The 57,671-nt window shown below is 63.6% G+C and carries 51 protein-coding genes, 1 riboswitch and 1 other annotated feature (2 of these 53 only partly in view); of the genes, 37 read left to right on the top strand and 14 right to left on the bottom strand.

Annotation, left to right across the window (positions count from 1 at the left end; all coding sequences use genetic code 11):
- Positions 1-1,049, bottom strand: the 5' portion of a protein-coding gene (gene spoIIP / locus INF37_RS00550) for a stage II sporulation protein P (RefSeq protein ID WP_186963191.1). It extends 127 nt beyond the left edge of the window; 1,049 of the gene's 1,176 nt are visible here — the first part of the coding sequence; it begins with the start codon at positions 1,047-1,049; its stop codon lies off the left edge, out of view.
- A gap of 285 nt (positions 1,050-1,334) precedes the next feature.
- Here spoIIP and INF37_RS00555 point away from each other — a divergent pair, with 285 nt between their 5' ends.
- The 8 genes from INF37_RS00555 (at position 1,335) to INF37_RS00590 (ending at position 9,507) form a co-directional block, all read left to right on the top strand.
- Positions 1,335-2,177, top strand: a complete 843-nt coding sequence (locus INF37_RS00555; protein ID WP_193535734.1) for a DegV family protein — start codon at positions 1,335-1,337, stop codon at positions 2,175-2,177.
- Positions 2,178-2,320: 143 nt separating this feature from the next.
- Complete coding sequence (locus tag INF37_RS00560; RefSeq protein WP_101692510.1) at positions 2,321-2,905, top strand: HD domain-containing protein; 585 nt, start codon at positions 2,321-2,323, stop codon at positions 2,903-2,905.
- A 5-nt stretch (positions 2,906-2,910) separates the two neighbouring features.
- Positions 2,911-4,296 (top strand): MATE family efflux transporter, encoded by a 1,386-nt coding sequence (locus INF37_RS00565; RefSeq protein WP_193535736.1) that lies wholly within the window; start codon positions 2,911-2,913, stop codon positions 4,294-4,296.
- A 19-nt stretch (positions 4,297-4,315) separates the two neighbouring features.
- Positions 4,316-4,819 (top strand): shikimate kinase, encoded by a 504-nt coding sequence (locus INF37_RS00570; protein ID WP_101692508.1) that lies wholly within the window; start codon positions 4,316-4,318, stop codon positions 4,817-4,819.
- Between the two features lie 17 nt (positions 4,820-4,836).
- Positions 4,837-5,589 carry a GntR family transcriptional regulator gene (locus INF37_RS00575; RefSeq protein ID WP_101692507.1) on the top strand — a complete coding sequence of 251 codons (753 nt, stop codon included), beginning with the start codon at positions 4,837-4,839 and terminating at the stop codon, positions 5,587-5,589.
- A 209-nt stretch (positions 5,590-5,798) separates the two neighbouring features.
- The gene (locus INF37_RS00580) at positions 5,799-6,761 is read left to right on the top strand and encodes a methenyltetrahydromethanopterin cyclohydrolase (RefSeq protein WP_193535739.1); all 963 of its coding nucleotides are present in this window, start codon (positions 5,799-5,801) and stop codon (positions 6,759-6,761) included.
- 15 nt (positions 6,762-6,776) lie between these two features.
- Positions 6,777-7,466: a methenyltetrahydromethanopterin cyclohydrolase gene (locus INF37_RS00585; RefSeq protein WP_193535741.1), complete on the top strand. Its 690-nt coding sequence runs from the start codon at positions 6,777-6,779 to the stop codon at positions 7,464-7,466.
- Positions 7,467-7,641: 175 nt separating this feature from the next.
- Positions 7,642-9,507 (top strand): DEAD/DEAH box helicase, encoded by a 1,866-nt coding sequence (locus tag INF37_RS00590; RefSeq protein WP_193535751.1) that lies wholly within the window; start codon positions 7,642-7,644, stop codon positions 9,505-9,507.
- 145 nt (positions 9,508-9,652) lie between these two features.
- On the opposite strand, the gene INF37_RS00595 is transcribed toward INF37_RS00590, so the two are convergent.
- Complete coding sequence (locus INF37_RS00595; protein WP_193535753.1) at positions 9,653-10,738, bottom strand: S-layer homology domain-containing protein; 1,086 nt, start codon at positions 10,736-10,738, stop codon at positions 9,653-9,655.
- 137 nt (positions 10,739-10,875) lie between these two features.
- Here INF37_RS00595 and INF37_RS00600 point away from each other — a divergent pair, with 137 nt between their 5' ends.
- Positions 10,876-11,163, top strand: coding sequence for a DUF1294 domain-containing protein (locus tag INF37_RS00600; RefSeq protein ID WP_193535755.1), 288 nt, complete (start codon positions 10,876-10,878; stop codon positions 11,161-11,163).
- A gap of 57 nt (positions 11,164-11,220) precedes the next feature.
- Here the strand turns inward: INF37_RS00600 and INF37_RS00605 are convergent, their stop codons facing one another.
- Positions 11,221-12,159 carry an AEC family transporter gene (locus INF37_RS00605; protein ID WP_186963181.1) on the bottom strand — a complete coding sequence of 313 codons (939 nt, stop codon included), beginning with the start codon at positions 12,157-12,159 and terminating at the stop codon, positions 11,221-11,223.
- Between the two features lie 156 nt (positions 12,160-12,315).
- Between INF37_RS00605 and INF37_RS00610 the strand changes: the two genes are divergently transcribed.
- The 4 genes from INF37_RS00610 to INF37_RS00625 all read left to right on the top strand — a co-directional run bounded on the left by INF37_RS00610 (position 12,316) and on the right by INF37_RS00625 (position 16,889).
- The gene (locus INF37_RS00610; protein WP_101692498.1) at positions 12,316-14,082 is read left to right on the top strand and encodes an ABC transporter ATP-binding protein; all 1,767 of its coding nucleotides are present in this window, start codon (positions 12,316-12,318) and stop codon (positions 14,080-14,082) included.
- A gap of 233 nt (positions 14,083-14,315) precedes the next feature.
- Positions 14,316-14,732, top strand: coding sequence for a hypothetical protein (locus tag INF37_RS00615; protein WP_186963179.1), 417 nt, complete (start codon positions 14,316-14,318; stop codon positions 14,730-14,732).
- A gap of 107 nt (positions 14,733-14,839) precedes the next feature.
- On the top strand, positions 14,840-15,400 hold the full coding sequence (locus tag INF37_RS00620) for an MntP/YtaF family protein (RefSeq protein WP_193535757.1): 561 nt from the start codon (positions 14,840-14,842) through the stop codon (positions 15,398-15,400).
- A gap of 31 nt (positions 15,401-15,431) precedes the next feature.
- Positions 15,432-16,889: a M20/M25/M40 family metallo-hydrolase gene (locus tag INF37_RS00625; RefSeq protein ID WP_193535759.1), complete on the top strand. Its 1,458-nt coding sequence runs from the start codon at positions 15,432-15,434 to the stop codon at positions 16,887-16,889.
- Between the two features lie 79 nt (positions 16,890-16,968).
- On the opposite strand, the gene INF37_RS00630 is transcribed toward INF37_RS00625, so the two are convergent.
- Genes INF37_RS00630 through INF37_RS00655 form a run of 6 tightly spaced genes read right to left on the bottom strand, consistent with a single transcriptional unit; the run spans position 16,969 to position 22,522 of the window.
- Positions 16,969-17,793, bottom strand: a complete 825-nt coding sequence (locus tag INF37_RS00630; RefSeq protein ID WP_101692494.1) for an Mrp/NBP35 family ATP-binding protein — start codon at positions 17,791-17,793, stop codon at positions 16,969-16,971.
- Between the two features lie 44 nt (positions 17,794-17,837).
- Entirely contained in the window at positions 17,838-18,785 is a 948-nt protein-coding gene (locus INF37_RS00635; RefSeq protein WP_193535761.1) for a uridine kinase family protein, read from the bottom strand.
- A 21-nt stretch (positions 18,786-18,806) separates the two neighbouring features.
- A complete protein-coding gene (gene hemZ, locus INF37_RS00640; RefSeq protein WP_193535763.1) occupies positions 18,807-20,303 on the bottom strand; it encodes a coproporphyrinogen dehydrogenase HemZ in 1,497 nt (498 codons plus the stop codon).
- 39 nt (positions 20,304-20,342) lie between these two features.
- Positions 20,343-20,954: an MBL fold metallo-hydrolase gene (locus INF37_RS00645; protein WP_193535765.1), complete on the bottom strand. Its 612-nt coding sequence runs from the start codon at positions 20,952-20,954 to the stop codon at positions 20,343-20,345.
- A gap of 26 nt (positions 20,955-20,980) precedes the next feature.
- Positions 20,981-21,424: a D-aminoacyl-tRNA deacylase gene (gene dtd, locus INF37_RS00650; RefSeq protein ID WP_193535767.1), complete on the bottom strand. Its 444-nt coding sequence runs from the start codon at positions 21,422-21,424 to the stop codon at positions 20,981-20,983.
- Positions 21,425-21,454: 30 nt separating this feature from the next.
- On the bottom strand, positions 21,455-22,522 hold the full coding sequence (locus tag INF37_RS00655) for an alanine racemase (RefSeq protein ID WP_193535769.1): 1,068 nt from the start codon (positions 22,520-22,522) through the stop codon (positions 21,455-21,457).
- Positions 22,523-22,712: 190 nt separating this feature from the next.
- Here INF37_RS00655 and miaB point away from each other — a divergent pair, with 190 nt between their 5' ends.
- Positions 22,713-24,116: a tRNA (N6-isopentenyl adenosine(37)-C2)-methylthiotransferase MiaB gene (miaB, locus tag INF37_RS00660; RefSeq protein WP_235964106.1), complete on the top strand. Its 1,404-nt coding sequence runs from the start codon at positions 22,713-22,715 to the stop codon at positions 24,114-24,116.
- Here the strand turns inward: miaB and INF37_RS00665 are convergent.
- Entirely contained in the window at positions 24,113-24,361 is a 249-nt protein-coding gene (locus tag INF37_RS00665; protein ID WP_193535771.1) for a hypothetical protein, read from the bottom strand. The two genes, miaB and INF37_RS00665, sit on opposite strands and share 4 nt — an antisense overlap.
- 91 nt (positions 24,362-24,452) lie before the next feature.
- Between INF37_RS00665 and INF37_RS00670 the strand changes: the two genes are divergently transcribed.
- The 10 genes from INF37_RS00670 (at position 24,453) to ileS (ending at position 37,260) form a co-directional block, all read left to right on the top strand.
- Positions 24,453-24,662 (top strand): helix-turn-helix domain-containing protein, encoded by a 210-nt coding sequence (locus tag INF37_RS00670; RefSeq protein ID WP_186963173.1) that lies wholly within the window; start codon positions 24,453-24,455, stop codon positions 24,660-24,662.
- Positions 24,663-24,811: 149 nt separating this feature from the next.
- Entirely contained in the window at positions 24,812-27,409 is a 2,598-nt protein-coding gene (gene mutS / locus INF37_RS00675) for a DNA mismatch repair protein MutS (RefSeq protein ID WP_193535773.1), read from the top strand.
- A 38-nt stretch (positions 27,410-27,447) separates the two neighbouring features.
- A complete protein-coding gene (locus INF37_RS00680) occupies positions 27,448-28,146 on the top strand; it encodes a CPBP family intramembrane glutamic endopeptidase (protein ID WP_193535775.1) in 699 nt (232 codons plus the stop codon).
- 46 nt (positions 28,147-28,192) lie between these two features.
- On the top strand, positions 28,193-30,217 hold the full coding sequence (gene mutL, locus INF37_RS00685) for a DNA mismatch repair endonuclease MutL (protein ID WP_193535777.1): 2,025 nt from the start codon (positions 28,193-28,195) through the stop codon (positions 30,215-30,217).
- 129 nt (positions 30,218-30,346) lie between these two features.
- Positions 30,347-30,598 carry an RNA chaperone Hfq gene (hfq, locus tag INF37_RS00690; protein WP_101692445.1) on the top strand — a complete coding sequence of 84 codons (252 nt, stop codon included), beginning with the start codon at positions 30,347-30,349 and terminating at the stop codon, positions 30,596-30,598.
- A gap of 44 nt (positions 30,599-30,642) precedes the next feature.
- Positions 30,643-31,935, top strand: coding sequence for an HlyD family efflux transporter periplasmic adaptor subunit (locus INF37_RS00695; RefSeq protein WP_193535779.1), 1,293 nt, complete (start codon positions 30,643-30,645; stop codon positions 31,933-31,935).
- A 35-nt stretch (positions 31,936-31,970) separates the two neighbouring features.
- Complete coding sequence (locus INF37_RS00700) at positions 31,971-32,681, top strand: YggS family pyridoxal phosphate-dependent enzyme (protein ID WP_193535781.1); 711 nt, start codon at positions 31,971-31,973, stop codon at positions 32,679-32,681.
- Between the two features lie 83 nt (positions 32,682-32,764).
- Positions 32,765-33,238, top strand: coding sequence for a cell division protein SepF (locus INF37_RS00705; RefSeq protein ID WP_101692442.1), 474 nt, complete (start codon positions 32,765-32,767; stop codon positions 33,236-33,238).
- Positions 33,239-33,310: 72 nt separating this feature from the next.
- Complete coding sequence (locus INF37_RS00710) at positions 33,311-34,075, top strand: DivIVA domain-containing protein (protein ID WP_193535783.1); 765 nt, start codon at positions 33,311-33,313, stop codon at positions 34,073-34,075.
- Positions 34,076-34,127: 52 nt separating this feature from the next.
- Positions 34,128-34,373, top strand: a binding site (T-box leader).
- A 91-nt stretch (positions 34,374-34,464) separates the two neighbouring features.
- Entirely contained in the window at positions 34,465-37,260 is a 2,796-nt protein-coding gene (gene ileS / locus INF37_RS00715; protein WP_193535786.1) for an isoleucine--tRNA ligase, read from the top strand.
- A gap of 65 nt (positions 37,261-37,325) precedes the next feature.
- Here ileS and INF37_RS00720 read toward each other — a convergent pair whose 3' ends face one another.
- A complete protein-coding gene (locus INF37_RS00720) occupies positions 37,326-37,505 on the bottom strand; it encodes a hypothetical protein (protein ID WP_101692438.1) in 180 nt (59 codons plus the stop codon).
- Positions 37,506-37,638: 133 nt separating this feature from the next.
- Here INF37_RS00720 and INF37_RS00725 point away from each other — a divergent pair, with 133 nt between their 5' ends.
- The 5 genes from INF37_RS00725 to INF37_RS00745 all read left to right on the top strand — a co-directional run bounded on the left by INF37_RS00725 (position 37,639) and on the right by INF37_RS00745 (position 41,458).
- Complete coding sequence (locus INF37_RS00725; RefSeq protein WP_193535788.1) at positions 37,639-37,818, top strand: hypothetical protein; 180 nt, start codon at positions 37,639-37,641, stop codon at positions 37,816-37,818.
- A 588-nt stretch (positions 37,819-38,406) separates the two neighbouring features.
- Entirely contained in the window at positions 38,407-38,898 is a 492-nt protein-coding gene (gene lspA, locus INF37_RS00730; protein ID WP_193535791.1) for a signal peptidase II, read from the top strand.
- A complete protein-coding gene (locus INF37_RS00735) occupies positions 38,873-39,793 on the top strand; it encodes an RluA family pseudouridine synthase (protein WP_193535793.1) in 921 nt (306 codons plus the stop codon). Before lspA ends, INF37_RS00735 begins: the two co-directional genes overlap by 26 nt.
- Before the next feature lie 47 nt (positions 39,794-39,840).
- Positions 39,841-39,955: riboswitch (TPP riboswitch) on the top strand.
- A gap of 78 nt (positions 39,956-40,033) precedes the next feature.
- Positions 40,034-40,615 carry an energy-coupled thiamine transporter ThiT gene (locus tag INF37_RS00740; protein ID WP_235964107.1) on the top strand — a complete coding sequence of 194 codons (582 nt, stop codon included), beginning with the start codon at positions 40,034-40,036 and terminating at the stop codon, positions 40,613-40,615.
- 21 nt (positions 40,616-40,636) lie between these two features.
- Entirely contained in the window at positions 40,637-41,458 is an 822-nt protein-coding gene (locus INF37_RS00745; protein ID WP_193535795.1) for an HAD-IIB family hydrolase, read from the top strand.
- 59 nt (positions 41,459-41,517) lie between these two features.
- Here the strand turns inward: INF37_RS00745 and INF37_RS00750 are convergent, their stop codons facing one another.
- Positions 41,518-41,886, bottom strand: coding sequence for a branched-chain amino acid transporter permease (locus tag INF37_RS00750; protein WP_193535798.1), 369 nt, complete (start codon positions 41,884-41,886; stop codon positions 41,518-41,520).
- Positions 41,880-42,596, bottom strand: coding sequence for an AzlC family ABC transporter permease (locus tag INF37_RS00755; RefSeq protein WP_186963160.1), 717 nt, complete (start codon positions 42,594-42,596; stop codon positions 41,880-41,882). The genes INF37_RS00750 and INF37_RS00755 overlap by 7 nt, the downstream gene beginning before the upstream one ends.
- Positions 42,597-43,027: 431 nt before the next feature.
- Here INF37_RS00755 and INF37_RS00760 point away from each other — a divergent pair, with 431 nt between their 5' ends.
- The 7 genes from INF37_RS00760 to INF37_RS00790 all read left to right on the top strand — a co-directional run bounded on the left by INF37_RS00760 (position 43,028) and on the right by INF37_RS00790 (position 52,705).
- On the top strand, positions 43,028-43,927 hold the full coding sequence (locus tag INF37_RS00760; protein ID WP_207724886.1) for a diacylglycerol/lipid kinase family protein: 900 nt from the start codon (positions 43,028-43,030) through the stop codon (positions 43,925-43,927).
- Positions 43,928-43,975: 48 nt separating this feature from the next.
- Entirely contained in the window at positions 43,976-45,838 is a 1,863-nt protein-coding gene (mnmG, locus tag INF37_RS00765; RefSeq protein WP_193535800.1) for a tRNA uridine-5-carboxymethylaminomethyl(34) synthesis enzyme MnmG, read from the top strand.
- A gap of 24 nt (positions 45,839-45,862) precedes the next feature.
- Entirely contained in the window at positions 45,863-46,549 is a 687-nt protein-coding gene (locus INF37_RS00770; RefSeq protein WP_186963158.1) for an MBL fold metallo-hydrolase, read from the top strand.
- 27 nt (positions 46,550-46,576) lie between these two features.
- A complete protein-coding gene (gene mnmA, locus INF37_RS00775; RefSeq protein ID WP_193535802.1) occupies positions 46,577-47,590 on the top strand; it encodes a tRNA 2-thiouridine(34) synthase MnmA in 1,014 nt (337 codons plus the stop codon).
- Between the two features lie 71 nt (positions 47,591-47,661).
- Positions 47,662-48,834, top strand: coding sequence for a tRNA uracil 4-sulfurtransferase ThiI (thiI, locus tag INF37_RS00780; RefSeq protein ID WP_101692429.1), 1,173 nt, complete (start codon positions 47,662-47,664; stop codon positions 48,832-48,834).
- 222 nt (positions 48,835-49,056) lie between these two features.
- Complete coding sequence (locus INF37_RS00785; protein ID WP_193535804.1) at positions 49,057-51,378, top strand: hypothetical protein; 2,322 nt, start codon at positions 49,057-49,059, stop codon at positions 51,376-51,378.
- An 88-nt stretch (positions 51,379-51,466) separates the two neighbouring features.
- Positions 51,467-52,705 (top strand): competence/damage-inducible protein A, encoded by a 1,239-nt coding sequence (locus tag INF37_RS00790; protein WP_193535806.1) that lies wholly within the window; start codon positions 51,467-51,469, stop codon positions 52,703-52,705.
- A gap of 57 nt (positions 52,706-52,762) precedes the next feature.
- On the opposite strand, the gene INF37_RS00795 is transcribed toward INF37_RS00790, so the two are convergent.
- Positions 52,763-54,283 carry a YifB family Mg chelatase-like AAA ATPase gene (locus tag INF37_RS00795; RefSeq protein ID WP_186963156.1) on the bottom strand — a complete coding sequence of 507 codons (1,521 nt, stop codon included), beginning with the start codon at positions 54,281-54,283 and terminating at the stop codon, positions 52,763-52,765.
- A 338-nt stretch (positions 54,284-54,621) separates the two neighbouring features.
- Between INF37_RS00795 and nifJ the strand changes: the two genes are divergently transcribed.
- On the top strand, positions 54,622-57,671 hold the 5' portion of the coding sequence (gene nifJ / locus INF37_RS00800) for a pyruvate:ferredoxin (flavodoxin) oxidoreductase (protein ID WP_193535808.1). Its footprint extends 487 nt past the window's final position; only the first 3,050 of its 3,537 coding nucleotides appear in the window; the start codon lies at positions 54,622-54,624; its stop codon lies off the right edge, out of view.

Raw genomic sequence — 57,671 nt, forward strand, 5'->3', positions numbered from 1 at the left:
GTCAGATTTTGGTTGTAGACCGAGCTGCGCAGGGTCATGGGACGGGCCAGCGTGGGATAGAGGGTGTCCATGCTCCGCTGGATGCGGGCGGCAAGGGCCAGATTTTCCATCCAGTTGGGGTGGGTGGAGCCGCTGCCCAGCACCAGCATGACCTGAGCGGTCTTGACGCCGTCTACCTTGGTCACGGCCTTGTACACCGTGTTGTCGCTCCCCACCAGAGCGTCCCGATGGACGTCCAGCACCAGCTGGATGGAGGGATACTGGGCGAGATACTTCTGGATGGCGGCCCCCGAGCGGGAATAGGCCCCATTGTAGGCGGGATAGTCATAGACGCCCTTGTCGTGGAGCACGGAAAGGCCCATTTCGGTAAAGACCCGCTCCATCTCATTTCCCACCCGGATCATATTGTAGTTTTCGTCCAGGGTACGGGAATTCTGGTCACTGGGGGTGTAGACGTCGCTGCCGTCCGGAGTGTAGGCCTCGGTGGCATGGGTATGTATGATGAGGATTTGGGGACCCTGCTGGGGAAGCTGGGCCTTGATGGGGGCCGAGGCGGCCGCAGCCAGATCGACGGACAGGTTGGTCCGGTTATAGAGATACAGGCCGTCGGCATAGGCATATCCGTCGGTGCTGGTGGGGACCAGGGTGCGCTCCACAATGTCCCCGGGCGCGGCGGTGACTGCGGGTGGCTCTTCCTCCTCCAGGGGGGGCGTGGCAGAGGGCGCGGGCGCGGCGGAAGGGGTGGGCTGAGCGGCCAGGGGATCGGTGTCGTCGATCCCAGCGCCCTGGCGCAGCAGCGCCGACTGATCCACCACCAGACGCTGCCAGAAGTCCAGCTCGTCCATCGTGGTTCCAGTCTCCACATTCCCCAGCTCGGCCTGGAGGGCGGCGGAGACAAAGAGCGGACTGGAGGTGAGGGCGTCCAGACTCCCGGCGGCCAGCCCCCAGCCTGTCCCGGCCAGGAGGGCCCATACCGCCAGGGTGGCCAGAAAGAAGGCGGCGCAGCGCCGGAACAGGCGGGACCACAGAATGCGGCTGTGTGTACGCATGAGACATCATCCTTTCTCTTCGGTGGGGGGACGAAATGGTTGGTCAAGCATATGCGCCCGGGCAGAGGGATATGCCTGTCCGGGAAAAAGCTTCCGGATGCCCTGCGCCTTGACATTTGGACGCTTTCCGATATAATAAGGCGGACCAGTTTGCCACGTTTACCGGCTTACCCGGGCGCGATGGGCAAGAAAACAGGCATTTTTCCAGGGGACAGCCCTCTGTGGAGGGGGATACCCGGCATGGTTCCCCGGCTTTGATCGTGTGTTTGAAAGGAAGTTTGGAAGATGATACGGATTTTGACGGACAGTACCAGCGACCTCTCCCCTGCCCGCGCGGCGGAGCTGGGGGTGGAGATTCTCCCCCTCACGGTCCTCTTTGGCGAAGAGGCCTTCCAGGACGGCGTGGAAATCACAAAAGAGGAATTTTATGCCCGGCTGGAGCAGGTGGACACCCTGCCCACCACCGCCCAGATCCCCCCCGAGACCTTTATCCAGACCTTTGAGCGGCTGACCGAAAGCGGGGATCAGGTGCTGGCCATTCTGATCTCCAGCGCCATGTCGGGCACCTACCAGTCCGCCATGATCGCCCGGGGCATCGTGGACGAGAGCAACATCGCCGTGGTGGACGCCCAGACCGTCACCTTCGGCATGGGCCTTTTGGTGGAGGCCGCCTGTCTGCTCCGGGACAAGGGGCTCTCCCTGTCCGAGCTGAAGGGACAGGTGGAAGAGCTGGCCGGACGGGTGCGGCTCCTGGCCGTAGTGGACACCCTCAAGTACCTGAAGATGGGCGGGCGGATCTCGGGCGCCACCGCTGTGGTGGGCGGCCTGCTGGGCATCAGTCCCATCATCACCATTGAGGACGGCCTGGTCATCTCGGTGGGCAAATGCCGGGGCAGAAAGGCGGGCTTCCAGTTCATCCGTAAGTGGATGGAGGAGAAGGAGCCCATTGACACCACGCTGCCGGTGGCCTTCGGCCACTCCAACGCGCCCCAGGCCATGGCCGACTGCATGGCCTATTTTGCCGCGGAGACCCAGGGGATGACCGTGCTCCCCAGCGACATCGGCGCCGTGGTGGGCACCCACGCCGGCCCTGGCGCCACCGGCATCGCCTATTTTGTCCGGAAGTAAGAGAGAAACACAGCGGATGGCCTTCCCGCCCTGGGAAGGCCATCCGCTTTTGTCCGCAAATGACAGATAGGGAAAACTGTGCTATAATATCTTTCATATGGCCGTTTTATGGCCCATCTTTGCGTCCCAAAGGAGGAACCAATATGAGTGCACGGGAGGAATTCATCGAACTCTTCACCACACATATCCACCGGGAGGGCAGCGAGGCCCTGCTGGATTATCTTCAGAATAAGAGCGACTTTTTCACCTCCCCTGCGTCGGCCAAATTCCACGGGGCCTATGTGGGCGGCCTGTGTGACCACAGCGTGAACGTGTATCACTGCCTGCGGGAGTATCTGGAGCGGGAGCGGGTCAAAGAGCTCTACGGTCTGGAGTACGGGGAGGAGAGCATCGCCATCGCCGCCCTGCTCCACGACGTGTGCAAGATCGGATGCTATAAGACGGGCACCCGAAACGTCAAGGGACCCGACGGCAAGTGGCAGGCGGTCCCCACCTTCTTCTACGAGGATAACCTGCCCTATGGACACGGGGAGAAGTCGGTCTATATTCTCAGCGGCTTCATGCGTCTCACCCGGGAGGAGGCCATGGCCATCCGCTGGCACATGGGATTTTCGGGCGGAGAGGACGCCCGGCTGGTGGGGCAGGCCCTCCAGCAGTACCCCCTGGCCTTTGCCCTGAGCGTGGCCGATATGGAGGCCACGTATTTCCTGGAAAATGAGGAGGCGTAATTCCTGTGGCAAAGCGTGAAAACGATCTGGGCAGAGATCCCATCGGCCCGCTGCTGGTGCGTCTGGCCGTACCGGCAGTGACGGCCCAGCTGGTCAACGCCCTGTACAACATCGTGGACCGGATGTACATCGGCCACATTGAGGGGGTGGGTGACCTGGCCCTCACAGGACTGGGCATCTGCTTCCCGGTCATCATGTTCGTCTCGGCCATCTCCGCCCTGGTGGGTATGGGCGGCGGCTCCCGGGCGGTGGTGCGCATGGGAGAGGGCAAGATGGAGGAGGCAAACGCCATCCTGGGCAGCTGTACCGCCCTGCTGGTCCTGCTCTCCATCCTGGTGACGGTGGGCTTCCAGGTGGTGCGGGAGCCCATGCTCCTCCTCTTCGGAGCCACGGAGAATACCCTGAGTTACGCCTCGGACTACCTCACCATCTACCTGTGGGGCACCATTTTTGTGGAGATCTCCCTGGGATTGAACTTTTTTATCACCTCCCAGGGATTTTCCACCGTCTCCATGGCCACGGTCCTCATCGGAGCGGTCACCAACATCGTACTGGACCCCATTTTTATCTTTGGATTCGGGATGGGTGTACAGGGCGCGGCCCTGGCCACTATTACCGCCCAGGCCGTCTCGGCGGTGTGGGTGCTGCGCTTCCTCAGCGGAAAGCGGACCCGGCTGCGCTTCCAGCGCCGCTACTTCCGCCTGGATGGCCGGGTGCTGGCCCCGGTGCTGGCGGTGGGGGTCTCCCCTTTCATCATGCAGTCCACCGAGAGTCTGGTGAACATCTCCTTCAACTCCTCCCTCAAGGCCTTCGGCGGGGACCCTGCCGTGGGCGCCATGACCATCTGCTCCAGCATCATGCAGATTTTCAGCATGCTCTTCCAGGGGCTCTCCCAGGGGGCCCAGCCCATTGTGGGCTTTAACTACGGCGCGGGACAGATCGACCGGGTGAAAAAGACCTTCCGCCTGCTCTTCTTCTCCTCGCTGGCCTTCAGTACTGCTGCCTGGGGCGCCATCGAGCTCTTCCCCCAGGTCTTTGTATCCATCTTCAACGACGAGCCAGAGCTGGTGAGTATCGCGGTGTGGACTCTGCGGGTGTATGCCGCCGGTATGTTCATGCTGGGCATCCAGTTCTCCTGCCAGCAGACCTTTGTGGCTCTGGGAGAGGCCAAGGTCTCCCTCTTCCTGGCTCTGCTGCGCAAAATCATCCTGCTCATTCCCCTGATCTTTATCCTGCCCAACTTCTTTACGGATAAGGTGCTGGGCGTCTTTGTGGCGGAACCCGCTGCCGACGTGCTGGCTGCCATCACCACGGGTCTCATCTTCCTGTGGCGCTTCCCCCGCATCCTGCGCCGCCGGGCCCAGGAGACCCACGGACCCAAGACGGTATAAAAAAGGAGGATTTCCTGCCATGAACAACATCACGCTGATCGGTATGCCCGGCTCGGGGAAGAGCACCGTGGGGGTGCTTCTGGCCAAGACCCTGGGCTTTGATTTCCTAGACACCGACCTGCTCATTCAAAAGCGGGAGGGCGCGCTGCTCCAGGAGGTGCTTGACGCCCACGGCACGGAGGAATTTCTGGATCTGGAGGCCGATGCCATCTGCTCGGTGGACTGTGAGCGCACCGTCATTGCTCCGGGCGGGAGTGTCATCTGCCGGGCCCGGGGGATCGAGCACCTGAAGAGCTTGGGCAAGGTGATCTATCTGCGCATCCCCTGCGAGGTGCTGGAGGAGCGCATCCACAACATGGGCTCCCGGGGGATCGCCTTCCAGCCGGGCGAGACACTGCGGGACATCTATGAGTACCGCACCCCGCTGTATGAGAAATACGCCGACATCATCGTGGACGGTGATAAAGGTTCCCTGGAGGAGACCCTGGCCGCGGTGCTTCAGGCCCTGATCGGCTGCGCGTGAGCGAAAGGAGGAGCCATATGGAAGAGCGTACACGGAAGGGACTGCACATTTCGCCGGTGGACAGTGCGGAATTGTCCTATAAGACCAAGTTGGCGCTCATTGACTTCATCCGCGGCTACGAAACAGACCAGCCCTTCAAGCTGCCCAGTGAAGATCAGCTGGCCCAGCGTCTGGGCGTGAGCCGCAATGCTCTGCGGGATGTATTGGCCTCGCTGGAGGAGATGGGGCTGGTCACCCGTCAGCGCAGCAAGGGGACCCTGGCCAACCCCAAAGTGGCCCGGGAGTGCCGGATGGATACCGACCCGGGTCTGATCCGGATGATCACCCGAATGGGGTGTCAGCCCCGGTATGAGGTGACTTCCCTGCGCTTTGTGGAGGACAAGGACTCCGGGCTGGAGCAGAACTCCGACTCCTATCTGGAGGTGGGAAAGCTCTTTTATGCCGACGACACCCCGGTGGCCTTTGCCAATGACCATGTAGAGGGCAAGATCGCCGCCGGACACCGGGAGCAGTTTGAGGTTCTGCGGGAGGAAAACTGCTTTTTCTTCCTCAAGGAGTGCTGCGGTGTGTCGGTGGCATACAGCATGTCCACCTTCGACGTGATGCAGGCGGACGAGGCCCTACAGAAGCTCTTCCATGTGGGACCGGAAGAGCTCTTCCTGGTGATGGACGACATTGTCTACTCCCGGGATCTGGAGATCGTGTGCCATGCGGTATCCTATTACCGCAAGGGGTATCTGCCCCTCAAGGTGCTGCGCAAGGGCTGGTAAATCAAATTGGAATCAGGAAGACCGCGTTCCCTGGAAGCGGGGGGCGCGGTCCTTTTTTGACATGGAATAGACAAACTATACAAATTCAATTTTAAAATAAGATAATTTGCTATTGATAACAACGGAGAGGTGTGGTACTATCTCGATAGTAGAATAATACTACTAATAGAAGAACCAAAAGGACCCCGGATCAAAAAGGAGGTTTTCATTTGGATTTTTCCATCAATCAACGGGCCCTGGCCATGGTGGAGGAGGAGATCCTTCCCCACCAGGAACAGCTCCAGGTGCGGGCCCACACCCTGGCCAACGGTGCCACGGTCATCGACATGGGCGTGGAGGAAAAGGCGGGCTGGCGTGCGGGCAAGCTCTTTACCGAGAGCTGCCTGGGCGGTCTGGGCCGGCTGGACTTTACCACCATGTGGATCGGGGAGCATCTGGTCCCCGCCGCCACCATTACGGTGGACCGCCCCGCGGTGGCCGAGCTCTCCTGCCACGACGCCATCTATGTGATGAACTACCATGGGGTGCGCACCACTTTCTCCGGCCCCTTCCGGGCCATCGGGGGCATGGATGCCTATGCCCGCGCCACGCCCTACCGGGACCCCTGTACCGCCCGGGCGGTGGCCCATCTCCAGACCACAGAACTGCCTGGAGAGGAGATGACCACCCAGCTGGCCGGGGAGATCGGCATTGATCCCTCGGGCCTCTATCTGCTGGCCGCCCGGACCGGGACTCTGGCCGGAGCGGTACAGGTCTGCGCCCGCAACGTGGAGCAGACCTTCCCCACCCTGCTGGACCGGGGCTTTAATACGGATTGTGTGGTGCAGGCCTCGGGGAGTGCCCCCATCTTCGGCGCGGTGGCCGACGAGTATGTGGCCTACGGCCGGGTCAACGACTGCCTGATCTATGGGCAGGAGACCAATCTCTGGGTGGACTGCACCGATGAGGAGATTGAGCGCATCCTCCCTGATCTGACCTTTGACAAGAACCAGGACATCTACGGCGTCTCCTTTGAGGAGCTTTTTGCCCGCAGCGGGCACAACTGGGCCCATGTCCCCCGGGACTGGGACGCCCCCTGCAAGATCAATTTCCACAATCTCCGCACGGGACATGCCTTCTCCTCCGGCCGTCTGGGTTATGACACGCTGGAGCGGAGCTTTCTCGGAATCTGATGTGAGGTGACGAATATGACCAGCTTGGAGTGTGCCCGCGCGGCCTTTGCCGTGCTGTGTGAGAACAGCCCCGCCAACCACTGCCGCCTGGAGGGCAGCGTTCTGGACGCCGGGAAAGAGGTCCCCGGCGGATGGAGTTCCGCCCGGACGCTGACCGAGGGACTCTATGGCGGGAAAGCCATCGTAAACGTGTCCCAGCAGAGGTTGGGCGAGGAGCAGGTCCCCACTGTGGAGATCCTGTGCGACGACCCGGTGCTGGCCTCGGAGAGCTTTACCTCCCGTGAGGGGCTGGTGGGCCTGCAGGAGGCGGACGGCGCCTGGGCACTGGCCTATGGGGAAAACGCCGGCGGAGCGCGGGGCAATGTGGTGCTGGCCGTTCCGGCCAGCCTGTGCGCCGTGGTGGTGGAAGCCGCCGCGGCAGTGCCCCGGGCGGTATCCTATCTACTGGAGCAAGGCGTGCCCCAGGAGGAGATCCTGTGGGGCTGGAGCTGCTGCCCGGTGGTGCTCCCCTCTCTGGACGGAGAGGCGGTCCGTGCCGCCCACCGCGCCGCCATCGCTGCCCACGGGGTGTGCAGCATCTGGGTCCGGAGCACGCGCGCCGACCTGGAGACACTGGCCCGGAATTGGGGGGATTTCCGCCTGCGTCTGCACTGCCTGGAGGACGGAAAGACCTACGGCGCTTCGTCCGGAACCGGGGCCGTTTAAACGTATATCCAGGGCCCGCATTCGGGGAAATCCACTTGTATTTCCAAAGAAATATGATATACTGAATCATAGACTTTCCACATCTGCGCCCGCTGGTCTTGTCCGGCGGGCGCAGGTGCGTACCGGGGCAGCACAGCGCTCTGGAGAGAATAAATTGCAAAGGATTTCGAGACACATGACATTCCGTGAACTCGGCCTCATCGAGCCCATCCTGGGGGCCCTGGCCGAACTGGGGTATGAGCGCCCCTCCCCCATCCAGGAAAAGGCCATCCCGCCGGCCCTCACCGGGCGGGACGTACTGGGCTGCGCCCAGACCGGCACCGGCAAGACCTGCGCCTTTGCCACCCCCATCCTCCAGCGGCTCAACGCCGAGTCCGTCCAGGGCCGGCCCATCCGTGCCCTGATCCTCACCCCCACCCGGGAGCTGGCGCTCCAGATCCAGGAGAGCTTTGAGGCCTACGGCAAGCATCTGAAGCTGCGCTCCACCGTGATCTTCGGCGGCGTTGGCCAGGCTCCCCAGGTGGAGCGGCTGCGCAAGGGTGTGGACATCCTGGTGGCCACCCCCGGCCGTCTGGCCGACCTCTACCAGCAGAAGCTGCTGGACTTCTCCGGCCTGGAGATCTTTGTTCTGGATGAGGCCGACCGGATGCTGGATATGGGCTTTATCCACGATGTGAAGAAGATCCTCAAGTGGCTTCCCCCGCGCAAGCAGACCCTCTTCTTCTCGGCCACCATGCCCGCCGAGATCACCGAGCTGGTGGACTCCCTCCTTCACGACCCGGCCCGGGTGGCGGTGGACCCGGTCTCCTCCCCGGTGGAGGTCATCGACCAGAAGCTCTACTATGTGGACCGGGGCAATAAGACCAAACTCCTCTCCTCCCTGCTCATGGCGGGCAATGTGAAGAACGCCCTGGTTTTTACCCGCACCAAGCATGGGGCCAACAAAGTGGCCGGAGATCTCCAGAAGAGCGGCATCACCGCCGCCGCCATCCACGGCAACAAGAGCCAGACCGCCCGGCAGCAGGCCCTCTCCGACTTCAAGAGCGGCCGGGTCAAGGTGCTGGTGGCCACCGACATCGCCGCCCGGGGCCTGGACATCGAGGAGCTCTCCCACGTGTTCAACTATAACCTCCCCGATGTGCCAGAGACCTATGTCCACCGCATCGGCCGTACCGGCCGGGCCGGTCACGGCGGCACCGCCGTCTCCTTCTGCGACATCAATGAGAAGGATGAGCTCAAGGGCATCGAAAAGCTCATGGGCCGCTCCATCCCGGTGGTGGAGGATCACCCCTGGCCAATGGAGGTCTTTGAGCCTCTGCCCCGGGACAAGAAGGGGCGCCCGGTGAATCCGGAGGATGCCGAGGCCCGGGCGGCCGCCAAGGAGCGCCGCCGTGCCCGGGACGCGGCCAACAAGGCCGCCGCCGAAGAGCGCAAGGCCAAGGCCGCCCAGAAGGCCCAGGCGGCAGAGCCCGCTCCTGCCCCCAAAAAGAAGGGAGAGCGTCCCGCCCCGACGGTTTCGGCGGAGCAGACTCCGGCCCGGAAGAAGCGTGCCCGCGGCTACCGTGCCAGCGCTACTCTGGAGGAGGCGCTCACCGCCACCGCGCCCGCCCGTCCTGTCCGGGAGAGTGGGAACCGCCGGGAGGAGGAGTTCCACCATACCGATCCCCTGGCCGGAGATGTCATTATGGACGCCACCGCCCGCCTGCTGGCCCCCCGGCCCCGGATGTTCCAGAGCAAGGAGCAGCCCCGCAAGGAGCGCCCAGCCCGCCGGAGCAAGTCTCCCCGCCCCGCGGGAGAGGAGAACGGGCAGGAGAAGCGCCCGTCCCACTCCCCCAAGGAGGAGAAGCAGGCCCGCCCCGCCCAGAAGAAGAGCATGCCGGCCAAGGCCCTGGACGTGCTGGGCGGCGGGAAAAAGAAGCGCAATGGCCGCGGCAAGGGCCCCGGCCGTCCCCGCGAGGTGGAGCTGCGCACCGATGGGGTGAAGGACTCCACCGAGCTCTCCTCCAGCCTCATGAAGCCCTACTATCTGAGCGACGACTAAAAAGGGCCGCCTGCCGCAAGGGATAGCGTTTTCGACTTCTCAATTGAAAATAGGTATATGAAAACCGTTGCCGGGAACTGATATTACACAGTTCCCGGCAACGGTTTTTTAAAACGCTATTTCATAACAAGCCCTAAGCGGACTTTTACAGGGCCAGATCCAGCGTATAGGCTGTGTGGAGCAGGGCGGGATAGGCGTCCTCCGACCCGGCCGGGGCGGCCAGGGTGAGCTCTACATAGGAATTGGAGTTTTCCACGGAAAACACGGTGTACACAGTCGTTCCCTCCTGATAACGATAGAATACAGCGGGCAGACCCCGGAAGAGGATGACGTCGGGCTGCTCCAGCAGCTCCACACCGCCCAGGGCGTCCCGCAGCGCGGTGAGCCGGGAGACCGAGAAGTCAGCCAGCGTGGCGGCATTCTGGCCGGATTTGGCAAAGGAGAGGGCCTTCAGCGTGCCGTTCTGGTCGGTGAAGGTGAGACCGGCAGCTCCGTCCTGCTGGACCTCTTCCCAGTTCCCCGCGCCGAAGGTGAGGCGGAAGGCGCCGTCGGTATTTTCCACGGTGGTCCCGGCGGCGGGGGTGTCCAGGGCGGAGGTCACCCGGCTCTCCGGCAGGGCCAGACGGTTGAGGATGGCGGCGGCGCTGGAGCGGTCGATGGGGGCATCCGGGGAGAAGGTGCCCTCCCCCGTTCCGGCCAGTACCCCGGCGTTATAGAGGAGATAAATAGCCCCGGCGTGGGCAGTGGAGGAGGTCACATCGGGGATGGAGGCCACCCGGTTGATCCGGGGGAGCTCCTCCACCGGCAGGGCGTAGGCAAAGATACCTGCCATATCCGAGCGGGTGATGGGCGCGCTGTAATCGGAGAACTCCTTGCGCAGGATGAGGCCGTTTTCCTCGGCGTAGTCCACCGCGTTCTCATACCAGGGGGAGCCGCCGGGGGTAAAGCTCTGCCCGGTGTAGGCGGAATGGACCTGGGCGGCCATGGTGATGGCCTCAGCAGCGGAGAGTTGGCCCTGAGGATCAAAGCGGCCGTCTCCCTTGCCCTTCATCAGGCCCAGCTTCACGGCCTGCTCCACGTCGGCGGCATACCAGGCCCCGGCGGATACGTCGGAAAAGCCCGGATAGGTCCCGTCCGGGACAAAGGCGTCCATCCCGGCGGCCAGCGCGGGGACGGCAAGGGTGAGCGCCAGGCCCAGAGGGGCCAGACGGCGGAACAGGGTGTGAGCCATGATAAAACGCCTCCTAGAGAGTGTGTCAGAATGTGTTCTGCCCCATTAGACGGCGGGGCGGGGAAAAAGTTCCCCCCAATACGGAATTGACCGGGGAGAAAAAAGCGGGTATACTGTCGGCCAAAGGAGGAATGCCTATGTGGCGCGCAGTACTGGCCGCCCTGGTGGTAGTCAATCTGGTGGAATTTGCCCTGATGGGTTGGGATAAACGGCGGGCCCGGCGGGGCGAGTGGCGGGTGCGGGAGCGGACCTTTTTCCTCCTGGCCCTTCTGGGGGGCGCCCTGGGCGGGATCGTGGGGATGCAGGTCTTCCGGCACAAGACCAAGCACTGGTACTTTCGTTACGGACTCCCTGCCATCCTGATACTCCAGGGAGGGCTGGCCCTCTGGCTGGCACTGGGACGCCCCCTCCCCGGCGGCGGGTAAAAAAAGCGGGTCTGCTGATGCAGACCCGCTTTTTTGATGTGGTTCTGGGGCTGGGCCTTAGAGACCGGCGATCCGCTCCGCCACGACCGCCACTACCGGAAGGGTAATGATGGAGAGGAGGGTGGAGAGGGTGACGATCTGAGCCGCGCTCTCGGTGTCCCGGTCAAACTGCTCGGCAAACATGGCCGTGACGCCGGCCGTGGGCACACCGGACAGGATCACCACGGCGACAAAGCTGATGGGGTTAAGGTGGAAGGGCAGCAGGATCAGGGCCGTCAGGACGGGAGCCACCACCAGCTTGATGACGGCGCCCAGGTAGAGCCGGGTGTTGCGGAAGGTGGCGGGCAGGTCGGCGGCCGCCATCTGAGCGCCGATAACCAGCATGGCCAGAGGGGTGTTCAGATCGGCCAGATAGCCGATGGTATTGCCTACCGGGGAGGGCAGGCGGATCTCCGCAAAGAAGAGGGGCAGCGCAATGAGAATGCCCAGGATGGGCGGGCTGAGCAGGACCTTTTTCACCGAGAAGCGGCTGGGGCCGCCCATAAGGTAGACGCCGTAGGTCCACACCAGCAGGTTGAAGGCCACAAAGACCGGCATGGAGTACACCAGGCTTCCGTCCCCCAAGATGGCGGACATGAGGGGGAAGCCCATAAAGCCGGTGTTGCCGAAGATGACGGCAAAACGGAGAGTGTCCCGGCGGTCCAAGTCCTGCCGGCGGAAAAAGCACTGGCAGAGCAGAGCCAGGACCAGATAACTGAGGATGACCAGACCAAAGGAAAAGACCATGTCGTGCAGCAGCGCCGGGTCATATTCCACCTGGAGGGAGTCAATGATGATACAGGGCGTCACCACATACAGCAAAAGGAATGAGAGCTGGGGCAGCGCCTCGGGGGTGAGCTTTCCCAGTTTGGCCAGCAGATAGCCAACGCTCATCAGCAGAAAAAGCGTCCCCACCTGTCCAATGACGATCAACAGATTTTGAAAAAAACTGCTCAAGCAGATCTCCTCCTATGAGATACCTAAAAATTCACGCAAATTTTATTATACTGTTTTGGACCAGCATTTGTAAATAAAAAGTCCACTCAAAATTGACAAAATATCCCCCCTTGTCCTATACTGATTTCGATTCAATTGAGAATGAGGAGGAATATCATGTCACCCAAAGCATTCCGGGAACGGGGGTATCTGAGCCTGTTCGCGTCCTATTACAGGCCCCATATGGCCCTCTTCCTGCTGGATATGATCTGTGCCCTGGGCATTGCCGCGGTGGATCTGTCCTTCCCCCAGGTATCCCGCTGGGCCATGCAGACCCTGCTGCCCGACCGGCTGTTCGCCACCTTTTTCGCCGTCATGGCCATCCTCATCCTGGCCTATGTGCTCAAGGCCGGGCTGAGCTTTATCGTCACCTATTGGGGCCACCTGATGGGCGTGCGTATTGAGGCGGACATCCGCCGGGACCTCTTTGCCCATATGCAGACCCTCTCCTTTTCCTTCTATGACAAGAACCGCACCGGCCACCTGATGAGCCGGGTCACCGGCGATCTCTTTGAGATCGCCGAGCTGGCCCACCACGGCCCCGAGGATATGTTCATCTCGGCCGTGACCCTGCTGGGGGCCTTTGTGGTGATGCTGAATATGCAGTGGAAGCTGGCGCTGGCCGTCTTTGTGGTGGTGCCGGTCTTCCTGCTGTTCTCCGTGTTCCAGCGCAAGCGGATGATGCGCTCCTCCACCCAGGTCAAGCAGAAGCTGGCAGGCATCAACGGCGAGGTGGAGTCCTGCATCTCGGGCATGCGCACCGCGAAGGCCTTTGCCAATGAGGACACCGAGCGGGCCAAGTTTGAGGCGGCCAACGACCGCTACCGCAACGCAAAGCGGGGCTATTACCGCACGATGGCCATCTATTTCTCTGGAATGGAGTTTGCCATGGGCATCCTGCCGGTGCTGGTCATCGCCTACGGCGGCATCCTCATCATGCAGGGGGAGATGGACTTCATCACACTGACCACCTTCTCCCTCTATGTGACCACCTTCATCAGCCCCATCCGCAAGCTGTCGGCCTTTATGGAGATGCTCATGCAGGGCACCGCCGGGTTCAAGCGCTTTGTGGACCTCATGCGGCTGGAGCCTGAGATCCAGGATGCCCCCGACGCGGTGGAGCTGGGTGCCTCCGCCCCGGTGGCGGGCGACATCCGGGTGGAGGACGTCACCTTCCGGTACGAGAGCACCTCCCCCGCCGTGCTGGAGGGAGTCTCCCTCCACGTCCATCCGGGGGAGACCGTGGCGGTGGTGGGCCCCTCCGGCGGCGGAAAGTCCACCCTGTGCCAGCTCATCCCCCGCTTCTACGACGTGACTGAGGGGCGCATCCTCCTGGATGGCCGGGACGTGCGCGAGCTTCAGCAGCGCTCCCTGCGGGAGAACATCGGCATCGTACAGCAGGATGTGTTCCTCTTTGCGGGGACCATTTACGACAACATCCGCTACGGACGGCCCGACGCCACCGAGGAGGAGGTCATCGAGGCCGCCCGCCGGGCTGAGATCTATGAGGACATTCTGGAGATGCCCGACGGCCTCAACACCTATGTGGGTGAGCGGGGCGTCATGCTTTCGGGCGGACAGAAGCAGCGTATCTCCATCGCCCGTATCTTCCTGAAAAATCCCCCCATCCTGATTCTGGATGAGGCCACGTCCGCTCTGGACAGCGTCACGGAGCACCGCATCCAGTCGGCCTTTGACGAGCTGGCCAAGGGGCGCACCACCCTCATCATCGCCCACCGGCTCTCCACCATCCGCAGCGCCAACCGTATTCTGGTCATCGACGGCTGCGGTATCGCCGAGGAGGGCACCCATGAGGAACTGCTGGCCCGGGGTGGCCGGTATGCTGCCCTCTATGAGGCCCAGCGGGCGGTGGCGGCCGAGTAAACCGGCTGCTTCCCTGGGGTAAAATCCATAGAAAAACGGCCGGAGCCGCACGGATTTTCCGTGCGGCTCCGGTATTCTCTTTCTGCTAGGACAGGGCCTATGTGCTGCGGAAGGGGCCAAAAGGAAAGGCTTGCTCCTTGCGGTTTGGTGCGGTACAGGGTATCATAAAGCCTATGGAACAGATTCGATGATAGACCTTACAGAAGGTGTAAAGCCAAGGGGGAGGAAAAGAAATGGAATGGGTACTGAGCGTTGGGGTGGTCGCCGCAGTGCTGCTGGTGCTCTGGCGGGTCGGGGTCCTGAGCGGCGGCGCCTCTCTGTGCGTAGGCGGCTGCTGGGGCTGGCGGGACCGATGGACAGGGCGGTATTCTTATTTTTCTGGGCTGTTGTGGCGCCGCTTCCGGCCGGCCGCGGGGGGCTATGATGTGCTGGTGGTCCAGGTAAAGACGCAGGCCGGAAATTTGGACCTGGAATTGCGGGAACGGGACGGGACCGTGCTCTACTGCTGGTCGGAACTGGAGGATGCCTCTTTTTGTGTGGATGTGTGTGGAAAAAAGGACCTGATCGTCCGGATCGAGGGGAACAGTTATAAGGGAAACTTTTCCCTGCGGCTGCTCCGCTCCCAGGAGGACCGGGAAGATACACCGTAATGGGCCATATCTGACCCAGGTGGAATTTCGGGTGGAGCCGCATTAAGAGAACAACAGAGCACCCTTTTCCCCAACCTTCCATAGGATGGGGGAAAAGGAGGCTCGATATGAAGCTATGGACGGCGTTGACCGGCGCGATTTGTTTTGCGCTGGCCTGTAATTTGGACACGGTGCTGCTGGCGGCAGCCTATGGGGGGCGCGGGCTCTCCATCTCGCCCGGGCCCTCGCTGGTGCTGGCGGGAGTGACTACCCTCATCACAGCCCTCTCGCTGCTGCTGGGGAACGCGGCCACCGCAGTGCTCCCCCCGGAGACGGCGGAAGTGCTGGGCGGGCTGGCCCTGGTGGGCATTGGATGCTGGTTTTTACTGGATTACCTGCGGGGGCGCACTGAGGCGGCGGAAGAAGAGCCGTCGTCGCCCGGGCTGGCGGGTTGGGTCTCGCTGGCGGCCGCGCTGGCGGTAAACAACGCGGGTGCGGGCGTGGCAGCCGGCGCAGCCGGGATCCCCACCCTGGCGGCGGCGGGAAGCAATTTTCTGGTGACACTGGTGGCACTTCCCCTGGGACACCGGCTGGGCTGCGGTGCGGCGGAGCGGCTGCTGGGGCGGTATGCCCTTCCCCTCTCGGGCGGCCTGCTGGTGCTGCTGGGCGCCTGGGAAGTCCTGCTCTGAGGCAGGGGGACCATAGAAAGGACGGTTACATATGACAAGATTGGAGTACTTGGGCGGCCGGGAGGCCGTCATTGCGGGTATTTTGGAGGAATTTCAGGGCCTCTCCGCCCGGCCCCACGGGTCCGGACAGGAGGAGGCGGAGAGCCGCTATCTGGTGGAGCGGCTGGAGGGACTGGGCCTCTCCCCCGTCCGGGACCGGGCGGGGAACGTGATGGCGGACGTACCCGCCACGCCCGGCCGGGAGGAGTCTCCCCTTCTCATCCTCCAGGGACACATGGACATGGTGTGCACCGTCCGCCCGGGCAGCGGGTTTGATCCCCGCAGAGACCCGCCCCGGGTGGTGGTGCGGGACGGCTTTGTGCGCACCGACGGCAATTCCACCCTGGGGGCGGACAATAATTTGGGGAACGCCGTGGTCCTCTACCTGCTGGCGCAGGGCGTGGAGCACGGCCCCCTGCGCCTCCTGTTCACGGTCAGTGAGGAGGTGGGCCTCAAGGGGGCGGCCCAGGTGGACCCCAGCTGGCTGGCGGGGGCCTACGGCCTATTGAACACGGATGGGTTCCACTTCGGCCGGGCCATTGCCGGTTCGGCCGGGGGCCGGCGGGAGACCTATGTCCGTACCCTGGATCGGCGAGCGGCCACCGGGACGGAGGGCTGGCACATTGCTCTGACCGGCGGCACCGGTGGCCACTCGGGGGACGACATCCACCGGGGACGGCTCAACGCGGTGCAGACCCTGGCGTCCTTCCTCCAGGATCGGGCGGCGGACTGGGAGGTAGCCGAGTTCTCCGGCGGCTCGGCCCACAACGCCATTCCCGCCTCGGCCCAGGCGGTGCTGGTCCTTCCGGCCGGACAGGAGGGGCTTTTACAGGAGCAGGTGGCCGCCCTGAGGGCGGAGATTACCCGGCGTTACGGCGAAAGCGACCCCCATGCCCGGGTGGAGGTGGAGCCCGTGCCCTGTCCGGAGCAGGTGTGGAGCGGCGAGACCGTCCGGGCGGTGTGCGGCCTGGCCGCGGGGCTCTTCCACGGGGTATACGCCATGCACCCGGCCTTTCCGAATGTGGTGGGGGCATCGGCCAATGTGGCGGCCGTCCAGCTCCGGGGGGAGGAAGCGGCAGTGCTGGCCTTCATCCGCTGTGCCCGGCGGGAGGAGGAAGCGATCCTCTTCCCCATGCACGACGCGGCGGCGGCCCAGGCGGGCTTCACCCTGCGGGAGATCTCCTACTACCCTGGCTGGCCGGGCGATCCCCAGAGCCGCCTGATCCAGGTGCTCTGTCAGAGCTATCAGGAGGCCGTGGGGCGGAAAATGGAAGTGACCGCCGTCCATGTGGGGCTGGAGCCTTCCGTCCTGGGAGAAAAGGCCCCCGGTATGGTGATGGTGAGCGCGGGTCCCGACATCCTGGACGCCCATTCGGTGGATGAGCGGGCCCCTCTGGATACCCTGCCCGATTATGCCGTCACTCTGGCCGGTGTGCTGGCCGGGATTTAAAACAAACACGATAAAAATAGAACCGCGGCCCGCGATCATACGATCGCGGGCCGCGGCTTTTCTTGAAAAAGAGGGGCTTTTACATCTGGGTGAGCATCCCGGCCACCTCGGAGAGGTAGTTGGGCTGGAAGGACTCGATCTCGCCCTGGTCGCAGGCGGCGGCCAGCTTGGGATCGATGGGCAGACGGGCCAGCACCTTCAGGCCGTGCTCAGTGGCCACGGCGTCGATGTGGCTCTCGCCGAAGATGGCGTGCTGCTTGCCGCAGTCAGGGCACTGGAAGTAGCTGTAGTTCTCCACCAGGCCCAGCACGGGAATGTGCATCATCTCGGCCATCTTGACGGCCTTGGTGACGATCATGCTCACCAGATCCTGAGGAGAGGTGACCATGATGATCCCGTCCACGGGCAGGGACTGGAACACAGTCAGGGGCACGTCACCGGTTCCGGGAGGCATATCCACGAAGAGATAGTCCAGCTCGCCCCAGATGACATCGGTCCAGAACTGCTTGACAGTGCCGGCGATGACCGGACCGCGCCAGATGACGGGGTCGGTCTCATTCTCGGTGAGGAGGTTGAGGCTCATCACCTCCACCCCGCCCTTGGAGGTCTCGGGGTAGATGCCCAGCTCGCTGCCCGCGGCCCGGGTGTGGATGCCGAAGGCCTTGGGGATGGAGGGGCCGGTGATGTCGGCGTCCAGGATGCCGACCTTCTTGCCCAGGCCGGCCATGGCGCAGGCTAGAGAGGAGGTCACCAGGCTCTTGCCGACGCCGCCCTTTCCGCTGACCACGGCGATGACCTTCTTGACGTGGGAGAGCTCATGGGACGGGACCTGGAAGCTCTGGGGACTGGTGCGCTCCGAGCAGCTCTCGCCGCAGGAGGAGCAGTTGTGGGTGCATTCAGACATGGGTCATGTTCCTTCTTTCTTGTATTTCTCCAGGTAAATGGGGATCACTTGTATCGGTAGGTCCCGCCGCCGATAAACTCCCGGATGAGGGAGCTGGGCGGGACCAGCGCGGGGTCGATGGGCTCAAACCACCGGAAGGCATCCAGCAGGTCGTGGAGCTCCTTCCAGCGGGGATTGCTGGGGGGCAGACTCTCCAGAGCCTGGGCCAGCGGGGCGGTGTAATTGGCGAAGACCGCCGCCTCATAGGGCAGCGAGGAGTCCACCACGATGTGGGCCCGGCCCTTGTAGGGGGAAATATACCGCTTCTCTCCCCGGCGGACGTTGTGCCACATGGACAGGGTGTCGGTGAGGTCGGTGCCCCGGAAGTTGCAGTCCCGCACGGCCCGGCGGGTAATGCGCATCCAGGTGCCCTTGAAGCGGACCGCCCCGTCCTCCAGCACGTTGGAGCGGGCTGAGACGTAGAGGGCGGTGGCCTCCGGATGGCGCCCGGCGATGTCGTCGTTCAACGCGTGGATGCCCTCAAAGATGGCCACCTCGTTGTCCCGGAGGTGGAGGGGCCAGCCCTTGGCGTCATTGCGCATCTGGCGGGAGAACTCAAACCGGGGGATGGTGACCTCTTCCCCCCGGGAGAGGCGGGTGAAGGTCTCGTCCAGCAGGGCCATGTCCAGCAGCTGGGGGGATTCAAAGTCGATGTCCCCCTCCGGGGTGCGGGGCGCGGCGGGATGGCTGGGGGGGTGAAAGTAATTGTCCAGCGAGACCGTGTGGGTGTTCACACCCCGGCGCTCCAGCTCCTCCTCCAGCTTGAGGGCGGAGGTGGTCTTGCCGGAGCCCGACGGGCCGGAGAGGAGCACGATGGGGCTCTTCTCCATGCGCTGGACGATGACGTCGGCCGCGTGGCGGATGCGCTCCTGGTAGGCCTCGTCACACTCGGCCAGAAAGGCAGCGGGATCGTGTCGGGTGCGCGTCCGAATCTCCGTGAGGGAATAGGCCATAAAGCCTCCTTTCCGGGGGGATCACTCCCCCTGACGCAGTTGGAGCAGGAAGTCGGCGGCCTGATGTTTGCCGCGCAGAAGCTTTTCCAGACTGTCCACGTACTCGTGGGGATATTTCGGATTGGCGATGCGCTCGATGCGCCCGGTGCGGGGGTGGACCAGCTTGGTCACGCCGCCCCCTCCAAGAGATAGTATGGTGTGGAGCTCCTCCATCATGCAGATATTGTAGAGACTTTCCCAACCCGGCTTGGCCCAGCCCACATTTTCAAAGGAGCCGGACATGTATTTCTGCCGGTAGAGATAGTAGGGCACCTGCCCATGGGCGCGCAGGGTCTTCCACGCGTAGGAGAGCATGGCGTCCACATCCTCCGCCGTGGGGAGAACGGGGCTCTCCTCCGTGCCGTCCCCCATCAGGCGGGAGCCCTTCTTGAGGGCCAGAGTGTGGACGGTCACATTCTCCGGATCCAGCGCCAGGACCTGGTCCAGGGAGGCGCGGAAGCCCTCCGGCGTGTCCTGGGGCAGTCCGGCGATGAGGTCCATGTTCACGCAGGGGATGCCCGAGGCGCGCACCAGCTCAAAGGAGCGCAGGATGTCGGCGGCGGTGTGGGCCCGGCCCATGGCGGCGAGGACGGCGTCCTGCATGGTCTGGGGATTGACCGACACCCGCTGTACCCCCCGGCGGCGCAGGACGGCGAGCTTTTCCGCGGTGATGGTGTCGGGCCGCCCCGCCTCCACCGTGTATTCCGTACAGCGGGAGAGGTCAAAGCGCTCCTCCACCCGGCCCAGCAGCAGATCCAGCTGAGGGGCGCTCAGGGTGGTGGGGGTGCCGCCCCCCACGTAGAGGGAGCGCACGGCGTACCCGGCCCGGCGCAGTTCCTCCGCCGTGGCGTCCACCTCCTGGAGGAGGACCTCCAGAAAGGGCGAGAGGAGCTTGAGGGTCCGGCCCACGTCGGCCGAGACAAAGGAGCAGTAGGCGCACCGGGTGGGACAGAAGGGGATGCCGATGTAGAGGGATACCTCGTCCTCCCGCAGGCTCTGCTTGGCCCGCAGGCTGGCCTGGGCGCAGTCCAGGGCCAGGGAGGCCCGGCCCGGGGAGACCCGGTAGGTCTCCCGCAGCTCCCGCTCGGCCTCTTGGGGCGTGGCTCCCCGCTCCATGGCGCGGGTGGGGATCTTGACCGGGCGCACGCCGGTGAGGGCCCCCCAGGGGGGCTCGTGGCCCAGGGCGGCCACCCCGGCCCGGTAGAAGGCCAGCTTCAGGATACGCTGGCACACCCGGTCCCGGACCAGGGGATCTTCCCCACCGGGGACCGGGGCGGAGTCCTCACCCACGGTCTCCTTCCCCTGCCAGCGCAGGACGGCCCGGGCGTGCAGGGTGTCCCCCTGAGGGGTAAGGGTGAGGAGAACCGCGTTTGCCCCCTCGGGGGCGGGGGTATAGTCGGGCCGCTCCTCCGGAAAGAGGGTGAGCATCATCTGCTCGGCGGCATATCGGTAGTCATGTCCTTGTAAGGTCAGATGCATAAGAGGGACGGAAGGGACTTTGTTTCCCGGGAAACAGAGTCAGTCTTCCTTCATCGCCTCCTTCAGATAGTAGTTGTATTTGCGCTCATGGTCCAGCGTGGAGGGGTCCATGTGGCCGGGCAGGACGGTCAGGTCCCCTTCCAGTCCGCCCAGGCGGCGGAGGGAGGCGCGCATCGCGTCATAACTTCCCCCGGGCAGGTCGGTGCGGCCCATGGAGCCCTTGAAGAGGGTGTCGCCGGTGAGCAGGGTATCCCCCGCCCGCAGGACCACCGAGCCCTGGGTGTGGCCGGGGGTGTGGAGGACCTCCAGGTCCACCCTGCCCACCTGCACGTGGTCTCCGTCCTGGTAGAAGGTCAGCTCCCCCATCTCCTCGATGCGGAAAAAGGGCTTGGGCATCTCCGCATCGCCGGGGTGGACGTAGACGGGCACGCCGGGCAGCTCCTGCCGCAGAGCAGGCACGCCCATGGTGTGGTCGTAGTGGGCGTGGGTCAGGAGGATGCACTGCACCTCCCACCCCTCCGCACGGACGGTGGACAGGATGCGGGGATCGGGGTCGCCGGGATCGACGATGGCGCAGCGCTTGCTGGCCTCATCGGCCACCAGATAGCAGTTGGTGGACACGGCGGGGAGCAAAATGGTCTTGATTACCATGGAAATCACCTCAGTCAGAGATCGTATTACATGTGGTCGGTGTCAAAGAGAATGGTGACGGGGCCGTCGTTCTGAGAGAACACTTGCATATCCGCGCCGAATTCGCCATGTTCCACGTGAAACCCTCTGCCTTCGCACTCGGCCATGAACTTCTCGTAGAGAGGGACGGCGATGTCGGGCTTGGCGGCCCCAGTGAAGCCGGGCCGGCGGCTCTTGGTGTCGGCGTAGAGGGTAAACTGGGAGACCACCAGAAGGCTTCCCCCCACCGCCTCCAGATTGCGGTTCATCTTGCCGTTCTCGTCCTCAAAGACCCGCAGGCCGCAGACCTTATCAGCCATCTTGACGGCCTGGGCCTCGGTGTCGTTGGGGCCCACACCCAGCAGGACCAGGAAGCCCTGATCGATGGAGCCGTTGACCCGGCCGTCGATCTCGACGGAGGCGTTTTTCACTCGTGTCACAACTGCGCGCATACTATCATCCTTTATCTATATCGTGTGGAGCTACCGGTATTCCCGCTTCATGCCCCGGGCATACATGGGGTCGATGTCAAAGTAGACCAGATCACCAGCCGAGCACTTGAGGTCGGTCACGTCCACCAGGGTCTCGATGGCGCCGATGCGGCCCAGGACCCGGGCCTTCTGCCCGTTGACCCGCACGGTGATGTGGCGGGCCCGCCACCAGCGGCGCAGGGTGGCCAGGAGCCCTGCATCCCGCCCCCGGGAGACCCCAAAGCCGTTCTGATAGCCCACCGGGATCACGGCGATCCGGGTGGGGCGGTGGAGACGGACGGTGGACTCGTTGCCCACGGTGTAGTCCTTGGGGACCCAGCGGGTCTCCTCAATGCCGGCCTCGCCGTAGCCCACCCGGAGCAGGCCGTCTCCCCGCCGGCGGCGGCAGCGGCCCAGCAGGACCGATCCGGCCCGCACCGCGTCCATCCGGGCAAAATCGTAATGCATCAGGGCGTAGGAGCCGGCGGCGTGGACGATCCCGGTCTCAAAGCCGGCCTGGTGTACCGCCTCCACCACCCGGTGGAACTGCTTGAGCTGCTCGGCGGCGTTGTGCCCGTCGGCGTGGATGGAGTGGACCTGGGTATAGATGCCCGAGAGGGCCACGTTGGGCAGATTCCGGTAGATGTTCACGATCTTCTCCGGCTCCCCGGCCAGGAAGCCGCCGAAGCCCAGACCGGTATCCACCTGGATGTGGGCCTCAGCCACGGTGGAGCGGGCCTCCGCCGCGCTGTTGAGGGCGAGGCCGGTGTCCACCGAGCCCACGGTGCACACCACATTCAGGTCCAGCAGGCGGTCCAGCTCCTCCCGGTCGGTGGTGGCCCGGAGCATGAGGATCTCCTCATCCACCAGACCGGCCTTGCGCACGGCCTCGGCCTCCTCTGGCTCGGACACGGCAAAGCGGCGGACGCCCTCCTCCCGGAGAAAGCGGGCCAGCTCCGCGGTGCCCGCGCCGCCGCCGTCCCCGGTGAGGACCCCGTAGATGGCGGCGCTGCCCGCCCGCTCTTTCACCACGGCAATATTGTGTTTCAGGGCTTTTTTCTCCAAAACCAGTGTTTTCACAGCCCTCGCCTCGCTTGTCTCGGTCATGTTCCCCCGCAGGGGACAGGTTAACTTTCATTATAACGCCTCCCCCATCTATCGTCAATGAAAAGCAGGGCGGAAGCGGGAGGGAAACCTTGTGTTTTGCCAGGAAAAGTGGTACAATTTCTTGATAATACCCTTTGGACAAACAGAAAGCGGAGGAACCGACTTGAAGCGAGAGACGACACAGATCACCGCCGAGCAGATCGCGGTGCAGATGGACTACTGCATGAAGATCCACGCCATGAACGCCCAGATGGACCACACCCCTCTGGCCATGGTGGACACCTATGGCTGCCAGCAGAACGAGGCCGACTCCGAGCGTCTGCGGGGCTACCTGAGCGAGATGGGCTACGGCTTTACCGACGACGAGCACAAGGCCGACCTGGTGCTGGTGAACACCTGCGCCATCCGGGAGCACGCCGAGCAGCGCGTGCTGGGCAACGTGGGGGCCCTCACCCACACCAAGCGGGCCAACCCCAACCAGATCATCTGCCTGTGCGGCTGCATGGCCCAGGAGGAGCATGTGGCCAAAAAGGTGCGGGAGTCCTACCGCCAGGTGGATCTCCTCTTTGGACCCCACGCCCTGTGGCGCTTCCCGGAGCTGCTGTGGCGCTTCCGGGCCACCGGCAAGCGGGTCTTTGAGCACACCGATGAGGCCGGTTCCATCGCCGAGGGCATCCCGGTGGTGCGTCAGGGCGGCGTGAAGGCATGGGTCTCCATCATGTACGGGTGCAACAACTTCTGCACCTACTGCATCGTCCCCTATGTCCGTGGCCGGGAGCGCAGCCGCCGTCCCCAGGTCATTCTGGAGGAGATCCGGGGCCTGGTGGCCGAGGGCTACAAGGACATCACTCTGCTGGGCCAGAACGTCAACTCCTACGGCAAGGACCTGGACGGGCCCATGGACTTTGCCGATCTGCTGAAAGAAGCCGCCGGGATCCCCGGCGACTTCCTGCTGCGCTTTATGACCAGCCATCCCAAGGACGCCTCTCAGAAGCTCTTTGAGACCATGGCCTCCTCCGAGAAGATCGCCCCCTGCTTCCACCTCCCCTTCCAGGCCGGAAGCGACCGCATCCTCAAGGCCATGAACCGAGTGTACGACCGGGCGGGATACCTGGATAAGGTCCGCCGCCTGCGGGAGCAGATCCCCGATGTGGTCATCACCTCCGACGTGATCGTGGGCTTCCCCGGGGAGACCACCGAGGAGTTCGAAGAGACCCTGAGCCTCATCGAGGAGGTCCGCTTTGACGCCCTCTTCACCTTTATCTACTCTCCTCGGGTGGGTACCCCCGCGGCCAGCATGCCCGACCCCATGTCCCGGGAGGAGAAGCTCCGGAACTTCCAGCGCCTGGTGGACCGGCAGGATCAGATCTCTGAGGAGAAGCACGCGGCCTATATCGGCAAGACTGTCCGCTGCCTGGTGGATGGGAAGGACGAGAAGGGCCTCACCGCCCGCACCCCGGGCAATCGGCTGGTCCGCCTCACCGGGGAGGAGTCCCTCATCGGAAGCTTTGTGGACGTGGCCATCACCGGGGCCAACAAGTGGTCCCTATTCGGCGAGCTGGCCTAAGCTCCCCAGACGAACGCCTGCGGCCAGGGCGGGCGGAGGAGCGCATGCTGTTTGGCCTCCCCGGCCAGGGCCTGGAGGCCGCAGAAGTCCTCCAGATGGCCAAGGGCCTCCGGCCCCAGGTGGGCGCGCAGCCAGTCCAGGTGAAAGTCCCGGTAGGCGCGGTTCTGCTCGTACTCCGGGTCCGTGAGGAACCGCTGCGCCTGCTCCTGAATATAGGGACTGAGATATTCCAGTAAGTCGGGCATCGTTGGATTCCCCCATCCTAAGATAACAGCTCCGTTTGGAGATGTTCTAATCATATCAGCTCCAAATGGAGCTGTCAAGAGGAAACACGGCATGAGTGTATTGTCAGAACGTTTGAAGGAGCTGCGGCTGCTCCACCAGAAAAAGCAAGACGAACTTGCAGACATTCTGGAATTGTCGTACAGTGCCTATAAGCGCTACGAATATGGCGAGCGGGAACCTACCGCTTCTACGATCATCCGTATGGCCCAGTATTTTGAGGTCAGCGCCGATTATCTGCTGGGCCTGCGGGACGAGCCGTAAGATTTTGAGAACGCGCCTGCGCGGCGGGCGCACCGCTTTCTTTGCAAAGAAAGCGGTGGGAAAGAAAGCCCAGAGGGGGCATCCCCCTCTGGACTCCCCCTTGCATCCCCGCACCCGGGATACACCACAGAAGAAAAGGAGCCTTGACCATGCCAGCAGACACCACCCCCATGATGCGCCAGTACATCGCCATGAAGGAGGACCACCCGGACTGTATCCTCTTTTTCCGTCTGGGGGACTTCTATGAGATGTTCAATGAGGACGCCAAGCTGGTGTCGAAGGAGCTGGAGCTGACTCTCACCAGCCGGGACCGGAGCAAGCCGGAGGGAGAGCGCACCCCCATGTGCGGCGTGCCCTACCACAGCGCGGACGCCTACATCGCCCGGCTCATTGCCAAGGGGTACAAGGTGGCCATCTGTGAGCAGATGGAGGACCCGGCCACCGCCAAGGGGCTGGTGGACCGGGACATCATCCGCATCATCACCCCAGGCACGGTCATCGCCTCCTCCATGCTGGACGAGGGGCGCAACAACTTCATCTGTTCCATCTATTTGGACGAGCGGGGGGCCGGGCTGTGCTTCTGTGACATCTCCACCGGAGAGATCTCAGTGACCTCCTTCCACGGCGGGGATGCCCTGGAGCACCTTCAGAACGAGCTGGGCCGCTTCTCCCCCCGGGAGGCCCTCCTCTCCGAGGGGGCCAGCCGGAACGAGGCCCTGGGGGCCTTCCTGCGGGACAAGCTGGAGTGCCGCTGTGAGAACGGCGGGGAGGAGCGCTACCGCCCCGAAACGGCGGGGGCCGCCGTGAAAAAGCAGTTCCAGAGCGGGGTGAGCGCCCTGCCTGAGGGGGACAGCCACGCGGTCCAGGCGGTGGGAGGATTGCTCTCCTACCTCTATGAGACCCAGAAGACCGACCTCTCCCACCTCTCCACCCTCACCTACTTCACCTCCGGGCAGTTCATGGAGCTGGATCTCACCGCCCGGCGGAACCTGGAGCTCACCGAGACCCTGCGCGCCAAGGAGAAGAAGGGCTCCCTTCTCTGGGTGCTGGACAAGACCCGCACCGCCATGGGCCGCCGCCTCATCCGCACGTGGATGGAGCGGCCCCTCCTCTCTCCCGCCGCCATCCACCGCCGCCTGGGCGCGGTGGAGGCCCTGGTGAACGACCCCATCGCCCGGGAGGAGATCATCCTCTGCCTGCGGGAGATCACCGATCTGGAGCGGCTCATCGGGCGCATCGTCTACGGCACCGCCGGCGGGCGGGATCTGGTGGCCCTCTCAGGCGGCCTGGGCAGGCTCCCCCATCTGCGGGATCTGCTGGAGGGGCTGTCCTCTCCCCTGCTCCAGTCCCTGCGGGAGGAGCTGGACGACCTCTCCGACCTGCGGGAGCTCATCGGCCGGGGCATCCAGGACGATCCCCCCTTCTCGGTCCGGGAGGGCGGCTTCATCCGGGACGGCTACGACCCGGAGGTGGACCGCCTGCGGGACATCCTGGTCCACGGCAAGGACATGGTGGCCGCTGTGGAGGCCCGGGAGAAGGAGCGCACCGGCATCAAGAGCCTGAAGGTGGGCTACAACAAGGTGTTCGGCTACTATATCGAGGTCTCCAAGTCCTACTACGATCAGGTGCCCGAGACCTATATCCGCAAGCAGACCCTGGTCAACTGCGAGCGGTACATCACCCAGGAGCTCAAGGATCTGGAGCACTCCATCCTCACGGCCCAGGACCGGATCACCGCCCTGGAGTACGAGCTCTTCTGTGCCATCCGGGAGGAGACCGCCCGGCGGGTGGGAGACATCCAGCGTTCGGCCGCCGCCGTGGCCCAGGTGGATGTGCTCACCTCCTTTGCGGCCGTGGCCGCCGACCGGGGCTATTGCCGGCCGGAGGTGGACCTCTCCGACGTGATTGAAATTACCGAGGGACGCCATCCGGTGGTGGAGCAGATGCTCAAGGGGGGACTCTTCGTCCCCAACGATACCCGGATGGACGCCGGCGAGAACACGGTGGCCATCCTGACCGGCCCCAACATGGCGGGCAAATCCACCTATATGCGGCAGGTGGCACTCATTGTGCTCATGGCCCAGATGGGCTCCTTCGTACCCGCCCGGTACGCCCGCATCGGCATCGTGGACCGGGTCTTTACCCGCATCGGGGCCAGCGACGATCTGAGCGCGGGCCAGTCCACCTTCATGGTGGAGATGAGCGAGGTGGCCGAGCTCCTGAAAAACGCCACCAGCAAGAGCCTTCTCATCCTGGACGAGATTGGCCGGGGCACCAGCACCTATGACGGCATGTCCATCGCCCGGGCGGTGCTGGAGTACTGCGCCGACCGCAAGCGGCTGGGGGCCAAGACCCTCTTTGCCACCCACTACCACGAGATCACGGTGCTGGAGGGGCAGATCCCCGGGGTGAAGAACTATAACATCGCCGCCAAAAAGAAGAAGGACGATATCCTCTTCCTGCGCAAGATCGTCCGGGGCGGCGCTGACCAGAGCTATGGCATCGAGGTGGCCAAGCTGGCGGGTGTCCCCGACCGGGTCATCCGCCGGGCCCGGGAGATCCTCAGCGAGCTGGAACAGGGCGGCGTGTCTGCCCCTGCTGCACCGGCTCCGTCCGGGGAGAGCCAGATGAGCCTCCTGGACCTGGGGGCCGGGGAGGTGGCCGAGCGGCTGCGCCGGGTGGATGTAAACACCCTCACCCCCATCGAGGCCATGAATCTGATCTACGAACTCAAGCAGAAACTCTGACCGCCGGAGGGCGGTCCCGGCAAAAGGAGGGATGACAGATGAATCCAATCCCCATCTGGCAGGAGAAGCTCAGCCCGGGGGAATGGCTCCGGGGCGGGGCGCTGTCGGTCCTCTATGTGGCCCTCTTCCCCTTCCTCATGGCCTGGGTGCAGCGCAATGCCTGGGAGGAGCTCCCGGTGGCCGAGTCCAACGTGGTCTACTATCTCATTTCTGTGCTGCTGGGCTTTGTACTCTTTTCCGGCCTGTGGAAGCGAAACCTGGACCGTCTGTTCTCCTGTCCGGGCAAGAATCTGAAGTCCATAGCCGCCGCTCTGGTGGCCTGGATCGCGCTGGATGTTCTGGTCCGGCAGATCCCCCTGCCCGTGCGCAACCCAAACGAGAGCGGCTATGCCCTGGAGTATCTCCTCTCCCCCGGCGCCACCGGAATGATCGTGGTGGTCCTCATGCCCATCGTGGAGGAGCTGCTCTTCCGGGGACTGCTCTTCGGGGGCGTCCGGCGGTACAGCCGGGGAGCGGCCTACCTGCTCTCGATGGGGCTCTTCGCCCTGTACTGCGTGTGGCAGTTTGTGTTCTCCTACGGAAGGATGGACCTGCGCTATCTGCTCCTGGCGGTGCAGTACCTGCCGGCGGGAGTCCTTCTGGCCTGGTGCTATGAGCGGGGCGGCTCCCTGTGGAGCGCGGTGCTGCTGCACATGGCCATCAACGGACTGACCCTGCTGCGCATCGTGGCGGGCTGAGCACCTGTCCGCCTTATCTCTCATTCAGAAAGTCTGGTGAATCCCTATGCCTCATATCCAACCTCTGGACCCCCATGTGGCCGACCTCATCGCCGCCGGCGAGGTGGTGGAGCGGCCGGCCTCGGTGGTCAAGGAACTGGTGGAAAACGCCATCGACGCCGGGGCCACTGCCGTCACGGTGGAGATCCAGCACGGCGGCATGACCCTCATCCGGGTTACGGACAACGGCTGCGGCATCGCCGCGGAGGAGGCCGAGACCGCTTTCCTGCGCCATGCCACCAGCAAGATCCGGAGTGAATACGACCTGGAGGCCATCGGCACCCTGGGTTTCCGGGGGGAGGCTCTGGCCGCCATTGCGGCGGTCTCCCGGGTGGATCTGCTCACCCGGACGGCGGATGAGAGCGTAGGGGTTTCCGTAGAGCTGGAGGGGGGCGTGGTGGTCTCCCGGGAGGAGGCCGGCTGTCCCCAGGGCACCACGATGGTGGTGCGGGACCTCTTCTACAACACCCCCGCCCGGCTGAAGTTTATGAAAAAGGACTCGGCGGAGGGGGCGGCCGTCTTTGCCGCCGTGCAGCGGCAGGCCCTCTCCCACCCGGAGGTGAGCATCCGCTTCCTGCGGGACGGCCGGCAGGAGCTCCTCACCCCCGGCGACGGGCAGCTCAAGAGCGCGGTCTATGCCGTCCTGGGACGGGAGATGGCCCTGGGCCTGCGGAGCGTCACCGGCTCTGGGGAGGAGATGATGGTGAACGGCTTCACCTCCCTCCCCACCTGCTGCCGGGGCACCCGGGGATACCAGCACTTCTTTGTCAACGGACGCTATGTGAAGTCCCGCACCATGATGGCCGCCCTGGAGGAGGCCTATGCCAACCAGAAGATGGTGGGCAAGTTCCCGGGGTGTGTCCTCCACCTGACCACCAAGCTGAACGCGGTGGACGTGAACGTCCATCCCACCAAGCAGGAGGTCAAGTTCGGCAGCGAGCGCAAGGTCTTTGACGCGGTGTACTACGCCGTGCGGGCCGCCCTGGAGCAGGATCAGACCCGCCCCACCGCCGTGCTGGAGCGGCCCCGGGCCCACGACAGCGTCACCCCCAACCAGACCAGGTTCCAGACCATGACGGCCCAGCAGTATCGCGCCCTGACGAGCCAGGGCGCGGCGGAGGGTGCTCCGGAGCGCCGGCACCCGGTCCGGCCGGGCCTCTCGGCCCTGGAGCGGATCCGCACCGCCCCTCTGCCGGGGGAGCGTCTGCCCCTGCACGATTACACGGCGCCCCGCACCCCGGCCGCACCGGCCCCGGTCAGCACCCCGGCGAAACCGGCATCCGCCCCCGTGGCCCGGACAGAACCGGAGGCGCACACCGCCCCCGCGGTCCCGGAGCGGGAGGAATCCGCCCCTATGAATGAGCGGCCGGTTTCTCCGACTCCGACCCATCCGGAGCCGGAGGCCAAAGCCGAAACTGCGCCCGCCGCGCCGGAGGTCCTTCCCCCTGTGGCGGAGGAGCCCGAGCCGGAGCCCTGGCGGCTGGCCGGGGAGATCTTCCACACCTATATCATCGTGGAACAGGGGGAGCGGGTGCTGCTCATCGACAAACACGCCGCCCATGAGCGGATGCACTTTGACCGGCTCAAGGCGGCGGGCTATACGCCCATGTGCCAGATGCTGCTGACGCCGGTGGTCTTTACGCCCCCTGCCGAGGAGGGCGCGGTGCTGCTCCAGAACCAGCAGCTCCTAGCCGACTTCGGCTTTGAGGTGGAGGATTTCGGCGGCGGCGGACTCATCGTGCGCCAGTGTCCCGACTATGTGGACGCCGGAGACATTGAATCCACCCTCTCCGAGCTGGCGGGCAGGCTGCTTTCCACCGGACGGGCCGACCCGGCCGCCGCCCGGGACGGTGTGATGCACACCATGGCCTGCAAGGCCGCCATCAAGGGCGGGCAGAAGAACGATCCCCACGAGCTGGAGCGGGTGGCCAAAGCCGTCCTGAGCGGAGCGGTGAAATACTGCCCCCACGGGCGCCCGGTGGCCATTGAGCTCACCCGGGGCCAACTGGAAAAACAGTTTAAGCGGGCCTGAGGGACCGGGAACAAAAAATCTCCCCCGGTCGACCGATTTCGCAGGCGAGACTTCCAATAATTGGGTATTATAGTGGCATTCCGACGGCCGTCTTAGGACAGGCCCTAGATAGAAAAGGAGTGCACTGTGATGCAAAAGACCAACAATCTTCAGGAACTGTTTCTGCTCCGGGCCCGGAGCACCCGCGCCAATGTGACGGTATTCCTCATGAATGGCTATCAGATCCGGGGACAGATTGCCGGGTTTGACGCCTTTGTGGTGGTGGTCCACAGCGAGGGCAAGCAGCAGATCATCTATAAACACGCCATTTCCACCATTATCCCGGAACGTCCGGTGGATCTGCGCCCCACGCCCCTCTCCGCGGAGGAGCCGGAGGGGTAAGATCCTGAGCGGGCGGGCTTCCGGCGCGGGAAGAAAGGAACGACATGAAACAGGGACCCCTCCTCAACCGAATCCTGATGCTGGTGCTCTTTGCGGCCCTGCTCATCTACCTGGGCGTATACGTCTGGGACAGCATGAATGACCCCTTTACCACCGCCACGGCCTATGCCTGCACGGTGGACGACGCCATAGAGGCCACCGGCTTCCTGGTGCGGGAGGAGCAGGTCATCCAGGGGAACGGAGCCGTGGTGGACCAGCTCTTCAACGAGGGAGAAAAGGTGGCACGGGGTCAGACCGTGGCGGTGCTCTACGGCAGCGCCGAGGCTGCCGAGCGGCGCAATACCCTGCTGGCCCTGGAAAATGAGCGGGATCAGCTCCAGTACGCCCTGACCCAGAGCGCCGACGCCGGGGACAACGCCCGGCTGAGCGGGGAGATCATCGATGCCATTACCACCCTGCGCTCCTCGGTGGCCTCCGAGGACTTTACCCGCCTGGAGGACCAGACGCTGGAGCTCAAGAGTCTGATCTACCAGCGGGCCGACGCCTTCGGTACGGAGGAAGAGGGGGGCACCACCGTAGCCGAGATGCAAAACCGCATCCAGGAGCTCAATGCCCAGATCAGCGCCCTTCAGTCCCAGTCCAGTCAGGACACCACCCGCGTCACGGTCAGCCAGTCGGGGACCTTCTCCGGCATGGTGGACGGCTTTGAGACCCTCCTGACCCCGGACGGACTGGAAAACCTGACTCCTGCAGATTTGGACAAGCTGAGCGCCCAGACACCCCAGCAGGACACCACTGCGGTGGGAAAGCTCATCACCAGCTCCACCTGGTATTTTGTCTGCGCCCTCTCGGAGGAGGAGGCCGCCAACCTGACCGAGGGAAAGGATATCACCGTCCGCTTTTCCCGGGACTGGTCGGGCTCGGTGGACATGGAGGTGGAGCGCCTCGGTCCGCCCCAGGGCGGACGAATGACCGTGATCCTCTCCACCGACCGCTTCCTGGCGGACACCACCCTGCTGCGCAAGCAGACGGTGGACCTGGTGTTCCGCAGCAAGAGCGGCATCCGGGTGCCCACCCAGGCCATCCGCACGGAGGAGCGCAGCGAGACCAATGAGGAGACCGGAGAGACCACGGTGCGCCAGGTCACCGGCGTCTATGCCATCGTCGGCGTACAGGCCGAGTTCAAGGAAGTGACCGTGGTGGACCAGCGGGAGGGCTACTGCGTGGTGACGCCGGTGACCACCGGCGTACCGGGGACCGATAAGAAGGCCCTGCGCTCCGGAGATGAGATCATTGTGACAGGAAAAGACCTGTTTGACGGAAAAGTAGTGCGCTGATCCGTTCAAACCAGAGAGAAACAGAGGTGCTTGTGATGTCATTGGCAGAAAAGATCCGGCAGGTAGAGGAGAACATTGCCGCCGCGGCCCGAGAGGTGGGGCGGGACCCGAGTGAGATCACCCTGGTGGCTGCCACCAAGGTCCAGACCTCCGAGACCATCCGGGAGGCCATCGCCGCCGGCGTGAAGGTGTGCGGAGAGAACCGGGTGCAGGAGATGACCGCCCACCTGGCTGACAACGCCTATGAGGGGGCCAAGCTCCACTTCATCGGCCATCTCCAGACCAACAAGGTCAAGTTTGTGGTGGGCCGTGTGGACCTCATCGAGTCGGTGGGCTCCCAGCGCCTGCTGGAGGCCATCGAGCAGCAGGCCGCCAAGGTGGGCGTGGTGCAGGATATTTTGCTGGAGGTCAACGTGGGCGGCGAGGAGAGCAAGAGCGGCGTGAGTGTGGCAGAGCTGCCCGCGCTGGCCGCCCGGGCGGCCGAGCTGCCCCATGTGCGCCTGCGTGGGCTGATGGCCATTCCGCCTGTGGCACAGAATGAGGGGGAAAACCGCCCGTTTTTTGCCCAAATGCGCCAGCTTTTTGTTGACATAAAGGAAAAAATGGACGATAATAAATCTGTTATCGACTGCCTTTCCATGGGTATGAGCCGCGACTATGAGGACGCGGTGCGGGAAGGCGCCACGCTGGTCCGGGTGGGGACGGCCCTCTTCGGGCCCCGGCCGCCCATGGGACAGCCCGGGTAAACCGGATGGAGGCACAGGCCTCCTGCCGGACCGGTCCGCGGTCCGGATAGCCCCAACGTATTGCCATGCAGGAGGGAACAAACATGGGATTTATCGATGATTTGAAGCGTCTGGCCCGTCCCTATGAGGATGAAGAGGACATGGACGGCTACGAGGACGACTTTGAAGATACCAGCCGGAACGACTTCAGCGAGCGCAAGTCCGCCCCCAAGAAGGAGAGCGCCTCGTTCAACCTGGAGCCCGAGCGGCGCAGCAACAAGGTGGTCAACATCCACACCACCACCCAGCTCCAGGTGGTGCTGGTCAAGCCCGACCGGTTTGAGAATGCCGCCGAGATCGCCGACCACCTGCGGGAGAAGCGCACGGTGGTGCTCAATCTGGAGCAGACCAACAAGGAGATTGCCCGGCGCCTGCTGGACTTCCTCTCCGGCGTGGCCTACGCCAACGAGGGCAAGATCAAGAAGGTCGCCCTGTCCACCTACATCATCACCCCGTACAATGTGGATATTCTGGGCGATCTGATCGACGAGCTGGAAAACAACGGCCTCTACTTCTAAGCGGAGAGCAGGCCGCCGGGGGCAGCCCCGGAACATGTAGAGAAGCAATAAGAGAAATGGGGTATTGGAATTATGATGACGCCTCAGGAAGTCTCCGAGCACGCCTTTGCCAAGGCTTCGTTCGGAGGTTACAACATGGCCATGGTGGACGAGTTCCTGGACGTGCTCACCGAGGACTATACCGCGCTCTATAAGGAAAACGCTGTGCTCAAGAGCAAGATGAAGGTCCTGGTGGAAAAGGTGGAGGAATACCGCTCCACCGAGGACGCCATGCGCAAGGCCTTGCTCACCGCCCAGCGGATGGCCGATGAGATGGTGGCCGAGGCCGAGGCCAAGAAGAACGAGCTGCTCCAGAATGTGGAGGCCGACGCCAAGGTCCGCCGCATCCAGCTCCAGCAGGAGCTGGCCAATGAGGAGGCCCGGCTGAGCGCCGCCCGCCAGGCCACCGCCGAGTATGTGGGCAAGCTCAAGGAGCTCTACCAGCACGAGATGGACTACCTCAACGGACTGAGCAAGCTCACGGCCGCCGCACCCAAGGCCGACCCGGTGAGCGAGACCGCCCAGGCCATCGAGCACGCGGTGGAGGAGTCCGTCCGCGAGGAGGAGAAGATCACCATCGAGGTGCCTGTGGAGGACAAGCAGGACGGCGGCCTGTACGCCGAGCTCATGGAGCTGAACATGAACCCCGCCGAGGGGGAGCGCCACAAGCGCCCCATCCGTCAGCCCATCGAGACCCCCGCGCCCGCCCCCAGCGAGAGCGAGGAGGACGACACCGCCCCCACCCGGCGCATCGACTTTTCCAATCTCCAGTTCGGCAAGGACTACGAAATCAAGTGAGCCCCTCTTGACAGAACCGGGAAAAGCGGATAAGATAGTAACGCTTTATAGGAAAAACGCGCAGATGAGGACCAGTAGCGCCGTATTTGCTGCCCAGAGAGCCGCCGTTTGGTGCAAGGCGGAGAGCGATACGGCGGGAAGATCACCTCGGAGCGGCCCGCTGAAGGACAGTAAGCGGGGACGGCCGGCGGCCGTTATCCGCCCGCCCATGGGGGTATTGCGCCCGTGGGACCGAGGGGCCGCATTGCGCGGCAAGAAGAGTGGTACCGCAGAGGTTCAAAACGCCTTTGTCTCTTGAAGTTCAGGAGACAAAGGCGTTTTTTGCTGTCTGCGGACCGCCCGGGAGAGAACTGACCAATCAAATCTGAGTATAAAAGGAGAACCAACCCATGGATTACAACCAGACCGTTCACCTGCCCCAGACCGACTTCCCCATGCGGGCGGGCCTGCCCAAGCGGGAGCCGGACATGCTCCAGGAGATGTATGACCACGACCTCTACCACAAGCTGATGAAGAAGAACGAGGGCAAGCCCACCTTCGTGCTCCACGACGGCCCTCCCTACGCCAACGGCAACATCCACATCGGCACCGCCCTCAACAAGATCCTCAAGGACATCATCGTCAAGCACCGCAACATGACCGGCTACTGCGCCCCCTATGTGCCCGGCTGGGACACCCACGGTCTGCCCATCGAGTCTGCCATCCTCAAGAACAAGAAGATCAAGCGGGATGAGCTCACCACCTCCGAGTTCCGGGAGAAGTGCAAGGAGTACGCCCTGGACTTCGTGGACAAGCAGCGGGAGCAGTTCAAGCGCCTGGGCGTGCTGGGCGAGTGGGAGAATCCCTACCTGACCCTCAAGCCCGAGTTTGAGGCCAAGCAGGTGGAGATCTTCGGTAAGATGGCCGAGAAGGGCTACATCTACAAGGGCATGAAGCCGGTCTACTGGTGCCCCGCCGACCAGACCGCTCTGGCCGAGGCCGAGATCGAGTACGCCGACGATCCCTGTACCACCATCTTCGTAAAATTCCCCGTCCAGGACGACAAGGGCAAGCTGGGCCAGTACGCCGACCTCTCCAAGGTCTACTTCGTGATCTGGACCACCACCCCCTGGACCATCCCCGGCAACTTCGCCATCTGCCTGAATGCCGAGTTTGACTATGTCCTCCTCCAGGTGCCGGGCGGGGACGTGTACGTCCTGGCCAAGGATCTGGCCGAGAGCGTCTGCAAGGCCGCCCACATCGACTTTGAGGCCTGCCAGGTCCTGGCGACCCTGAAGGGCAGCGAGTTTGAGCTGATGACCGCCAAGCATCCCCTCTTCGACCGGGAGAGCGTCATCCTCAACGGCGAGCACGTCACTCTGGACGCCGGCTCCGGCTGCGTCCACACCGCCCCCGGCTTCGGCGCCGAGGACTTCCAGATCTGCCAGCAGTATGACAAGGCCGGCCTCACCCACATCGGCGTGCCCGTTCCCGTCAACGCCAAGGGCGTCATGACCGACGAGCGCTACAACGGCCAGTTCTACGCCAAGGGCAACGACATGGTGGTGGAGGACCTGGAGAAGGAGGGCTTCCTGGTCGCCAAGGAGAACATCACCCACTCCTATCCCCACTGCTGGCGCTGCAAGAACCCCATCATCTACCGTGCCACCGAGCAGTGGTTCTGTTCCGTGGACGCCATCAAGGACGCCGCCGTCCAGGCCTGCGACTCCATCCAGTGGAAGCCTGACTGGGGCAAGGACCGCATGACCAGCATGATCACCGAGCGCAACGACTGGTGCATCAGCCGCCAGCGCGTGTGGGGCGTGCCCATCCCCATCTTCTACTGCGATGAGTGCGGCGCCGACATCGTCACCCCTGAGACCATCGCCCACATCTCCGCTCTCTTCCGGGAGCACGGCTCCAACATCTGGTTTGACAAGACCGCCGACGAGCTGGTGCCCGAGGGATTTGTCTGCCCCAAGTGCGGCAAGACCCATTTCTCCAAGGAGAGCGACATCATGGACGTGTGGTTCGACTCCGGCTCCACCCACGCCGCCGTGCTGGATGAGCGCCCCTACCTCCACTTCCCCGCCGACGTCTACCTGGAGGGCGGCGATCAGTACCGCGGCTGGTTCCAGTCCTCCATGCTGACCTCCATCGCCGCCAAGGGCGTGGCTCCCTACAAGCAGATCATCACCCACGGCTGGACCGTGGACGGCGAGGGCAGAGCCATGCACAAGTCCCTGGGCAACGCCGTGGCCCCTGAGGAGGTCATCAAGGACTACGGTGCGGACATGCTCCGCCTGTGGGTGGCCAGCGCCGACTACACCCAGGACATGCGCATCTCCAAGGACATCATGAAGCAGCTCTCCCAGGCCTACCTGAAGATCCGCAACACCGCCCGCTACATGCTGGGCAACCTCTGCGACTTCGAGCCCGACACCGATGCCGTGGCCGTGGAGAACCTGATGGAGCTGGACCGCTACGCGCTGTACCGCTTCAACGAGCTGGTCAAGACCGTGCGTGCCGCCTACGACCGCTATGAGTTCCACGCTGTCTACCGCGCCGTCTACAACTTCTGCGTGGTGGATATGTCCAACTTCTATCTGGACATCATCAAGGACCGCCTCTACTGCGGCAATGAGGCCGAGCGCCGCTCCGCCCAGACCGCCCTGTACAGCATCCTGGATGGCATGACCCGGCTCATCGCCCCCATCCTGGCCTTCACTTCCGACGAGATCTGGCACGCCATGAAGCACGCCAAGGACGTGGACGGCGAGAGCGTTCTCTTCAACGAGATGCCCGGTGACAACGCCGCCTATGCCCTGGACGAGGCCGCCAAGGCCCGCTGGGAGAAGCTGGTCAGCCTGCGCGACGCCGTGAACAAGGCCCTGGAGAACGCCCGCAATGCCGGCGTGTTCAAGAAGGCCCAGGACACCGAGATCACCCTCTCCGTGTCTGAGGCGGACGCCGCTTTCCTGGCCGGCGTGGACCTGGCCAGCCTGTGCATCGTGTCCAAGGTCACCGTCACCACCGAGGCGGTGGAGGGCGAGCGGAACGAGGAGTCCCTCATCCCCTGCACCATCGCTGTGAAGCTCTCTGAGGCCCCCAAGTGCCCCCGCTGCTGGAACCACTGTGATTCCATCGGGACCGAGGGTCACCACGCCGAGCTGTGCGACCGCTGCGCCGCCGTGGTGGAGGGTTAATCTCCCCCTTAAAATCCGATTTTATAAAAAGCCCGCTCCCGGAACCTTCCGGGAGCGGGCTTTTATCACGGATCGGTAGAGACAGGGCCGTAGAGCAATTCATATTCTCGGATATGGCTGCGCAGCACCAGGCGGACATAGCGGGACAGGGAGCGGTTGGTCTGCTTGGACAGGGCGCGGGCTTTGGCCTTGAGTTCCGGGGGGACCTGGACGGAAATGCACTGGTCTTTTTTCACGGTGTTCATGGATACTCCCTCCTTCTGGTCGTATCATATCACTCTTAATAACTCTAGTCAACTCTATATGATTCTTTGAGACGGATGAATCTAAATGATATCATAAAGATACAAATAGATACACTCTAGAGGAGGGATTGTGATGGGAGTACAGGAAGCACCTTATTCTCTGCGCCTTGGTCATGAGGCTATGCAAAAAATTCGGGTGTTAGCTGCAAAGGACAAGCGCTCCATCAATATGCAGCTCTGCCTGGCGGTGGAGACCTATCTGGAGCAGTACGAGAAGGAGCACGGCAAGATCCCCGTGGAGTCGGAGGAATAATCGGCCTTTTGCCAGTGTCCTGGCTGGACAGCCACGCCTGCCCGGCGGGGGCACCGCTTTCTTTTCCGTAAGAAAGCGGTGGGAAAGAACGGACCGGGGGAGGTATCCCCCGGCACCCCCTCCAAGTACGCCCCAACGGGCTAAGCTGAAAGTCTCAGCAATTGCAAAAGTCCGTTGAGCCAAAGGCAATGGCTTTCCGCCTATGAGGTACCTAGTGAGCCTGGTAGTAAACTGGGTGCTCTCTCCCGACGAGGGTCGAAGTTGAGCGCTATCTAAAGTGCCAGACCAAAACCTCTCGTCAGCGGCGAAAGGCTCTCACGGATATGGGCATGCACCTCTGCTGACGCTGGTCCCTCTTTTCCGCCGGGGATGCACTGAGGGGGAGGTCCGGAGGGGGAATCACCCTTGTTCCCCCTCCGGCGTTTTCTTTCCCCCCTCTTTCTTTTCGAAAAGAAAGAGGGGTTCCCGCCGAATAGGCGCGCTCCCCTCGCCGGGGAGGCGATCCCCGCCGGGCAGGCGTACTCCAGTTGCCACACCGCCGGAACCGTGATAAAATAAAACGATTCTAACTTCCAAAGGAGCCTTTTCATGCTGTATGCAGTGCTTGTTGCGGCCCTGGTGGCCATCGACCAGGTGGTCAAATACTTGGTGCGGGCCAACATCCCGCTGGGGGAGTCCATCCCCTTCCTGCCCCATGTGATGGATCTGACCTATGTGCAGAACACCGGGGCGGCCTTTTCCATGTTCTCCGAGCACACCTGGATGCTCACCCTGCTCTCGCTGGTCGTGTCGGTCCTGCTGGTCCTGGTGCTGGTCAAGGGCTGGGTCACCCGGACCCGGCTGGGCCGCCTGTGCGTGGCAGTGGTGCTGGCCGGGGCGGTGGGCAACCTCATCGACCGGGCCCTCTTCAACTTTGTCACCGATATGTTTGAGACCACCTTTATGAATTTCGCGGTCTTTAACGTGGCCGACATCTGCGTGGTGCTGGGGGGCATCGGCTTCTGCGCTTACTATCTCTTCCTCTATGAGAAGCTGGAGGAAAAGGAGAGCGGCCATGACGACGCTGGAACTGCGGGCTGACCGGACCGGAGAGCGGGCCGACAGCTTCCTGGCCCGGACGGTGGAGGGCCTCACCCGTTCCGCTGCCCAGCGGCTGCTGGAGGAGGGGGCGGTGCGGAAAAACGGCGCTCCCGTGAAAAAGAACGAGAAGCTCACCGAAGGGGATACGCTGATCCTCTCCCTCCCGGAGCCTGAGCCGGTGGACATTCTGCCCCAGGACATTCCGTTGGACGTGGTGTATGAGGACGACGACGTCATCGTGGTCAACAAGCCCGTTGGCATGGTGGTCCACCCGGCCGCCGGCCACCCGGACGGCACGCTGGTCAATGCCCTCCTCCACCACTGCGGCGACAGCCTCTCGGGCATCAACGGGGAGCTGCGGCCCGGCATCGTGCACCGGATCGACCGGGACACCTCCGGCCTGCTCATCGCCGCCAAGAACGACTTTGCCCATCTGGGGCTGGCCGAACAGCTCCAGGACCACTCCCTCTACCGGGAGTATGAGGCCATCTGCGTGGGCAACCTCCGGGAGGACCAGGGCACAGTGAATGCACCCATCGCCCGGCACCGCACCGACCGCAAGCGCATGGCGGTGGACCCGGAGGGGCGGGAGGCCGTCACCCACTGGACCGTGCTGGAGCGGCTGAGCGGATACGCCTACATCCAGTGCCGTCTGGAGACCGGGCGCACCCACCAGATCCGGGTGCATATGGCCTCCATCGGCCACCCCCTGCTGGGGGACGTGGTGTACGGGAGCAAGCGTCCCTACCCCGGCCTGGCGGGCCAGTGTCTCCACGCCCGGCGGCTCTCCTTCGTCCACCCCCGCACCGGGGAGCGCATCACGGTGGAGTGCCCCCTGCCCGACTGGTTCCAGGCCGTGCTGGCCAAGCTGCGCCGGATGAGTGCCGCGCCTTGACAAGGGAAACGGGGCCGGTATAGAATAGGGTATAACCACAGAACAACTCCAAATCCCAGGGGTGTCGGGCGCAAGTCCGGCTGAGATCCGCGCGTAGCGCCGCGCGGGGACCCTTGACCTGATCCGGATCATGCCGGCGTAGGAAGTTGGATTCATACGGGGAAGGACCATGTCGTTTCACTCGTACCGCACTGCGCCCAGGGGCTGCGCTGCGGTACATCTTTTTAGGAGGAAAACGATATGAACCTGACCATGGAAGCCAGGCCCCGGGCCAGCCGGACCCGGGTGCGCATGCTGTGTGAGGGGGCCCTTTTGGTGGCGGCCGCCCAGATCCTCAGCTATGTAAAATTTCTGGAGCTGCCTAACGGCGGCTCCCTGACCCCGGCCATGTTCCCGGTGCTGCTCTTCGCGGTGCGCTGGGGGTGGAAGGACGGGCTGCTGGGTGGCCTTGTGCTGGGCATCCTGCAATTTATGTTTGACGGCGGCTTCGCTCTGGGGTGGCAGTCCATCCTGGGGGACTATCTGCTGGCCTTCACGGCGCTGGGGCTGGCCGGTGTGTTCCGGGGCCGCCGCTGGGGCATCTTTGCCGGGACCGTGCTGGGCTGCGCCGGGCGGTTCCTGGTGCACTATGTGGTGGGTGCCACCATCTGGGCCGAGTACATGCCGGAGGAGTTTCTGAGCATGACCATGACCAGCCCCTGGCTCTACTCCCTGCTCTACAACGGGGTGTATATGCTGCCCAACATGGTGCTGGCGCTGGTCATCGGGGCGCTGCTCTACCGGCCCATGGGGCGGTATCTGACCGGCGCGGACATCGAATAAGAAGGAAGGTAGGGTGATCCCTTGGGCAAGTTTGACGGCGTACTGCTGGTAAGTGATTTTGACGACACCCTCTACGGGACGGATCTGACCGTGTCCCGGGAGAATGTGGAGGCCATCGCCTACTTTACGGCGGAGGGCGGACGTTTTACGGTGGCCACGGGCCGGGCCCGGCCTGCCTTTGCCCCCTGCGCTTCCCTGGCCCCCATCAATGCGCCGGTCATCCTGTCCAACGGCTCGGCCCTGTACGATTTCGACCGGGGAGAGATGGTCTGTGAGACCTTCCTGCCCGAGCGGGTCCTGGGGGACCTGATGGAGCTGACCTTCGTGGTCCCCGAGATCGGGCTGGAGGCCTACCACGGGGACGACATCTATCTCCACAATCCCAACATCATCACCCGCAACCATCTGGCGCGGGTGGGCGCGCCCGGAGAGGAGAAGGCCATCCGGGACATCCCCGGCCCCCTCTCCAAGGTCCTGCTGGAGCACGACCGCCGCAGCGTGCTGGAGCGGGCCCGGGAGTACATCCTCTCTCGCTGGGGGGAGCACTATGAGGCCATCTTCTCCAACCAGGTGCTGCTGGAGCTCACCGCCAAGGGGAGCAACAAGGGCGGCATGGTGGAGGAACTGGCCCGCCGCCTGGGGATCGGAGCGGAGCACATCTACTGCGTGGGAGACAATGAGAACGACATCCCCATGCTGGCGCGCTCGGCCATCCCCTTTGCCCCGTCCAACTGCGCCCCCGTGGTGCGGGAGTGGGGAGCCCGCCTGGTCTCCTCCTGCGACGAGAGCTGTGTGGCCGAGATCATCGGCATCCTGGACGGGCGCTATCCGGCCCGGCCGTGAAAAGCGCGAAAAAACTGCCCTCCGGCGCGCAATCCTGCGCCGGAGGGCAGCTTTGCCTCTCAGGGAAAGACCGCCTGGATCAGTACCATGTAGAGCACCGTCCCCCCGAAGATGGAGAGGAGCGTGTTGCGCTTCCACAGGTGGAGGAGGGCCACCACCAGTACCGACAGGAAGGCGGGGAGCCACTCCCCCGCGGCCTGGAGGGAGAGCAGATGGGGAAAGCCGTCCCGCAGGGCCAGAAGCGGGCCCTTGAGACAGTAGATGATGAGCATGGCGATGATGGCGGGGGGCAGCACCCGGCCCAGATAGAGCACCAGCTTGGGCGGATGGTCTCCCCGGTCAAAGAGGAGAAAGGGCAGGGCCCGGGTCAAAAAGGTGACCACCGCCATCACGGCGATGGCGGCCACGGCCTGTATAGGGGTCAACATGTGGTTTCCTCCTCTCCGGCGGCGGTGCCGCGCTCATCCAGACGCTGGCGCAGCAGGAGCAGCACCAGCACGATCACGCCCAGGGCGGGCAGAAGCATATTCTCCGCCCCCACCAGGAAGAGACTCAGCAGGGTCACCCCGGCCCCCAGCAGGGCGGGGAGATGGCGCTTGTAGGCGCTCCACTGGTCCACGGCGATGACCACAAAGAGGGCGGTCATGGCAAAGTCGATGCCGGTGGTGTCGATGGGCAAAAGGGCCCCCGCCACCGCGCCGATGACCGAGCCTAAAATCCAGTAGGACTGATCCAGCAGGGCGATGGAAAAATAGAAATTCCTGGGGTCCACGCCCACGGGGGGCTGCACCGAGCTGAGCAGCGCATAGGTCTCATCCGTGAGGGAAAAGATCATGTAGAACTTGCGCAGACCCATGCCCCGGAATTTTTCCAGCATGGAGAGCCCGTAGACCAGGTGGCGGAAATTGATGAGCAGGGTCATCACGGCCACGGTGCTCAGAGCGGCGGCCGAGGAGAGCAGGCTCACCCCCAGATACTGCCCGGAACCGGCGTAAATGGTCAGACTCATGAAAAAGGCCCAGATGAAATTGTATCCGATGGCCTGGAGCATGAAGCCAAAGGCCATGCCGATGGCCAGATACCCCATCAGGACGGGGACCGTCACCGGGAAGGCGGCGGCCAGGGATTTGCGGTCCATGTGAAATCACTTCCAACTCTATGGTATCTGATACAGCATTGTACTAAAGTGGAGAGAAAAAAGCAAGTCCCGGGCCTGAGGTTGTTTTTTTGGCGGATTCTTGTATAATAATGTCTACTGAATAAACCGCCATGTGGTTTATTCGCGCGGCATTGCCGCGCAATGGATGTGAAAGCGGCTGAGATCAGCCGTTTTCACATCCATTGAGACATTGCTGCAATGAGTATACTCACACACGTGCCACGGCACCTGTGTGAGTGGTGCAAGGATTTTGGCCGCAAACGGCCCAAAATTCTTGCACTTGAACAAAGCTATTATACCTTGAAAGCCTTGGCTTTCAAGGTATACAGCTTTGTTCAGTACACATTATAATAATGTCTGCTGTAAGAAGGTGCGCCCCACCCTGCGGTCGGGGGCGCAGGAAAGGAAGGATGTCTGCTGTGAAACGTCTGCTGTTTATCTATAATCCCCATGCAGGCAAGGGGCGGAGCAAGAGCCATATTTCCGATGTTGTGGACTGCTTTACCAGGCAGGGCTGGCTGGTGACCATCCACCCCACCCAGGGCAAGGCGGACGCCGCAGCGGTGGCCGCCGATCTGGGGGGCAGCTTTGACCGGGTGGTGTGCTGCGGGGGAGACGGGACCCTCCACGAGACCATCACCGGGCTCATGGGCCTCACCAACCGCCCGCCGGTGGGCTATATCCCCGCCGGGACCACCAACGATTTTTCCCGAAACCTCCACCTGCCCCGTAGCTTGGCGGGCCGGATGGAGACCGCCGGGGCAGGTGTGCCCCGGCCGGTGGACATAGGCCGCTTCAACGGGGAGTACTTTATCTATGTGGCGGCCTTCGGGGCCTTTACCGATGTGGCCTACGATACGCCCCAGCCCTTTAAAAACGCATTCGGTCATCTGGCTTATGTGCTGGAGGGAGCGGCGCGGCTGCCCTCCCTTCAGTCCTACCGCCTGCGGGTGGAGCACGACGGGGGCACCGAGGAGGGGGACTTCCTCTTCGGCATGGTGAGTAACACCGTGTCGGTAGGGGGCTTCAAGGGGGCCAACACCGAGCGGGTGGAACTGGACGACGGGCAGTTTGAGGTGGTCCTGATCCGTCAGCCCCAAAACGCCGCCCAGCTCCAGAGCATCGTGATGGGGCTGATGCAGGCCAAGCCCGAGCCGGGCGGGGCGGTGGTGGCCTTCCAGACCACACGCCTGCGGGTGACCTGTGCCGGCGAGCTGCCCTGGACCCTGGACGGGGAGTATGGCGGGGCGCCCCGGGTGGCCGAAATTGAGAATCTTCCCCGGGCGGTGGAGATCGTCTATGGAAAATAGCGCGGCCCCCTTCCCGCCCGCGCAAAGAACCGACTGTTAGGAGCGAGTATGGACTATCACGCTGGAGAATATGATATCGCCGTTATCGGCGCCGGCCACGCCGGGATCGAGGCGGCCCTGGCCGCCGCCCGTCTGGGTCTGCGCACCCTGTGCTTCACCGTCAATCTGGACGCGGTGGGCAATATGCCCTGTAATCCCGCCATCGGCGGCACGGGAAAGGGCCACTTGGTCCGGGAGCTGGACGCCCTGGGAGGCGAGATGGCCCGGGCGGCCGACGCGGCCTGCATCCAATACCGGGTGCTCAACAAGGGAAAGGGACCGGCGGTCTGGTCCCTGCGGGCCCAGGCCGACCGGCGGGAATACCAGAAGGTCATGAAGCGCACCCTGGAGGGACAGGAGAACCTCTGGCTCAAGCAGGCTGAGGTCACCGACGTCCTCACGGAGGACGGAGCGGTCCGGGCCGTGCGCACCGCCTCCGGCGGGATCTATACCGTGCGCGCGGTGGTCATCGCCACAGGTACCCATTTGGGCGGGCGCACCATCGTGGGGGAGCTGGCCCGGGACTCCGGCCCTGACGGGCTGGCCGCCGCCCTCCCCCTCACCCGAAGCCTGGAGAAGCTGGGGCTGAGCCTGCGCCGCTTCAAGACGGGCACGCCCCCCCGGGTCCACGCCCGGAGTGTGGATTTCTCCCGGATGGAGCGCCAGGAGGGAGACCGGACTCCCGTCCCCTTCTCCTTTGAGACCGAGCAGCCGCCGGAAAACCGGGCGGTGTGCTGGCTCACCTATACCAACGAGGAAACCCATGCGGTCATCCGGGCCAATCTGGACCGCTCCCCCCTCTACTCCGGGATGATCGAGGGAGTGGGACCCCGCTACTGCCCCTCCATTGAGGACAAAGTGGTCCGCTTTGCCGATAAGGAGCGCCACCAGCTCTTCATCGAACCCATGGGCCTGGACACCGAAGAGCTCTATATCCAGGGCCTCTCCTCCTCCCTGCCCGAGGACGTGCAGATGGCCATGCTGCGCACCATCCCGGGGCTGGAGCACGCCGAGATGACCCGGACGGCCTACGCCATCGAATACGACTGTGTGGACCCCACCCAGCTCCTCCCCACCCTGGAGAGCAAGGTGGTCCAGGGACTCTACGGAGCGGGACAGTTCAACGGTTCCTCCGGCTATGAGGAAGCGGCGGTGCAGGGCTTTGTGGCGGGGGTGAACGCCGCGCTGAAGCTGCTGGGCCGTACCCCCATGGTGATCGGCCGGGACCAGGGGTACATCGGGGTCCTGATCGACGATCTGGTGACCAAGGGTACCCAGGAGCCCTACCGCATGATGACCTCCCGCACGGAGTACCGTCTCCTCCACCGCCAGGACAACGCGGACCAGCGCCTGTGTCCCGTGGGACACGCGGTGGGGCTGGTGAGTGAGGAGCGCTACCGCCGGGTGCTGGAGAAATACGCCGCCGTGGAGAAGGAGCGCAAGCGCCTGGAGCACACCGGAGCCGCCCCATCTCCCGCCCTGGACGCCATGCTGGCCGGGCATGGGGAGCCTCCCGCCCCCAACGGAGCGCGGCTGGCCGACCTGCTCCGGCGGCCCCGGATCGGGTACGGGGATCTCGCCCCCTTTGACCCGGATCGCCCGTCTCTGCCCGAGGCCACGGCTGAGGCGGTGGAGATCGCGGTCAAATACCAGGGATACATCGACAAACAACTCCGGCAGGTGGAGGAGATGCGCAAGCTGGAGGGCCGCCCCCTCCCCCCGGATCTGGACTATGAACATATGGAAGGGCTGCGGCTGGAAGCACGACAGAAGCTCCAGCGGATCCGGCCCCTGAATCTGGGCCAGGCCAGCCGCATCTCCGGCGTGAGCCCCGCCGATCTGGCGGTGCTTCTGGTGGCGCTAGAGCGGTGAGGACCGCAGAAAGGAAGGAATGCCATGCGTCCCTTGTCATTGGGCCCCGCCGGGGCCGGCTGTTACCTCTTCCCCACCCTGGCGGGGTATCTGCTGGTGGATACCGGCTGTGAGCGAACTGCGGAGGAGCTGCTGCGGCAGCTCAGCCGGCGGATCGGCCTGAGCGAGCTGCAATGGATCTTCCTCACCCACGCCCATGCCGACCACGCGGGGGGACTGGAGGGGCTCCTCAAGGGCACCCGGGCCCGGGTGCTCCTCCACCCGCTGGGACTGGAGCGGCTGAGAAGCGGAAAAGACCCGGGGCTGGGCCGCGCGCCCGGCCGCTGGGAGAACCTGGTGGGCGGCCTGACCCACCTGCTGGGCCGGGAGACGGCCGCCTTCCCGCCCCTTTCCCGGGGAATGGAAAACCGCTGCATCCCGCTGGAGGGGATGCGCCGGCGGGAGCTAGAGTCCAGCCTGGGGGTCCGCTTTCTGGACACACCCGGACACACGGCCGACTCCATGTCCCTCCTCACCGAGGACGGGACCCTCTTCTGCGGGGATGCGGCCATGTCCGGTCCCCTGATCCGGCGGCACCGCCCGGTGTCGGTGGAGTCCCTGGAGGACTGCCGGGAGAGCTGGAAGGTCCTGCGGCAGTCCGGTGGACGGATGCTCTACCCCGGGCACGGAAAGCCCTTCCCGCTCCGGCGGCTGGAGCTCGATCAAATCTGATAGGAAAAAACAGAAATGGAGTGACCCATGAGAGAAAAGCTGGTACTGGGCCTGTCGGGCGGAGTGGACTCCGCCGTGGCGGCCCGTCTTCTGCGGGAGAAGTACGACGTGACCTGTCTGTGGCTGGACATCGGCCTGGGGGGCGGCGAGGACGCTGCCGCCGTGGCAAAGGAGCTGGGCCTGCCCTTTGAGACGGCTGACATCCGGGACGCCCTGGAGGAGCGGGTCTGCACCCCCTTTGCCCAGACCTATCTGGCGGGCAAGACCCCCCTGCCCTGCGCCCTGTGCAACCCCACGGTGAAATTTCCCGCCCTGCTGGCCCTGGCCGACCGTTTGGGCGCGCCCTATGTGGCCACGGGCCACTATGCCCGCCGGGGCACAGGGGCGGACGGAAGGGCCCTGCTGCGGAAGGGACGGCCCGCCAACGATCAGTCCTATATGCTCTCCCGCCTGCCCCAGGACATCCTGCGCCGGGTGGTCTTTCCCCTGGGGGAGTATGAGAAGCGGGAGGTCCGCGCCCTGGCTGGGGAGGCCGCCCTGGCCGTGGCGGAGAAGCCCGACTCCATGGAGATCTGCTTCATCCCGGACGGAGACTATGCCGCCTGGCTGGACCGCCGGGGAAACACGCCGCCCCCCGGCGACTTTGTGGACCGGGAGGGCTGCGTCCTGGGCCGGCACAAGGGCATCCACCACTATACCCTGGGTCAGCGGCGGGGCCTGGGGGTGTCGGGTCCCCACCGGTATTTTGTCTCGGCCATCCGGCCGGAGACCAATGAAGTGGTGCTCTCCGACGGAACCGACCTCCACGCGGACCGGACCCGGTGCACCGACCTGAACTGGATCGCCATAGAGGGCCTGGAGGGGGAGCGGGCATGCACCGTGCGCCTGCGCCACTCCAAGGTGGAGACCCCCGCCATCCTCTGTCCCGACGGGGACGCGGTGGAGATCCGCATGCTCACCCCGGCACGGGCCCCCACGCCGGGGCAGCTGGCGGTGTTCTACGACGGGGATATCGTGCTGGGCAGCGGGTGGATCTGCTGACCCATGGAACCCTGCATACCTGCCCGCCCCGGAGCGGGGCGGGAGATTTTGAGATAAAGGAGTTACCATCCATGGATGAAATCATTCTGCTCAAGCTGGGCGAGATCGTGCTCAAGGGCCTCAACCGCCGCAGCTTTGAGGACAAGCTCATCGGAAACGCCCAGCGCCGCCTGCGGCCCTTCGGCAAGTTCCGGGTGTACACCAAGCAGTCCACCCTGTATGTGGAGCCCCAGGAGGATTCCTGCAATCTGGACGGGGCCTATGAGGCCATGAAGCGTCTCTTCGGCGTGGTGGGCCTCTCCCGGGCCCGGGCCTGCGCCAAGGACAAGGACGCCATGCTCAAGACCGCCCAGGAGTACCTGGGGGACCGGCTCTCCGCCGCCCGGACCTTCAAGGTGGAGTCCAAGCGGGCCGACAAGACCTTCCCCATGACCTCCATCCAGCTCTCCCAGTATGTGGGCGGGGAGCTGGACGAGCTCTATCCCAACCTGAAGGTGGACGTGCACCACCCGGAGCTCACCGTCTATCTGGAAGTGCGGGATTACGCCGCCTATGTCCACGCCGACCCCGAGCCCGGTGCGGGCGGTCTGCCTGTGGGCATCAACGGCCGGGCGGTCAGCCTGCTCTCCGGCGGCATCGACTCCCCCGTGGCCTCCTGGATGATCGCCAAGCGGGGCATCGCCCTGGAGATGGTCCACTTCTTCTCCTACCCCTATACCTCTGAGGAGGCCAAGCAGAAGGTGCTCACCCTGGCCAAGCTCCTCACCCCCTGGTGCGGACGGCTCATGGTCCATGTGGTGCCCTTCACCGCCATCCAGGAGGAGCTGCGCCGCAAGTGCCCCGAGGAGCTCTTCACCATCCTCATGCGCCGCTTTATGATGCGCATTGCCGAGAAGGTGGCCGAGCGGACCAAGTCCGGGGCCATCGTCACCGGCGAGTGTCTGGGCCAGGTGGCCAGCCAGACCATGGAGGCCATGAAGGCTACCAGCGCCGTGTGCTCCCTCCCCATCCTGCGCCCGGTGGTGGGCATGGACAAGGAGGAGATCGTCACCATCGCCCGGAAGATCAACACCTTCGAGACCTCCATCCTGCCCTATGAGGACTGCTGCACCGTCTTTACCCCCCGCCATCCCCGCCTGCGCCCCCTGCCCGGGGAGATCGAGGCCGCCGAGGCGGAGCTGGACATCGACGCCATGGTGGCCCAGGCCGTGGAGGGCATCGAGCGCATCAAGATCGACCCGTAAAGTCACAAGTCAAAAGTAACAAATGCTGGAAATGATGAAAATATATTTCCGTATCTGTAAAAAATGAAAATTTCTGTTGGAATAAAGTGACAAATATTGCGCTAAGTCATTGCTTTTTTCCTTTTGAGAGTTATAATGAGTGCCTGGAGCGTGCGGGGATGTGTTGTGGTCCGCACCTCCAGGCATTTATTTATGATGACTGCAAAGGAGAGAGGATTTGACATGAAGCGCACAGACATCCGCAGAGGACTGGCCGCTGTGCTGGCCACCCTCACCCTGGTGCAGGGCACGTCCCTGGCCGCGCTGGCTGCCGAGGCCGATCTGACCAAGGTCACGGAAGCTGCAGAGGAGGCCGTGGCTTTCGCTGCGCCCCAGCTTCAGAGCGGCGAAGCCGTGATTCCCGAGGACGCAAGCCTTGAAGAGGTCGAGCAGATTCTTTTTAACACACTGGTTGCCAACAAAGACCAGGTGGAAGATGAGAGTTTGGAGTGGGAGTATTACTGCACCGGCAAAAACGGTCTCCTGACCAATGACGCCTGGGGCTCTGTGAATGGCTTTACCAGTGAAAAGAAAGTCGTGTTTGTTCCCACTACGTTTACCCACCCGGCCCTGTCCGCGAACGAGGACGGAAACTACCAGGTCCGTCTGGCCGGTACTACCGCTGAGGTCACCCTGCACAAGGTCGCCAAGCTGTCCTCCTCCATTACTTTGAACGAGGGCTGCACCGTAGGCCTGCCCTACAACGAGGATGCCACGGTTGACTTTGAAACCCTGTATCAGAGTATCTTCAACACCGTGGTGGAGTCCACTGACCCTGTGCTGACCCTGAGCGATGTGAAGATCGAGTATTATGCCACCGCCACCACCGGCTCCGTCGGCGAGCAGGGCAAGGACTGGATGCCCCTGGAGGGCGGTAAGGGCACTGTGCTGGGCATTCCTGTGACCTACCCCGCCATCTCTGAGGGCAGTCAGAAGATCCGTGTCTCCTACGCCGGGACCGACACCATCTATGGCACTTCCGCTGAGATTGACGTTACCTTTACCGACCGCGAGCAGGTTCAGTTCAACCTGAACCCCGCTCCCTACGAGGTGGGCTTAGTCTTTGACGCTGAGCAGGGCTATGACTATGACGCCACCGCCGCCGCCATCTATGACGCCGTGGTAGCTTCCATCACCCCTGCCTCCGATGGTCAGGTGTCCGTGGAATACAACGTGGACAAGACCAGCATTACCGACAGCTTCAAGCCCCTGAACGAGACCGATCTTACCGGCCTGATAAAGTTCGGCACCGGCGAGTGGGAGATCAAGATCTCCGTGGGCGATACGAAGGTGTACAAGGGCAACTCCACGATCGTGACAGTGAACATGACCGACAGTCGCCCTGCCAGCATCGTGGCCCTCAAGCCCGGTGTGTCCTTCACCTACAACATGGACGCCTCCGTCATGGAGCAGGCCATCTTCGATAATGCCATTGACTGGGAGAACTCCACCCTCCCCGCCAAGGAGACCCTGAGCGCCGACGATTTTGAAATCACATACTACAGTGAAGCCATTCTTTTTGACGGCGGCATCGACTCCGGTATCAAGAGCTGGGTCCCTCTGGAGGGCAAGAGCTATGACCTGGGCAATGTAAACCTGGGTACTTATCCTCAGATGGGTGCCGGTGAGCAGTCCATTCACGTCAGCTACAAGGGCGACGCCAACTTCCATCCCAGCGAGAATGCCGAGGGCACTGTCACCGTCAACAAGGCCAAGGTGTCCGTGAAGGTCAACTCCGCCAACATCTTTGCCGGGGACGAGCTGCCCGAGAACTTCATCACCACCAGCCCCGCTGACCAGTTCGACCTCTACACCATCTACGCCGGCGTCACCAGCAACGTCACCACCGGCCTCTATCTGGACCTGCCTGAGCGCTACACCGACAACTCTCTGCTCATCCAGACCATCGACAAGGCCCTGGAGGCCATCGGTCAGAAGACTCTGACCCAGATGATGCAGGAGGGCATCACCGTGGGCGAGCTGCGGGAGCTGCTGAGCACCCAGGAGCTGCTGGACCTGCTGGACAAGCTGAACATCGACACCGGCACCTTTGGCCAGATCCTCACCGTCATCAACAAGCTGCCCGGTATCCTGGACAGCGTGCGCATCTCCTTCGGTACCCCCAACCGGGCCGGCCTGTACACTGTGGCCGTGGTCACCGACAACAAGAACTATGAGACCGGCGTGGGCATGGGCTTCCTGCTGGTCAAGATGCGCCTGAGCGGCACCCACCTGACCTGGAATCGGGAGATTCCGAACGGCAAGCTCTCCGCCGCTGATGCCAAGAGCTTTGATTTCAAGGCCACCCTCACCTGTGATGGGGAAGCTGTGGAAGATCAGAGCAGCGTCCACTACCTCTATTCCGGCATGACCAGCAAGTGGCGCATTTACTCTTCCACCACCACGCCTCCCACTGAGCCGGGCCGCTATGTGGTCACCGTCTGCATTCTGGGCGGAAACTACATGGCCGCACCCCTCACCCGCTCCTTCCAGATCACCAAATAATCTCCCTTGACGTACAGGGCCCCCGGTATTACACTCCATACCGGGGGCCCTTTTTGTCCCCATCCAAGCCGTGAGGAGGTCTTTTGCCATGTCACACACCGCCGAATTGATCGCGGTCGGTACAGAGTTGCTGCTCGGCAACATCGCCAATACCGACGCGCAGATGCTTTCCCAGGGGCTCTCCGCCCTGGGCATCAACGTCTACTACCACACCGTGGTGGGGGACAATCCCGGACGGCTCCGCGCCGCCGTGGAGCTGGCCAAAGCCCGGGCCGACCTCATCATCACCACCGGAGGGCTGGGACCCACCTGCGACGACCTGACGAAAAATGTCCTGGCCGAGTGTTTTGGCCGCAAGCTGGTCTACAACGCCGAGGCCGAGGCGCGCTGCCGCTCCTTTTTCCAGAAAATCGGGCGGGAGATGACCGCTAACAACGCCCAGCAGTTCTATGTGCCCGAGGGGGCCGTGGTGTTCCAGAACGACTGGGGTACCGCCCCCGGCTGCGCCTTTGAGGAGGGCGGGGTCCACGTGCTTATGCTGCCCGGCCCGCCCCGGGAGTGTACCGCCATGTTCCGCCACCGGGCGGTTCCCTATCTCCGAAGCCTGTCCGAGGGGGCCATCGTCTCCCGCACCCTCAAGCTCTTTGGGATCGGCGAGTCGGGCATGGAGGAACTCTTGCGGGAGAAGATGAACGCCATGGAGAATCCCACCCTGGCCCCCTATGCCAAGGAGGGGGAGTGCGAGCTGCGCATCACTGCCAAGGCCCCCACCGAGGCCGAGGCCCGGGCTCTCATTGCCCCGGTAGAGGAGGAGCTGCGCGCGCTCTTCGGACACAAGATCTACGGTGCGGACATCTCTTCCCTGGAGGAGGCGGTGTTTGCCCTGCTCCGGGAGCGGGGCTTTACCTTGGGCAGTGCCGAGAGCTGCACCGGGGGCCTGATTGCCAAGCGCATGACCGATCTGCCCGGTTCCTCCGCCGTATTCCGGGGCGGCGTGGTGAGCTACACCAATGCGGTCAAGGAGGGGGTCCTGGGTGTGCCCCATGCCCTGCTGGAGGAGTACGGGGCAGTAAGCGAGCCGGTGGCCCGCGCCATGGCGGAGGGAGCCCGCCGGGTCCTGGGATGCGACATCGCGGTCTCCACCACCGGCGTGGCCGGGCCCGATTCCGATGACCGGGGGAACCCGGTGGGGCTGGTCTATGTGGCCATCGCCACACCGGAGGGGACCCGGGTGCGGGAGCTCCACGCGGGCAGTGGCCGGGAGCGGGTGCGTACCGCTGCCGCCCACAATGCTTTCGACCTGGTCCGCCGCTATCTGACCAAATAAAGAAAAACGCTCTGTATTTTGAGTTTATCAAAATACAGAGCGTTTTTACATGTGGCATCAGCGGCGGAAATAGGGGCTCTCCCGGTACTGCACTGCTTCGGCCAGGTGGTGGGGCTGGATCGCCTCGGTCCCGTCCAGATCGGCGATGGTGCGGGCCACCCGCAGGATGCGGTCATAGCTCCGGGCGGTGAGGCCCAGCCGCTGGAAGGCACCCCGCATGATCTCCTGCCCTGCCTGGTCCAGGGGGCAGAAGCGCTGGATCTCCTGGGGACCCATGTGGGCGTTGCAGTCCGGGCCGTCCGGGCCGAAGCGGGCGCTCTGGCGTGTGCGGGCGGCCTCCACCCGGGCGCGGATGACAGAGGAACTCTCCCCCTGTGCACGGCGGGAGAGTGCGTCAAAGTCCAGGGCCGGGACCTCCACATAGAGATCCACCCGGTCCAAAAGCGGGCCGGAGAGCTTCCCAAGATACTGCTTGACCTCCCCCTCCGAGCAGCGGCACCGGCCGCCGGGCTGACCGTACCAGCCGCATTTGCAGGGGTTCATGGCGCACACCAGCATGAAGCGGCTGGGGAAGATCTCGCTGGCGGCGGCCCGGGCGATCTGCACCCGTCCCTCTTCCAGGGGTTGGCGGAGGGACTCCAGCACGTCCTTGTGAAATTCGGGCAGCTCATCCAGGAAGAGTACCCCGTTGTGAGCCAGAGAGATCTCCCCGGGCCGGGGAATGGGAGAGCCGCCCCCGGCCATGCCGGTGGCCGAGATGCTGTGATGGGGGGAGCGGAAGGGCCGGCGGGTTACCATGGGGGCCTCACGGGAGGTGAGTCCCAGGACGGAGTGGACTTGGGTGGCCTCCAGGGCCTCCCGCTCGCTGAGTCGGGGCAGAATGGAGGGCAGCCGGCGGGCCAGCATGGATTTCCCCGAGCCGGGCGGGCCGATCATGGCCAGGTTGTGCCCTCCGGCCGCGGCGATCTCCAGGGCCCGCTTGGCCTGGTCCTGTCCTTTTACGTCGGCAAAGTCCAGCTCCGCACCTGTGGGATCGCCAGGGACCCAGCGGGGGGCGGGAACAAGGGCCTCCTCTCCCCGCAGATGGCGCACCAGCTGGCCCACGTCTTCCACCGGATAGACGGTGAGACCGCCGGCCAATGTGGCCTCGGCGGCCGAGTCGGCCGGGACATAGAGGTCGGTGATCCCGACACGGCGGGCGGCCAGGGCCATGGGGAGCATGCCGGTCACCGGGCGCAGCGCCCCGGCCAGGGAGAGCTCCCCCACAAAGGCGGCACCTGCCGGCAGGGGCGGAAGCTGTCCTCCGGCCGCCAGAATGCCCACCAGCATGGGCAGGTCGTAGACCGTACCCGCTTTCCGCCGGTCGGCAGGAGCCAGGTTGACCGTGATGCGGGAGACAGGAAAGGAAAACCCACAGTTTTTCGCGGCGGAGCGCACCCGGTTGCGGGCCTCCTTCACCGCCGCATCGGGCAGGCCCACTACATCAAAGGCAGGCAGGCCATTGGAGAGGTCGCACTCAGCCAGGACCTCATATCCATTGAGCCCCTGAAGACCCAGGGAGCGCACATGACAGAACATTTTGACTCCACCTTTTTCCAAAACAGTAACGGTATGAAAGAACCGTGCTTAGCAAATCATAGAAGAAATGTCCCCCGGGGATGGGGGCGGCGTGGAAAAACGCTGTCCACGATTCCCATTTGTTAAAAAGAAAAAACCCGCGTTTATCATATCGTATTTATATGCTTTTTTCAATTGAAACAGTGAGTTTAATTAGCTAATACGGGCATTATAATTTATAATCGTGATTTTTTAATGAAAAGCGTTTTTTCTGCGGGGAGGGCGATTTACAAACAGAATGGTTGGTGATAGAATAAGGACGCTGCTGAAAAGGAAAACACACAAGGAGGAATCGTTTCATGGCTCGTAAGCTGAAAACGATGGACGGCAATACAGCGGCCGCCCATGTATCCTACGCCTTTACCGAGGTTGCGGGTATCTACCCCATCACCCCCTCCAGCCCCATGGCCGACAATGTGGACCAGTGGGCCGCCGCGGGTCGTAAGAATATCTTCGGCACCACCGTCAAGGTGATCGAGATGGAGTCCGAGGCCGGTGCCGCCGGTACCGTTCATGGCTCTCTGGCCGCCGGTGCCCTGACCACCACCTATACGGCTTCCCAGGGTCTGCTGCTGATGATCCCCAACATGTACAAGATCGCCGGCGAGCTGCTGCCCTGTGTGTTCCACGTGTCTGCCCGTACTGTGGCCAGCCACGCGCTGAACATCTTCGGTGACCACTCCGACGTCATGGCCTGCCGCCAGACCGGCTTTGCCATGCTGGCCGAGGGCAATGTGCAGGAGGTCATGGACCTGGCTGCTGTGGCCCATCTGGCTGCCATCAAGTCCCGTGTTCCCTTTATCAACTTCTTCGACGGCTTCCGTACCTCCCACGAGATCCAGAAGGTCGCCATCTGGGATTATGACGATCTCAAAGAGATGGTGGACATGGACGCTGTGGAGGCGTTCCGCAAGCGCGCTCTGAACCCCGAGCACCCTGTCATGCGCGGTTCTCACGAGAACGGCGACGTGTTCTTCCAGCATCGCGAGGCCAGCAACAAGTACTACGACGCCGTTCCCGGCATTGTCGAGGAGTACATGGGCAAGGTCAACGAGAAGCTGGGCACCAACTATCAGCTCTTCAACTACTACGGCGCTGCCGACGCTGACCGCGTCATCATCGCTATGGGCTCCATCTGCGACGTGGCCGAGGAAGTCATCGACTACCTGAACGCCCACGGCGAGAAGGTGGGTCTGGTGAAGGTCCGCCTGTACCGTCCCTTCCGGGCCGACAAGCTGCTGGCCGCCATCCCCGCCACCGCCAAGAAGATCGCCGTTCTGGACCGGACCAAGGAGCCCGGCGCTCAGGGCGAGCCCATGTACCTGGATGTGGTCACCGCTCTGGCCAACGCCGGTATCACCGACAAGACCGTCATCGGCGGCCGTTACGGCCTGGGCTCCAAGGACACTCCCCCCAGCAGCGTGTTCGCTGTCTATGAGGAGCTGGAGAAGGCCGAGCCCAAGCGTCAGTTCACCATCGGCATCGTGGACGATGTGACCAACCTGTCCCTGGCCGAGCACGACTGCCCCAACACCGCTGCTGAGGGCACCATCGAGTGCAAGTTCTGGGGTCTGGGCGGCGACGGTACTGTCGGCGCCAACAAGAACTCCATCAAGATCATCGGCGACCACACCGACAAGTACGTCCAGGCCTACTTCCAGTATGACTCCAAGAAGACCGGCGGCGTGACGGTGTCCCACCTGCGTTTCGGCGACAAGGCCATCCGCAGCCCCTACTATATCAATAAGGCCGACTTCGTGGCCTGCCACAACCCCTCCTATATCATCAAGGGCTATCCCATGGTCCGCGATGTGAAGGACGGCGGTACCTTCCTCATCAACTGCCAGTGGAGCGCTGAGGAGCTGGACAAGCATATGCCCGCCGTGGCCAAGCGCTACATCGCTGCGCATAACGTCCAGGTCTACACCATCGACGCCATCGACCTGGCCGCCAAGATCGGCATGGGCAAGCGTACCAACACCATCCTGCAGTCCGCCTTCTTCGCCCTGGCCAAGGTAATGCCTGAGGCCGAGGCTATCCAGTATATGAAGGACGCTGCCACCCACTCCTACCTGAAGAAGGGCCAGGACGTGGTGGATATGAACCACAAGGCCATCGAGGCCGGCGCCACCGCTTTCAAGAAGTTCGACGTGCCCGCCTCCTGGGCTACTGCCGAGGACTGCGGCTGCACCGCCGAGCTGAGCGGCCGTCCCGCCACCGTGAAGATGGTGAAGGACCTGCTCACCCCCATCAACAAGATGGAGGGCGACTCCCTGCCCGTCTCCGCCTTCGAGGCCCATGTGGACGGCACCTTCGAGCAGGGCGCTTCCGCCTACGAGAAGCGCGGCGTGGCCGTCAATGTTCCCACCTGGGATCAGAACAAGTGTATCCAGTGTAACCAGTGTGCCTATGTCTGCCCCCATGCCACCATCCGTCCCTACGCCCTGACTGAGGAGGAGGCCGCCAAGGCTCCCGCCGCCACCAAGGCTGTGGAGATCAAGGCCGGCAAGGGCAAGGGCACCTACAAGTTCGCTCTGGCTGTCTCTCCCCTGGACTGCATGGGCTGCGGCGTGTGCGCCAAGGTCTGCCCCGTGCAGGCCCTGACCATGGTGCCCCAGGAGCAGGAGGCCGAGCAGCAGAAGGTCTTCGACTACATGGTGGCCGAGGTTGCCTCCAAGGCTGACATGGAGGGCACCTCCAACATCAAGGAGAGCCAGTTCAAGCAGCCCCTGCTGGAGTTCTCCGGCTCCTGCGCTGGCTGTGCCGAGACCGCCTATGCCCGCCTGGTGACCCAGGTCTGCGGCGAGCGGATGTATATCTCCAACGCCACCGGCTGTTCCTCCATCTGGGGCGGCCCCGCTGCGACCTCTCCCTACACCGTCAACAAGTGCGGCCAGGGTCCCGCCTGGGCCAACTCCCTGTTTGAGGACAACGCCGAGCATGGTCTGGGCATGTACCTGGGCCAGAAGGCCATCCGCGAGCGTCTGATCGCCAAGGTCCGCGAGCTGGAGGAGGTCACCACCATCGACACCAAGCGTGCCGCGTGCCACGAGTACCTGGCCACTCTGGAGGATGGCGTGGCCAACCAGGCTGCTACCGCCAAGCTGGTGGAGGAGCTGGAGAAGGATCCCGGCTGCCACTACTGCCAGGAGATCCTGGCCGAGAAGGAGTACCTCTCCAAGAAGGCCGTCTGGATCTTCGGCGGCGACGGTTGGGCTTACGACATCGGCTACGGCGGCCTGGACCACGTCCTGGCTTCCGGCGAGGATGTCAACGTCTTCGTCTTCGACACCGAGGTGTACTCCAACACCGGCGGTCAGGCTTCCAAGGCTTCCAACATCGGCCAGGT

The sequence above is a fragment of the Pseudoflavonifractor gallinarum genome (assembly GCF_014982855.1).
GTDB classification, from domain to species: Bacteria; Bacillota; Clostridia; order Oscillospirales; family Oscillospiraceae; genus Pseudoflavonifractor_A; species Pseudoflavonifractor_A gallinarum.

Bases quoted from the DNA above. Each gene is read 5' to 3' on its own strand.
- INF37_RS00555 (WP_193535734.1), top strand. From the start codon at position 1,335: ATGATACGGATTTTGACGGACAGTACCAGCGACCTCTCCCCTGCCCGC.
- INF37_RS00560 (WP_101692510.1), top strand. From the start codon at position 2,321: ATGAGTGCACGGGAGGAATTCATCGAACTCTTCACCACACATATCCAC.
- INF37_RS00570 (WP_101692508.1), top strand. From the start codon at position 4,316: ATGAACAACATCACGCTGATCGGTATGCCCGGCTCGGGGAAGAGCACC.
- INF37_RS00575 (WP_101692507.1), top strand. From the start codon at position 4,837: ATGGAAGAGCGTACACGGAAGGGACTGCACATTTCGCCGGTGGACAGT.
- INF37_RS00585 (WP_193535741.1), top strand. From the start codon at position 6,777: ATGACCAGCTTGGAGTGTGCCCGCGCGGCCTTTGCCGTGCTGTGTGAG.
- INF37_RS00590 (WP_193535751.1), top strand. From the start codon at position 7,642: ATGACATTCCGTGAACTCGGCCTCATCGAGCCCATCCTGGGGGCCCTG.
- INF37_RS00595 (WP_193535753.1), bottom strand. From the start codon at position 10,738: ATGGCTCACACCCTGTTCCGCCGTCTGGCCCCTCTGGGCCTGGCGCTC.
- INF37_RS00600 (WP_193535755.1), top strand. From the start codon at position 10,876: ATGTGGCGCGCAGTACTGGCCGCCCTGGTGGTAGTCAATCTGGTGGAA.
- INF37_RS00610 (WP_101692498.1), top strand. From the start codon at position 12,316: ATGTCACCCAAAGCATTCCGGGAACGGGGGTATCTGAGCCTGTTCGCG.
- INF37_RS00615 (WP_186963179.1), top strand. From the start codon at position 14,316: ATGGAATGGGTACTGAGCGTTGGGGTGGTCGCCGCAGTGCTGCTGGTG.
- INF37_RS00620 (WP_193535757.1), top strand. From the start codon at position 14,840: ATGAAGCTATGGACGGCGTTGACCGGCGCGATTTGTTTTGCGCTGGCC.
- INF37_RS00625 (WP_193535759.1), top strand. From the start codon at position 15,432: ATGACAAGATTGGAGTACTTGGGCGGCCGGGAGGCCGTCATTGCGGGT.
- INF37_RS00630 (WP_101692494.1), bottom strand. From the start codon at position 17,793: ATGTCTGAATGCACCCACAACTGCTCCTCCTGCGGCGAGAGCTGCTCG.
- INF37_RS00635 (WP_193535761.1), bottom strand. From the start codon at position 18,785: ATGGCCTATTCCCTCACGGAGATTCGGACGCGCACCCGACACGATCCC.
- hemZ (WP_193535763.1), bottom strand. From the start codon at position 20,303: ATGCATCTGACCTTACAAGGACATGACTACCGATATGCCGCCGAGCAG.
- INF37_RS00645 (WP_193535765.1), bottom strand. From the start codon at position 20,954: ATGGTAATCAAGACCATTTTGCTCCCCGCCGTGTCCACCAACTGCTAT.
- dtd (WP_193535767.1), bottom strand. From the start codon at position 21,424: ATGCGCGCAGTTGTGACACGAGTGAAAAACGCCTCCGTCGAGATCGAC.
- INF37_RS00665 (WP_193535771.1), bottom strand. From the start codon at position 24,361: ATGCCCGACTTACTGGAATATCTCAGTCCCTATATTCAGGAGCAGGCG.
- INF37_RS00670 (WP_186963173.1), top strand. From the start codon at position 24,453: ATGAGTGTATTGTCAGAACGTTTGAAGGAGCTGCGGCTGCTCCACCAG.
- mutS (WP_193535773.1), top strand. From the start codon at position 24,812: ATGCCAGCAGACACCACCCCCATGATGCGCCAGTACATCGCCATGAAG.
- INF37_RS00680 (WP_193535775.1), top strand. From the start codon at position 27,448: ATGAATCCAATCCCCATCTGGCAGGAGAAGCTCAGCCCGGGGGAATGG.
- mutL (WP_193535777.1), top strand. From the start codon at position 28,193: ATGCCTCATATCCAACCTCTGGACCCCCATGTGGCCGACCTCATCGCC.
- hfq (WP_101692445.1), top strand. From the start codon at position 30,347: ATGCAAAAGACCAACAATCTTCAGGAACTGTTTCTGCTCCGGGCCCGG.
- INF37_RS00695 (WP_193535779.1), top strand. From the start codon at position 30,643: ATGAAACAGGGACCCCTCCTCAACCGAATCCTGATGCTGGTGCTCTTT.
- INF37_RS00700 (WP_193535781.1), top strand. From the start codon at position 31,971: ATGTCATTGGCAGAAAAGATCCGGCAGGTAGAGGAGAACATTGCCGCC.
- INF37_RS00705 (WP_101692442.1), top strand. From the start codon at position 32,765: ATGGGATTTATCGATGATTTGAAGCGTCTGGCCCGTCCCTATGAGGAT.
- INF37_RS00710 (WP_193535783.1), top strand. From the start codon at position 33,311: ATGATGACGCCTCAGGAAGTCTCCGAGCACGCCTTTGCCAAGGCTTCG.
- ileS (WP_193535786.1), top strand. From the start codon at position 34,465: ATGGATTACAACCAGACCGTTCACCTGCCCCAGACCGACTTCCCCATG.
- INF37_RS00720 (WP_101692438.1), bottom strand. From the start codon at position 37,505: ATGAACACCGTGAAAAAAGACCAGTGCATTTCCGTCCAGGTCCCCCCG.
- INF37_RS00725 (WP_193535788.1), top strand. From the start codon at position 37,639: ATGGGAGTACAGGAAGCACCTTATTCTCTGCGCCTTGGTCATGAGGCT.
- lspA (WP_193535791.1), top strand. From the start codon at position 38,407: ATGCTGTATGCAGTGCTTGTTGCGGCCCTGGTGGCCATCGACCAGGTG.
- INF37_RS00735 (WP_193535793.1), top strand. From the start codon at position 38,873: ATGACGACGCTGGAACTGCGGGCTGACCGGACCGGAGAGCGGGCCGAC.
- INF37_RS00740 (WP_235964107.1), top strand. From the start codon at position 40,034: ATGAACCTGACCATGGAAGCCAGGCCCCGGGCCAGCCGGACCCGGGTG.
- INF37_RS00750 (WP_193535798.1), bottom strand. From the start codon at position 41,886: ATGTTGACCCCTATACAGGCCGTGGCCGCCATCGCCGTGATGGCGGTG.
- INF37_RS00755 (WP_186963160.1), bottom strand. From the start codon at position 42,596: ATGGACCGCAAATCCCTGGCCGCCGCCTTCCCGGTGACGGTCCCCGTC.
- INF37_RS00760 (WP_207724886.1), top strand. From the start codon at position 43,028: ATGTCTGCTGTGAAACGTCTGCTGTTTATCTATAATCCCCATGCAGGC.
- mnmG (WP_193535800.1), top strand. From the start codon at position 43,976: ATGGACTATCACGCTGGAGAATATGATATCGCCGTTATCGGCGCCGGC.
- INF37_RS00770 (WP_186963158.1), top strand. From the start codon at position 45,863: ATGCGTCCCTTGTCATTGGGCCCCGCCGGGGCCGGCTGTTACCTCTTC.
- mnmA (WP_193535802.1), top strand. From the start codon at position 46,577: ATGAGAGAAAAGCTGGTACTGGGCCTGTCGGGCGGAGTGGACTCCGCC.
- thiI (WP_101692429.1), top strand. From the start codon at position 47,662: ATGGATGAAATCATTCTGCTCAAGCTGGGCGAGATCGTGCTCAAGGGC.
- INF37_RS00785 (WP_193535804.1), top strand. From the start codon at position 49,057: ATGAAGCGCACAGACATCCGCAGAGGACTGGCCGCTGTGCTGGCCACC.
- INF37_RS00790 (WP_193535806.1), top strand. From the start codon at position 51,467: ATGTCACACACCGCCGAATTGATCGCGGTCGGTACAGAGTTGCTGCTC.
- INF37_RS00795 (WP_186963156.1), bottom strand. From the start codon at position 54,283: ATGTTCTGTCATGTGCGCTCCCTGGGTCTTCAGGGGCTCAATGGATAT.